This window comes from Belliella baltica DSM 15883, assembly GCF_000265405.1.
Classification (GTDB): Bacteria; Bacteroidota; Bacteroidia; order Cytophagales; family Cyclobacteriaceae; genus Belliella; species Belliella baltica.
In genome coordinates this window covers 113,459-171,129 of record NC_018010.1, presented here as the reverse complement: position 1 = coordinate 171,129, position 57,671 = coordinate 113,459, and the positions used below count along the sequence as shown (strand labels likewise).

The window sequence follows — 57,671 nt, the reverse complement described above, 5'->3', positions numbered from 1 at the left end:
CAATCTTCTAATCCTGAATCAAGACGCACTCGATGCTGAGCGGCTTCCTTTGAATCGGTTTCTTTCGTAAACCGTGATGGGTTCAAATTTCTCATCAATATCAACTCCTGTGAGATAATCGTTAAGGAATTCCCGAACTTCTTGGAAGGATAAATTATGCAGGATTTTACCATTTTTAGCCAGAGAAATTTGTCCTGTTTCTTCAGAAACAATCAAGATCAAAGTATCCGTCGCTTCTGACATTCCTATGGCTGCTCGATGCCTTAATCCAAATTGGGCAGGAACATCTCGTTCCGTTACTGGCAAAATACATCTTGCTGCTTTGACTTTCCCATTGTAAATGATCACCGCTCCATCATGGAGTGGGCTGTACTTGTTAAAGATCGAAATCAGCAATCTTTTAGATATAATGGCATCGATAAGATCACCACTTTCAGCATAAAACTTCAGTTCTGAGTTTCTTGAAATCACCATCAATGCCCCCATATTTGTGCCTGAAAGTGATTTAGAAGCTTCTATTATGGGGTTAATATTGAAAGCATGGGTTTCCCTTTTTCTCCAAAAAAGCAATTCCTGCCACACATTTTCATTGGAAAGAATAGAAGAACGACCGATGATCAGTAAAAACTTTCGGATTTCTGGGGCAAATATGATGATAGCTGCAATAACACCCACACCCATAAACTGTCCTAAGATGATGGACAAAAGCTCCATCCTAAGCGCACTTACCAATAAGTACACCAAATAGATTGACAAGAATCCCAAGAAAATCTTTATTGCGACACTCCCTCTTAGTAATTTGTAGATTTGGTACAATAGCAAGCTCACCAAAGTTATATCAATGATATTGACTATGGAGATTTCCAAAAATCCTATTTTGAAAAGTAAGTTCAAGGGTAGAGTTGTTTATATAATTTGACTGTTTCTATTGCTTCTTTAACATCATGTACGCGTAATATACTTGCTCCGTTGATCAAGGCAGCCATATTTAAAGCTGTTGTTCCATTCAGTCCGTTTTCAGCTGTAGTCTCTAACTTTTTATATATCATCGACTTTCTGGATAAACCCACCAGAATTGGAGCTTGAATTGTCTTAAAATAAGATAAATTTTTGAGAATCCAATAATTCTGTTCGAGTGTTTTTGCAAAACCAAACCCTGGATCAATTATTACATCTTTAATGCCAGCTTTCTTACATTCGTTCAGTTTTTCTGAAAAATATTTCATCATTTCCAGGATAATATCATCATATTCCGTCAAAGTCTGCATCACTTTTGGATTTCCCTTCATATGCATCGCAATATAGGGAACGTCCAATTTGCCAACAGTAGCAATCATATCAGAATCTAACGTCCCCGTTGAGATATCATTTACGAGAGCTGCCCCATTTTGGACTGCTTCTTTGGCTACTTTTGAACGAAAGGTGTCTATCGAAAGTATAGCTTCGGGAAACTCCTTGCTAATCCTATTTATTGCAGGAATAACTCTTTCCAATTCTTCTTCCTCACTGACTTCAGCTGCTCCAGGTCTACTGCTATAGCCTCCAATGTCTAGAATATCAGCTCCTTCGAGAAGCATTTTTTCACTTAGTTTTAGAACCTTTGAATTGTCAGAAAGTACTCTGCTTCCTTGGTAAAATGAATCAGGAGTAACATTCAAAATTCCCATGACCATCGGCTTATCCAATAAAAGTAGCTTTCCTTTACTGCGAAGTGTTATTTTTGAGGGAAATAATTTATCTTCGATTTCCGAAGTAGAATGTGTACTAGTATTCATTAAACCAAAATTGCTTTGAAAACGCAAACTATCAGCGAATATAATCAAGTTATCCACCTTTGTAAAGAACTTTTTAAGAAGAAAACAATTGATTATGGAACTGCTTGGAGAATTTTACGATTACCATCCATTACAGATCAAATATTTATCAAAGCACAACGCATCAGATCGATCCAGGAAAAAGGAAACCAAAAGGTGAATGACCCAATTGCAGATGAGTTTGTTGGGATCATCAATTATTGCATTATAGCCTTGATTCAGATTTCTTTAAAAAATGACGAAAGACTCGAATTGGCAGTGGAGGAGTTAGAGCCGCTGTATGATCATTGGGCAAGTGCTACGAGAAGTTTATTAGAAGACAAAAATCATGATTATGGAGAGGCTTGGAGAGACATGCGTGTGGCTTCAATCACAGATATTATTTTGATGAAACTATATAGAGTAAAGCAAATAGAAGACAATCAAGGAAAAACAATTGTATCAGAAGGAATAGAGGCTAATTATCAAGATATGATCAATTATGCGGTTTTCTGTCTAATCAAATTAAATTATCATGCTTAGAAACACCATTTTATTTATCATTCGCTTTTTAGTTGGAGGTTTGTTTATCTTTTCGGGTTTAATTAAGGTAAATGACCCCGTAGGTACGGCAATCAAGCTAGAAGAATATTTTGATGTTTTCTCTTATGATATTGCACCTTTCTTTGAATATTTTAAAGGCTTTGCTCTTGAAATAGGAGTGGTGATGGTCGTCGCAGAAGTAGTACTGGGTATCATGTTGATCTTGGGAGTACGCTTGAAATTTACTGTATGGGCTTTGAGCTTGATGATTTTGTTTTTTACATTCCTGACTTTCTATTCAGCCTACTTCAATAAAGTAACAGATTGCGGATGCTTTGGCGATGCGATCAAATTGACACCTTGGGAATCTTTTTTTAAGGACATTGTCTTATTAATTCTGATTGCAGTCTTATTTATTTTCAGAAACAAACTGGAAAGTAATGAACAAGCATGGGCAGCATGGACGGTGAGAGTTTCGCTTGTTCTTTCTGTAGTATTAGCAATTACGGCGATCAGGAATTTGCCATTTATAGATTTCAGAGCATACAAAGAAGGTGTTAACATTCCTCAAGCAATGCAGCCATCGGCTCCATTGGAGTACAGTTATGTCATGACAAAGGATGGGCAGGAGTTTGTATTTGATCAATATCCCTCAGATGAAAGCTATGAATTTGTCGATATGAAGCTGAAGAATGAGGATGCGCTTCCAAAAATTTCTGATTTCGCTGTATGGAACGAAGAGGGTGATTTTACAGCAGAAATTCTTTCTGGTAATAAGGCGGTCATATTGGTTACCTATTTATCGAAAATCAATACAGCTCATCTTCAAGATTTTGACGAAATGGTAGCGGGTTTACAAAGCTCAAACATAGAGGTAGTATTCGTAGCGGCTTCGTCTGAAGAAGAGATTCAAACATTTCTAGCTGGGAGAAATTGGGAAATAACTAGTTATCAAGCAGATGCTACCGTGGTGAAAACAATCATGCGTTCTAACCCTGGATTAATGCTCTTGAAAGAAGGATCGGTTTTGAAAAAGTATCATTTTAGAAATACACCATCGGCGGAGACCATCAAAACTTTATATTGATTTATGAGACCTCCACTCAAGATCGTATTAATAGGGATGCCAGGTTCAGGTAAGTCAACTTTTGGAAGAATGGTGGCGCGTGAGTTGAATTTTGTCTTTATTGATCTTGATCACTTGATTGAGAAAGGGGAGGGAAGATTGATCAAGGATATTTTTGAAGAAGAAGGTGAAGGGAAGTTTCGGGAAATGGAGACTTACTATCTCAATCAAGCTTTGGATAATGTGGAGGGTTTTGTTCTCTCCACAGGAGGAGGAACACCCTGCTTCAATGATAACATGGATTTGATAAATGAAAAAGGTATTTCTGTTTTTTTGGATGTGCCTTTGGAAGAATTGCAAAAAAGATTGACAAAAGATTCTGCGAGTCAAAGGCCTTTATTTTTTGGTATGAATACGGGAGAGATTACCCTCAAACTGAAAGATATGATGGCCATAAGAGGCTCGTATTATGATCAGGCAAAAATAAAGCTCAGTGGAGAAGATCCTTCCACTGAGCTTTTGATTTCTGAATTGATGAGTTTTTTTAAAAATTAAATCCAACTGTCAACATCCCCTGAGTCATCGTGTTACGTACTTCTGTAAATGGACCAATATTTTGGTTTGCGCTATTAAAGATAGAATAAGAATTATAAAGTCTATCTGAGATGGAATTGATTAAAGCAAAGTCAACATATATATTCCTCAATTTTACTCCAATGCCACCAGAAATTCGTTGTGTGCTTCTATCAAAGGACTCGTCTGTCGTTGGGTCGCCATAATAGGCATAGCCAGCTCTCAACCTCCAGATATCAAATCTATATTCGCCACCTACACGGTAATTGAGCGTACTTCCTAAAAGTGAATTGATATCATTATTATCAAAAGAAGTGTCAAAATCTCTGGAGTTAATTCTGTTTTGACTATAATCTACATAATCAACGTCAGCAGTTATAAATCCATTTTTACCCACAAAAAAGGTTCCTCCAGCACTTAGAATCAAAGGAGTACTCAGATTTGAAGTACTTGTGAAAAAGTCGCTATTTTCACTTACAGCTCCACCAAATTGTATTACACCTTGTTGATTGAAGAATTCACCCACAATATTTGCATCTACTTCTTTATTCAGCCTATACCAAGTGGGACTTTGGAAATTCAATCCAAAATTTACAGTTTCAATTGGTTTGTAAATAACTCCTATATTTAAGCTTGCTCCAAATCCATTTATTCTAGTATTATCTTCAATGGAATAAATTGAAGAGGTGACCCCATTATCATAAAAGAACTCTTCTCCATAAATTCTATTTTGGAAAAAATTCACAGATTGAATTCCTAACCCAGCGCCTATAAAAAGTTTATTTTCAAAGTTTGCCCCGTAGGAAAAAGAAGTTTGTGTAATTCCTCCTTCTGTTATGATTGTTTCATCAGAAAATGGTTCTCCAATTGTGTATTCAGGATCTCTGATATATCCAGAGGCTTGATTCCCTTGAACAAGCTCAATATCTAGCACCAACCCATCAGTCGCTCTTAAAGGAGGTTCTCCAAAAGCAGTATATTGGTTGATATAGAAATCTAATAAAGAATTTTCATTTTGAACTTCCGAGAAATAACCAAATTGATTGTTGAAGTCTGCTATTCTATTAAAGCTGATTCCAAAAGAGCCTCCTCGAAATGATCCAGGTTGCAATTCACCTTTTGGTCTACTGATGACTAAACTTAAGTTAGGGAGAGAAAAATTGGGCGTTCTATCGTCCTGTCTTTGTCCTAAGTATGTAGATTGAGCTTGGTTTGCTCCAAATGATGGTGTAATTGAAAACTCAGATCTTCTAAAAAAGCCAAGGCCAGCGGCATTGGAATGAATGTTTGATATATCTCCTCCTAAGGACATTTGAGCGCCTCCAATGGCATTGATTCTCGCTGAACCTGTTGATCTGAACTGACTGAAAAGCTGAGCATCCTCAACAAAACTTGTCTGACCAAAAGTATTATTTAAACATAGTCCCGAGGTGATCATCCCACATAACAACAATTTTTTTATCAAAGTCATAGATTCATTTTTGGTTGATCATTAAAGTATCCTGCAAATATGATACTTATACATTGTTTTTATTAACGTAAGAATAGAAAAAAAGATAATAAGGTTTGGCAAAAATTTAAAATTAACCACAAATAAAAATACCTAGACCATTTTTGGCCTAGGTATTTTTATTTGTAATAGAGAGAAATAAATCAACCTCCTCTACCTCCTCTTGAACCTCCTGAACTTGATCCACTGCTTCGGCTACCACCGCCAACACTACCACCACCAATACTTCCGCCAGAGCTTCTACTAGGTGGAGAATAAGTGCTTCTTGTTGGAGTCGAAGTTCTGCTTGGAGCAGAATATGAACCTCTAGAAGGAGCTGTTCTACTATTATATGATGGACTAGCGCTTCTATTATAACTTGGAGATGAAGTTCTACCAGAAGGCGTGGTACTGTAAGTTGGTCTTGAATTCCTTGTATTTGGAGCTACACTTCTGTAAGAAGGTGCTGCGCTTCTACTCCCAACCCTACTAGACCCTCTGTCCATTGCTGGAGAACCTATGTTTCTTGATGAAGGGAGAGCTGATCTTGTACTTGTGGCAGTTCTACTATTTGCACTATTGTAATAGTCGTTTTGCGAAGCACCAAAATCTGTTCTAGCATTTCTACTAGAAGGCGTAGAAGTCAATGTTCTTCCTGAAGATGTAGCATCTCTTCTAGCTGATGCTCTTGAGTTGGATGGAGCAGCAATTGTACTTGATCTAGAACCTGCAGCTCCTAAGGAGGAACCTCTTGTTGGTCTAGCACCTCTTACTATTTGTCTGTTGTTGAACTCAGACCCACCAGGTAAGATATATATTGGTCTTCCAAAACCTCCATAGCCTAAACCTGAATAGAACCCTCCAAAACCGAGTCCATATCTTGGGAAGAAAGGATCAAAGAAGGGATCATAAAATCCACCTCCCCATCCAAATCCTGGACGCATCCAACGGTTTCCAAATCCGAATCCCATTCCGATCGATAAGTTAAATCCAGGTCTAAATCCGAATCCCATTCCTGGCATCATTCCGAAACCTCCGCCCCAGAAAGGGTCATACATACCCATTCCCCATGGCGAAAATCCACCCATGCCCCAAGGAGAAAAGCCTCCCATCATCATTGGATTGAAGAAAGGATTTCCAAATCCTGTATTAAAATTATTTCCAGCATTGCTGTAATAGTTATTGTAAACATTAATATTTGGATTGTCAGTAGCAACCTCGTTATCATCAAAATATACAGTGCCTGTATCTCCTACATTTGATTCTGCTTGATATCTTGCTATATATTCAGGATTCACATTTCGTGCAGAAAAATTTTCTTGCTGAAATTCATCCTGAGTAGTCTGATTAAGCGTTTGAAAGTTGCTAGGATTGTTGTTATTCACAGCATATTCTGTCGCTATTCTTGCGTCAGAAGCCATGAAGTACAAATCATCAGTCTCTCCTCGCATGGCATTATAGCTAGTGCTACATGACGAAAGTATCAGAAGACTACTTGCACCAATTGTTAAGAATGCGTTTAATCGTTTCATTTTTTTGTTGTTTACTATCTCCCGTACTTATATACGTGTGATCTCTAAGAGGGTTATAATATTTTGGTTTATATTTGCCCATCAAGAGATGACAACGAATATAAATAGAATTTTGATATCAACAAATAAATCATGAGCAAAGGATTGCCTAAACGTAGTGAAGATTATTCCTTGTGGTACAACGAACTAGTTAAAAGAGCTGACCTAGCAGAAAATTCAGCTGTTAGAGGATGCATGGTCATCAAACCTTATGGATATTCCATTTGGGAAAAAATGCAAGCTCAGCTTGATTTGATGTTTAAGGAAACAGGACATTCAAACGCATACTTCCCATTATTTATCCCCAAATCATTCCTTTCTAAAGAAGCGAGCCACGTTGAAGGGTTTGCAAAAGAGTGTGCTGTGGTTACACATTATAGACTCAAGAATTCGGAAGATGGAAAAAGCGTAATCGTAGATCCAGAGGCGAAGCTGGAGGAAGAGTTAATCGTCAGACCTACATCAGAAACAGTGATATGGAGTACCTATAAAAACTGGATTCAATCTTATAGAGATCTGCCTCTTTTAGTCAATCAATGGGCAAATGTAGTAAGATGGGAAATGAGAACCAGACTGTTTTTAAGAACAACTGAGTTTCTTTGGCAAGAAGGTCATACGGCTCATGCTACGAGACAAGAAGCCATAGATGAAACAGTCCAAATGCTAAATGTTTATGCAGAATTTGCTGAAACTTTTATGGCCGTTCCAGTAGTAAAGGGAGTGAAAAGTGCCAACGAAAGATTTGCCGGTGCTGAGGATACCTATTGTATTGAAGCAATGATGCAAGATGGGAAAGCGCTCCAAGCTGGAACATCGCATTTCTTAGGACAAAATTTCGCAAAAGCTTTTGATGTGAAGTTTGCTACTAAAGAAGGAGGTTTGGAACATGTATGGGGAACATCATGGGGAGTAAGTACGCGTCTGATGGGTGCTTTAATCATGGCACATTCTGATGATAATGGTTTGGTTTTGCCTCCAAAGCTTGCTCCAATACAGGTTGTAATCATACCTATTTATAAGACTGACGAAGAGTTTGATCAAATAGCAGAAAAAGCTAAAGAAATAATCGCTAAACTTAAATCAAAAGGAATTTCCGTTCATTTCGATAAAAGAGACACGCATAAGCCAGGATGGAAATTTGCTGAATATGAACTGAAGGGAGTGCCTTTAAGGATAGCTATGGGGCCGCGAGATTTAGAAAACAATACGATAGAAGTAGCGCGAAGAGATACCTTGACCAAAGAGACTGTAGATTTAGCTCTAATTCAGATTGAAGATTATGTTTCTGAAATGCTCGAATTAATCCAAAAGACAATTTATCAGAAAGCATTTGACTTCAGAGCAGAAATGACTACAGAGGTAAATACTTGGGATGAATTCCTTGATTTAATTGAAACAAAAGGAGGATTCCTCTCAGCGCATTGGGATGGGACTTCTGAGACTGAAGAAAAAATCAAAGAGTTGACCAAGGCGACAATCAGATGTATTCCTTTAGATCAAAAAGAAGAATCAGGAAAATGTATCCTTACTGGCAACCCTTCCAAAGGAAGAGTGCTATTTGCAAGGGCCTATTAAAATCATAAAAAGAGCCCTTTGAAAGTGTTAATTTTCAGAGGGCTCCTTATTATTTTCTACAGGGGTGTTATTTCCTAGAGCTTATTGGGATATTATACCCAACAAAAATCTGCACCGGAAATGGTTTTGATTCTATAGTGATGTTAGGATTATTTTCAAGTGCTTCAAGATCATTTCTATAATTTGAAGATCTAAATGGGAGAAGTAGACCTAGATCCCAATATCTTTCTTCATATCTTCTGGAATTTAATTTTATACCAGGCCCAATACTCAATCCATAATAAGTGTTTTGATACTCCGGAATATTTTCAATATTTATTACAGCATTGTAGCCTAGCATTGCGGTCAGGAAGAATTCAGTAGTTTTTTCCGTTGGGAAGATATAATTCATTCCGAAATTTGCTCCAAGTCCAAGCGTATTGTATCCCAAACCTCCAAAAAGAGAGAGATGATCTTTGATATTATGATTTATTTTTAATCCAATGCCCCCATAAGGCAATCCTACACCAATTCCCAATGAAGTATTGCCTTGTGTTGAGCTAAGGTTTTGCGCCTTACTATTTAGGCTGAAAAGAATTGGAATTGTAAATAGAAGTATATATTTAGTCTTCATTCTTTATAAAATTATTTGTGGAAATAATTTGAAGGCATCTGCGAAATAGTTTTATTCTTTTCTTTGTCTGAATTATATTTCTTCAGACTATTAGAAATGAAAAAGCCAAGATCTTCTGCCTCATCTGAAAAATCTTTTGAATCCATTTCAAAAGGCTCTTTTTTGGCTATCAGCTTTTCAATTTTCTTTTTGCTTTTCACATTGTCAGGGGCGACAGGAATTAGCTTAACAGCAGCCTTTATGGCACCCGGTGTCGGTCTAACCTCCATTAAGTAAACCTTTCCGCTTTCTAAATTAGCCTCTACAAACGATCTGTTTTCAGAAGATGCCCAAAACATATGTTCTCCTGGCTCACATTCATAGATGAAATATTTCATCCCATTAAATTTCCCCAGATATTTTTCCCCATCAAAAAACTTGAAATTAATCAAAGCTCCAGTTCCATTTGACCTTACAAAATAGACGAGAGATTTGCCTTCGGAGGGAGTTTTAAGTTCCTGACTAAAACCTTGGATTGAGGAAAATAAACTGATTACTAATATTAAAATAGCCAGTTTAAGATAAGATAATTGTTTTTTCATAAATTGATAAATACATAGTTTATATTTTGAACTAAATATATTATAAAAAAACTATTCTAACAGTTTGTTTTTCTGTTGTTTAATAAATATTTTGATTGAGATTGCCTTTTGGCAAAACTGTAGTAAATCACATTTAGTATTTAAAGGAAAATGAATTAAGTTTACTATCGGCATCAAAAAACATTGATTATGACTTGGTTTATCCTTTTATCGCTTCTTTCTATTGGTCTTATATTGATCCTTACAGAGATCATTTTTGTTCCCGGAACTACGATTATTGGTATTTTGGGATTGATTTTTACTGGAGCTGGAATTTATTACTCTTTCTTAAAATTCGATCCTTCAATCGCATGGGTGATTTTAGGATTTGCCCTTTTAGCTAACTTTATGGCTATATTTTATGGCTTTAAATCTGGAGTCTGGAATAAGTTTGCCTTGAAAGAAGCTATGACTAGCAGATCATTTGACGGAAGACTGCTTGGATTGGAATTAGGAATGAAAGGGAAAGCTGTTTCTGATATCAAGCCCATTGGAAAAGCTGAGTTTTTAGAAAAAATTTATGAAGTAAAATCAGAATCAGGATTTATTTCTGTCGGTACAATCGTATTTATTACTAAATTGGAAGATAATAGAATCATCGTAAAATATTAAACTATGGAAATGACTAATTCGGCATTTATTTTATTTGCAGCCTTTGCCGGGCTGATACTTCTTTTTGTCTTTTTATATTTCGTACCAGTCAATCTTTGGATTACGGCCATTTTTTCAAATGTAAAGGTGGGCATTGGAGAGTTGATCGGAATGAGAATAAGAAAAGTGCCACCAAGTATTATTGTGAATTCATTGATTACAGCTACTAAAGCAGGCTTGGATTTGACTACTAATGATCTGGAGACACATTATTTAGCTAGTGGTAACGTACCCAATGTAATTAGGGCATTGATTTCAGCTGATAAAGCAAATATCAACTTAAGTTTCAAGCAAGCCACAGCTATTGACTTGGCTGGTAGAGATGTTTTTGAAGCAGTTCAGATTTCTGTAAATCCAAAAGTAATCAATACTCCAAATGTGGCAGCAGTTGCCGCAGATGGAATTCAACTTATTGCAAAAGCTAGAGTTACGGTTAGAGCAAATATTGCGCAGCTCGTAGGTGGTGCTGGGGAAGAGACGATTTTAGCCAGAGTTGGAGAAGGAATTGTAACCTCTATTGGTTCAGCTCAAAATCATAAAAGCGTTTTAGAAAATCCAGATAAAATATCAAAATTGGTACTTGAAAGAGGTTTGGACGCGGGAACTGCATTTGAGATCTTATCGATAGATATTGCTGATATTGATGTAGGAACAAACATTGGGGCAAAATTGCAGATAGATCAAGCATCTGCTGATTTGAAAGTTGCTGAAGCAAGAGCTGAAGAAAGAAGAGCAATGGCTGTCGCCTTAGAACAAGAAATGAAAGCCAAGTCTGTAGAAATGAGAGCTAAAGTAATTGAAGCGGAAGCAGATATTCCAAAAGCAATTGCAGATGCATTCAGATCAGGTAATTTGGGGATCATGGATTATTATAGAATGGAAAACATCAAATCTGATACAGATATGAGATCTAGCATTGCTGGTGATGAATCAGGTGGTTCAGATAGTTCAAAAGGAAAATTAACAGATAAATAAAATTAGAAGAGTGTAATTATTCTATTTAGAATTTGAAAAAGAGGAGAGAAATGTTTCGCATTTTCTCTCCTCTTTTTTTTCTGTAAACATACTTTTTGATAATTACGATTTACCTACCAAAATAGCTTTGTAAGTTTTTCAGCTTATTGTGAGTCAATCGTTTGATTAGAAATGAAATGTTTTTTGCTTCAATGATGTGTCAGTCTACATTTCAAAAACCTTAAAAGAGCTTTCAATTTTGTGCAGATTATAAAGTGTTATTTTATAGGGAGAAGATCTTACACCTAATCATTTATTGTAAAAAAATATACTTGATTCTAGATAAACCTTTTTGTATCAAAAAAAATCCCCTAATCAATTGATTGACTAGGGGATTTTAAATTTTATTAGATTTATCCTCAATCTTTATTCTCACCTATTTGAGATGGGATTTCAACACTTTCAGTAGTGTCATTTTTCTCTTTTTCAAGATCATTATTGATCTTTTTTTCAGCGGCGGCTTTATCGTTGGCATCTACTTTTTTTGTAAATGCCTCATAAGTAGTCTCCTTTTCAAAAGGTCTCTTTCCTATAAGTCTTTCTAAGTCCATCTGAAATAGAATTTCTTTTTCAAGGAGCTCTTTTGCCAATATTTCCAGTTCTGCTTTTCTTTCTGTAAGCAAATCTTTTGTTCTCAGATAAGCAAACTCTATAAGCTTTCTAACCTCCTCATCTATTGTTTCAGAAGTTTTTTCAGAATAAGGCTTAGTAGCTCTATATTCAGAAGCTTTGCTGTCATAGAAAGATACGTTTCCAATTTTTTCATTCATTCCATAAATAGAAACAATTGAATAGGCCATTTTGGTGATTCTTTCCAAATCACTCAATGCTCCTGTAGAAATTTTTCCGAAGATGATCTCCTCAGCCGCTCTTCCTCCAAGAGTCATGCACATTTCATCTATCAATTGTTCTGTTTGATAGAGGAATTGCTCCTTTGGTAAATACTGAGCATAACCGAGAGCGGCAACACCCCGAGGAACAATACTTACTTTCACTAATGGATCAGCATGTTCCAAGAACCAGCCAGCTACAGCGTGACCTGCTTCATGGTAGGCTACTATTTTCTTTTCTTCAGGAGAAATGATTTTGTTTTTCTTCTCAAGACCTCCAATGACTCTATCTACAGCATCCTGAAAATCCTGCATATCAACAGCTGCTTTGTTTCTTCTTGCTGCAATCAAAGCTGCTTCATTACATACGTTTGCAATCTCAGCACCAGCAAAACCTGGTGTTTGAGCTGCCAGTTTTTTTGCATCAATGTCATCCGCCGTTTTTATTGGGGTTAAATGAACTTTAAAGATTGCTTCTCTACCAATTATGTCTGGTTTGTCAATACTGATTTGTCTATCAAATCTCCCTGCTCTTAGAAGAGCACTGTCAAGTACATCAGGTCTATTGGTTGCTGCCAAAACAATTACACCTGAATCAGTTCCAAAACCATCCATCTCGACAAGAAGTGAATTCAATGTATTTTCTCTTTCATCGTTAGAGCCTGGCATTTGACCTTTTCCTCTAGATCTACCAATCGCATCAATCTCATCAATAAATATGATACATGGAGCTTTCTCTTTTGCTTGCTTGAAGAGATCTCTTACCCTTGCTGCACCAACTCCAACAAACATTTCCACAAAGTCGGATCCTGAAAGTGTAAAGAAAGGGACGCCTGCTTCACCTGCAACAGCTTTAGCGAGTAGGGTTTTACCTGTTCCTGGAGGTCCTACCAATAAGGCTCCTTTTGGGATTTTACCGCCTAATTTGGTGAACTTGGCTGGTGTTTTTAGGAATTCTACAATTTCTTGGACTTCTTCTTTTGCTTCATCAAGACCTGCTACATTATCGAAGGTGATCTTTACTTTATTTTCAGCATCAAATAGTTGTGCTTTTGATTTACCTACATTAAATATCTGTCCACCTGGACCGCTTGGCCCAGCCATTCTTCTCATCATTACCCAAAAAAGGATAAAGAGAATGATCAAAAATCCGAAACTTGAGAACCAATTTCCCCAACTTTCTTCGTTTTTGACATTATACCCAATCCTTTGATCTTCTGAAACTTTCGCCTCAAGCTCTTCAAAATCACTTGCGAATTTCTCTGCACTTGCTACTTCTACAGAATAATGTGGGCCTCCAGGATTGTAAAAAGGTCCATTTACATCTAATTCGGTTTTATATCTTTCGTTTTCAAGAGAGCTTTCTTTCAAAGTGATATCAACTCTATTTTGATTTCGGATTATTAACACCTTAGCCACATCATTGGCTAAATACATATCTTCAAATTTACTTTTGGTAATGTTGATTACAGAGCTTCGTTGGTTAAACCATGTTACCCCAATCAAAACCACTACTGCCGTAACTATCAGCCAAATTTGAAAATTTGGTTTTTGAGGTGGTTTTGGAATGAATTTTTTGCTTTTATTATTTTCGCTCATCGCTTGGTATTTAATGCTATTTTAACTTTTGTAAAACGAAATAAAGGTGTGAAAGTTCAAAACTTGAATTTAATCTACGTATGTGAATTTGGCATCTCCCCAAAGTTCTTCTATGCCATAGAATTCTCGCTGATCTTTAAGGAAAATATGTACAACTACATTGAAGTAATCCATCAAAACCCACTGATTGTTATTTTTACCCTCAGTTCTCCATGGTTTTTCCTTACAGGTTTTGATCACTTCTTCTTCAATTGCATCAGCTATTGCTTCAACTTGAGTATTTGAAGAGCCTGAACAAACCACAAAAAAATCAGTCATAGAGTTTTTAACTGTCCTCAAATCCATAATAACAATATCAGAGGCTTTTTTATCCTCCATTCCTTTTACAATAATTTTACTCAGCTCTTCTGCTGTCATAATTTTAATTTAATTTTACTAAATCTTTTTGGTCGCTAGGCTGTAACGATATATATCTTCATAGAAACACAAAATAACTATTAAAAATGTATAAAATCCTTGCCAATACAATATTTCTCGGTAAAGATATCATTAATCTGTCAGAGTGTCATTCTACAAATGAAATTGCCATGGGTAAAATTAAATCCAAAGAGGCAGCTGAGGGCACAATTATCACAACTGAAAATCAAACAAAAGGCAAAGGACAAAGAGGGAATATTTGGCAAAGTGAAGCTGGCAAAAACTTAACATTTTCTCTGATTCTTTCGCCTAAATTTATTGACCCTAGAGAACAGTTTAATCTAAATATCTTCATTTCGAATGCTATTCATGAAGTTTTGAGTCAATACACTAGAGATTTGAAAATCAAATGGCCAAATGATATAGTGCATGATTTTGATGGTAAATTAGGAGGGATTTTGATAGAAAATATTATTGGTCAAAAGGGAATTGAATTTTCTATCATTGGAATTGGCTTAAATATCAATCAATTTCATTTTGAGATTCCAACTGCCACTTCTTTGACCAAGTTGTCAGGTATTGAATTTGATAAATGGGAAATTTTTAAACTTTTAATAAAAAAGATCGAAACTAATTACCTCGTATTGAAAAATGGAAATCTTGAAAACCTGAGGAATTATTATATGCAGAATCTCTTTCGCTTCGAAAAATGGTCTCAATACTATGATAAGACTGAGTTTAAAGGGAAAATAATAAATGTGTGTGAAGATGGTCGTTTGGTGATACAAAAAGATGACGGGGAGATAAACTATTATAACTTCAAGGAGGTTAGTTTTGTGTAAAAGCCAAATTTTCTTTTGACTCAAAAAAGCTGTAAATTTGCATTCTAAATTTGATCATTAAATTAATAAATATAAATATGTCTGAAACTAAATCTGACAAATTCATCAAGTACAAGGTGAAAGATATTTCCCTAGCAGAATGGGGAAGAAAAGAAATTAAATTAGCAGAAGCGGAAATGCCAGGTTTGATGGCACTGAGAGAAGAGTATGGTGCTGCACAACCGCTAAAAGGCGCAAGAATTGCAGGCTGCCTTCACATGACTATTCAGACTGCGGTTTTGATTGAAACTTTAGTTGCACTTGGAGCTGAAGTAACTTGGTCTTCTTGTAATATTTTCTCGACTCAAGATCACGCAGCAGCAGCTATTGCGGCAGCTGGAATTTCGGTTTATGCTTGGAAAGGTCTGACCGAGGAAGAATTTGATTGGTGTATTGAGCAGACAATCTTTTTTGGAGAAGAAAGACAGCCACTAAATATGATTCTTGATGATGGAGGTGATTTGACGAATATGGTTTTAGATCATTACCCTGAATTAGTATCTGGGATAAAAGGTCTTTCTGAAGAAACCACTACTGGTGTTCACAGACTGTATGAAAGAATGAAAAAAGGCACACTTCCAATGCCTGCTATCAATGTGAATGACTCAGTTACTAAATCTAAATTTGACAACAAATATGGTTGTAAAGAGTCTTTGGTAGATGCTATTAGAAGAGCAACCGATGTGATGATGGCTGGTAAAGTTGCTGTTGTAGCTGGTTATGGTGATGTAGGGAAAGGTTCTGCAGCATCATTAAGAGGAGCTGGAGCTAGAGTTATCGTAACTGAAATTGATCCAATTTGTGCGCTTCAGGCAGCTATGGATGGTTTTGCTGTTAAGAAGATGGTAGATGCTGTCAAAGAAGCGGATATCGTAGTAACTGCAACTGGAAATAAAGATATCATTTCAGAGCCTCACTTCAGAGCTATGAAAGACAAAGCTATCGTTTGTAACATCGGTCACTTCGATAATGAAATCGATATGGCTTGGTTGAACAAGAACTATGGCAATACCAAAGATGTGATCAAACCACAAGTAGATCTTTACACTATTGATGGAAAAGAAATCATCTTGTTGGCAGAAGGTAGATTGGTAAACTTAGGTTGTGCAACTGGACATCCTTCTTTTGTTATGTCTAATTCTTTTACAAATCAGACTTTGGCTCAATTAGAACTTTGGACAAATACAGATCAGTATGAGCCTGGAGTATATGTATTGCCTAAACATTTGGATGAAAAAGTAGCTGCTTTACACCTTTCTAAATTAGGTGTTGAGTTGGATACACTTTCTGAAGATCAAGCCGAGTATATCGGTGTAACTCCAGAAGGGCCATACAAGCCAGAATATTACAGATACTAATATTATCTATTTTACCTATTGAAAAGCCAGGCCGATAAGTCTGGCTTTTTTTATTGTTCAAAAACAATCAACCTCCCATCAGAAAGCTGAAGACTGGCTTTTGAAACACAAGCTGAATCTGAAGAAAAAGTTAATGTATGTGCAAGTGACCTAGTGGGAGTCCTAAAAATCTCCCATGTTTCTACGCCAGAGCTTGCGATTACTTGACCTTCTTCTATACAGACATTTTGATATAGTCTTGGAGTGATTTGTGTCATTTTTAATGGTCTTCCCGTGATGTTTCTGCCTTCAAGATTTCCGGAGCTCGTAAAACTTATTAAAGTATCATTGATTATTTCTAGTCTATGATCGTATGATCCTGAGATTTTTGTGCTATTCTGAAACTCATCTACAATCAATAGATCCATAAAATTTTCCTGCCATAGATTTGAGGAGCTGATTGATGCTGATTTTGTAAATCTACGGTTCCCTATAATTTCAAAAGCCTTAATTTTATAATTATCATAAGACAAGAGGACTTCTTGATCTATCAAGTTTATCGTGTTAAAATCTAAAACGAGATTGCCACTTCTATTTAATTTTTGACTTGGGCAATTGGAGTTAACAGTAAATTGAAGTTCAACCTTTTTATCAATCTCATCAATCAAAATCGTTGGGCATCCAGGTAAAGTATCAGTTTGAGCATCCTGATAATCCTCAAAACTGAGAAAAACATAACTCAGACTTTCTTCTAATGCTAAAGATGTTTGAAATATTTCATTGGCTTCAGCTTGAAGATTTGTTGTAATATTCCTTTCAATATCATTTGTACAGGAATAAATAAAGAAGGCAGCAAGGAGTATAAAAATCTGGTTTTTCATCAGTCGATTTTATTTGGCGAATTTAGTCTCTTTAATAGACTAAAAAAAATAATGCCAAAAGGTATTAGGTTTCTTTCTTTTCCATTTTGGAATCGATATATTATCAGTCTAAAAACATAAAATCAATGAGCTATACAGAAGGAATGCTAAAGGATGGTGCCCTAAAAGGCAAAACTATTATAATTACTGGAGGTGGAACTGGCCTGGGGAAATCCATGGGACTGTATTTTTTGAGATTAGGAGCTAACTTGGTCATTACATCGAGGAAATTGGATGTCTTGCAAGAAACTGCCAAAGAAATGGAAAAGGAGACAGGTGGAAAAGTACTTGCTGTAGCTTGCGATGTGCGAGAGATTGATCAAGTAGAAAAATTATTTGATGAAGCTGATGCTATTTTTGGGAAAGTTGATGGTGTTTTAAATAATGCAGCTGGTAATTTTATCAGCCCTACTGAGCGCCTCTCCACAAACGCTTTCAACACAGTGATAGATATTGTCCTCAAAGGAACTGCCAATGTTACCATGACCGCTGGTAAGCGATGGATTGCAGCGAAACAAGCTGGGACATTCCTCAATATCGTCACTACATACGCATGGACAGGGTCAGGGTATGTTGTACCCAGTGCAGCGGCGAAGGCGGGGGTTCTTGCTATGACACGATCTCTTGCAGTAGAATGGGCTAAATATAAGATTAGGTCAAACGCTATTGCCCCTGGGCCATTTCCAACAGAAGGAGCTTGGAGTCGTTTGCTTCCTGGAGATTTAGTTAAAAAGTTTGATCCAGCTAAGAAGGTACCTGTAGGAAGAGTAGGTGAACATCAAGAGTTAGCCAATTTAGCAGCTTATTTGATGTCAGATTATTCAAGCTATGTAAATGGAGAGGTAGTTACAATAGATGGTGGTGAATGGCTTCAAGGTGCGGGAGAATTCAATAATCTGGAAGCAATTCCTCAAGAAATGTGGGATATGTTAGAGGCCTCTAGGGGAAAAAAGCACTAAGCCCCAAGCTACTTTGGGGCTATTTGAAGTCCAAATGGAAAATTAGAAACTTATAGGATTCTAAAAATCAGTTGAGAGACTGATTTTTTTATTTAAAGATATTTTATCTGGCTATGGGAATCAATGGAATAAAAGTCACGGAGTTAGATGTTTAATAGTAATCGAAACAAAAAGAGCTATTTGAAACTTAATTCTTATAGTATTTATTTTATGTTTATTGTTTATTTAATAAAGTAAATTTATGAATTATACACTGCACCAATTGATGATTTTTCAAAAAATCACGGAGACAAAAAGTATAACAAAAGCTGCTGAAGAATTACATTTAACACAGCCTGCAGTTTCTATTCAATTAAAAAATCTTCAAGATCAATTCGATATTCCTTTGACAGAAATCGTAGGGAGGAAATTAGTAGTCACCGACTTTGGAAGAGAAATTGCAGCCGCAACTGAAAAAATAATTGAAGAGGTACAGGGGATCAATTACAAAACGGCGGCATTTAAGGGGCTGATGTCGGGGAAGCTTAAAATTTCGGTGGTTTCTACGGGTAAGTATGTTATGCCTTATTTTTTGTCAAATTTTCTCAAAGATCATCCCGAAGTTGATTTAAAATTGGATGTTACTAATAAAGCTAGGGTTCTTGAGAGTTTGTCGGCCAATGAAGTCGATTTTGCTTTGGTTTCAATTTTGCCAGAACAACTGCAAGTTGATGGGGTTGAACTGATGCCAAATCAGCTTTATTTGGTTGGAAATCGAGATTTTTTACTTGAAGAAAAGGAGTACAGTGAAAGAATTCTTGAAGAAATAACTTTGATTTATAGAGAGGAGGGTTCAGGGACAAGAATGTCAATGGAAAAATTTTTAAACAGTAAAAAAGTATTGATTAGGAAAAAAATTGAATTAACCTCAAATGAGGCGGTAAAGCAAGCAGTATTGGCAGGTATAGGATGCTCAATCATGCCCTTGATAGGGATTAAAAATGAAATTAAATCTGGAGATCTTAAGATTATTCCTGTGAAAGGTTTTCCAATAAACACTCAATGGAATTTAATTTACTTAAAGAGAAGAAAATTTTCACCTGTCGCAAAACTGTATCTAGATTATTTAATTTCAAATAAGGGAAAATTGATTGAAAGATATTTTACCTGGAATTTATAACTATTCCCTATGATACCAATCTGCATACTTGTCACCTGTGATCATGTGGATAATGCTATTTAGAACAATTCGGTGACAGATGTCATTTCTGATAATCATTTGTCCTCTTTAAAAACAGGCGCTTTTTTATAAGGAAGAACGATCGTATTATCCCAATTTGCGATTACTTTATGGATGTTAAATTCGTTGAGAGAAGAAGTTTCTACAATATGCCATTTTGAATTTTCATCAGATCCTACCGCGATCAAATGCCCTTCTGTAGTCACCGTTCCTCCAGGTACTTTGCTTATGGTGACTATTGGAATCAAAACGTGAGTTTCTAGTTTGGTTTTCGCTTGCTCAATATCTTGTTTGATTTTATATCCCTGAAGGACGATACCTTTTGCTCTTTGATTGTCATGAATTTTTGAAAGTGTAGCCTTCATACTTTCTCTCCCTCCAGCTTGCTCAATCAAGTCTGGTAAAGTCAAATTCAGGAGAGTTTCATAATCATCACACATTTTGGCAGTAAAATATGCTTCTGTAGCATCAAGGGCTCCTTGTTCAGTTTGGCTATAGCCTAGTAGATTTGTTGAAAAGCTTATTATAAGTATTGACAATAGATGTAAAGTTAGTCTCATTGCTTAAAAGAGTTTTTAGATTGGTTCAGATTTTAAATCTAGGAAAAGATCTAGAAAATTATCAATTCTCCATTTCATTTTTATTTTCTATTTTTTGATTTGAAAAACAAATGATTTTTTTGTTGATAATATGATCAATTAATCCTTCAAAAAGTAAGTGGGGATATTAATTGACTTGCATTTTTTTGAATAGTAAGTTTTCACAAAACTTGGATGATTATAAACTCCAACAAAAATTCTATACATTTACAAATCAAAACCTTCCTATATTTGAAGCGTAAATACCCTTTGTGAAATCATTTATCAAAATATCACTCTTAGTTTTCTATGTGTTTTTCAACGCAGGGCTGAGCTATTCAATGCATTTTTGAGGTGACGACTTCCAAAGAGTAAATGTTTTTGCGGAATATAAAACCTGTTGTGAATCTCCTGAACCAATGCAAGGTTGTTGTGGTGATGTTTCAAGTTTAGAACTTCCAAATACTGATCAACAGATTTCTGATATTTTAGATTTTCATGCTTTAGGTATTGATTTTGTATTTCCGAATTTCCAGACTGAAATATCAACCTACGAAATTGCAATAGCTGATCAAACAGCTTTTGCTGACTCTTCACCTCCAAAATTTCACAACGCCTCGATTTATATTTTTTGTCAAGCTTTTTTGATTTGATACTCTTCTTGTTGCATTAACATAATGCATAAGGGATCAAAATTGGAGTATTCATTTCCAAAAGTGTAAACTTTTAAGTTTTGAAAGAAGCAATTTGAAGTTTCCAATTCAGCTCTTATCTTCTTATTTGCGATTTGATCCTTCGTTAAAATATCAATAAATTTCAAGTAGGTTAGGTCAAAGCTTAGATTTCGATGATTTCCCTTTGTCCTATTTAAGGGATTTAATCGCTAAACTCAGTTAAGAGTTTGAATTATCCCGATACATATTTCAATTATATTTTACGAAGTATAATTCAACTTTATTTCACTTCCCTTATTTCTCCGAAGGTATATATTAATCTTATTTCACGAAGTATATTATATAAAAAGTACACAATCAAACTTAAAAATATGAAAACCAACCAATATCTAGTCATCCTTTTCTCATTCATCATCCTTTCTTGTTCTTCAAATAAAGAAGAGGGGAAAGTAGAGGATTCAAATGGACACGCACATCATGACCATGCAGCAACATCAGAACCAGCTACCTCTAAGAGTCCTAGGACTTCGGCTATGGCTAATATCGGTTCTAATCACGTTCATTTGGACTATTCTGCTCCGAGTGTTAGAGGACGGCAAGTATTTGGAGGCTTAGTGGCTTTAAATGAGGTTTGGGTTACGGGAGCACATTCAGCCACCAATATTTCTTTCAATGAAGATTTGATTATTGAGGGAGAATTGGTTTCAGCTGGAAAATATGCGCTATTTACAATACCAATGGAAACTGGCTGGACTGTTATCTTGAATTCAAATTATGACCAACATCTAGCTGATGATTATGATGAATCATTGGATGTGATAAGGTTTGAGACTGAAAATATCCAACCAGAAGAAATGGTTGAACAATTGAGATTTGACGTGATCCAATCAAGTTCAAAAAAAGGAGAATTGAAATTTAGTTGGGAAAACAAGGGCTTTGTTTTAAACCTAGAAACCAAAAATTAATCTGATTTATCTGAATTAAAGGCACTAGAGGAGTGAATGCTTTCTTGAAGGGCTATATCTAACTTGAAAGCTTCCTCCTTAATTAATGCAATTAATTCGGGTACTTCTTCAGGATTTTGTTTTGGTTGTATGACTTCTAATATTCCCATAATATTAGCAAGTTTTGATCGCATCAAATGGGATTGATTGAATGTAAGTGTTTTTAAAAATTGGTTTTGTTTTTCCAAAATACCTTCTGATTTTTTCTTTTCTGAAACATCAAAAAAGCAACCAACCATGCTAGAAGCTTTTCCTTCATTGCTCCATTTGATGACTTTGCCATAACAAATCGTCCAGATTTCTTTGCCTGTAAGTGTTCTAACTCTCATTTCACTATGAAATGGGATTTTTCCAAAACTTGAAAAATGATCATTAAGCTGTAAAAGTACTTTTTGAAAATCTTGTTGATGAATATGTTTCTTCCATTTCACCTCATTTTTTCTCTTGATTTCATAATCGTATCCAAGCATTGTTCTCAAGGAAACACTGAGAATATCAGTGTCATTCTCGATATCCCAAATCCAAAACCCAATTAAGTTATCTTCAAATAGGCCCTCCATGATTTCATTTTTGATTTGATGTTCATAAATGAAATCAGGGAATTCTATTGTTTTTTCATTATTTTTTAAAATATCATGTCCAATACCATTTATTGTGAATTCTTGATCAATTCCTCTATCAATTGAAAATTCCCAACGCGTCCAATGAAAGTCCGATCCATCTTCATTGATTTTTCTAAGATCCATTTTAAAATTTCTTTCTCCTTTTTCTAATGTTTTACTCAATAATCTTTGATAATTTAGAAAATCATTGGGAAACAAAATTTCACCAAAAACCTGTCCAATTAGCGAATTTTCAAATATTGACAATTGGCTATGGAATTTGGAATTAGTTTCCAAAACCCTATTACCCGAATCAAGGCTTATGAAATAAAAATAATTGGAAGTCAATATTGAAGATTTGTTATATCCAATCATATCTTTTGTGGTCTTCATGTTTCGAAAATAATACTTAAATTAATAAGATTTAAACAAAAAGCAAAAATATTTATTTGAAATGCATTTAAATGAATTTGAAAATAATTAATATAATAATTTCAATATGGAATTGACTCATCCTCTTAACAGAATAGAATTTGGTTCTCCTGAAAATTTAGGAAACGTTTTATCTTTATCAGAAGCCAATGAATTGTTGACTGATTGGGTAAAAAATGAAAAGCTGCTTTTTCATATGAAACAAGTTGGACATTTGATGAAGCGCTTTGCTGAGCTCAAGAATTATGATAAAGGACAACAACACATGTGGCATTTGGCTGGATTACTTCATGATGCTGATTGGGATCAATGGCCTGATGAACATTGTAAAAAGATAATAGAAGAATTGGAGTTCAGGAAAATTGATCCAAGAATTATAAAAGCTATAGCAAGTCATGGGCCTCGGTATTTTGGTGTAAACCCTGATTCAGAGATGGATAAAATGCTTTATGCTTTTGATGAATTATCTGGCTTTATCCATGCTTACTCGCTGATGAGGCCACAGGGGTATGAAGGGATGGAAATCAAAGGCGTCAAAAAGCGGTTGAAAGACAAAAGCTTTGCAGCGCAAGTGAGTAGGGATGATATTTCTGATGCATCCGAAAGATCTGGGATTTCAGTAGAAGAATTGATACAATTCGTAATTGAAAATCAGCTAAGAGGATAAAAAAACAGGGACTATTCGTCCCTGTTTTCTTCATATTGTTTAAGTTCTATTTCTTCTTGGTTTTCATCGAAAGTATGCTCTTCCAGAGGTTTATTTACATTTCTCAGTTCTTCACGTCTTTCTTGTTCTGCTTTTACTTCACTGAGTGGTTTTAAGTTTGCTCCTGGTTGAGGGAGTAATTCTTCATCATCTTTTTCATAAGGAAAGATTTCCACAATTGGACTTTCTGTGACTTCTGGTACCCTGAAAGTCACAAGCATATTGTTCAAACTCTCAAATATTCTTTCGTAAGCTTCTTTCACATCGTGCGCCGTCACAAGCATGAATTGGGTTACTTTTTTCTCTTTCCCACTATCAGCATCCGTCACTATGTATGTGATTTTACATTTATGCCAAATGTCAATATCTTCATAAAAGAAAACATCCACAATATTACTTTTACTGATATTGGTCACTTGAAAATCACCTCGAATTACAGAACCTAGCATATCATATATTCTAGCCTCGGCTTCTGTAAATGAAACAGCATCTACTAAATATTGCTCTGATACATTTTTAAGTAAACCTTCTTCATTTTCTTTGGCGTACTTTACCTTACACAAGAACCAAACTCTCATATTTTCAATTTTTATTTTGTTTGCGAAGGTAAGGTTAATTGGCATAAGCCACAATCAATTGCTGGAATTCTGATTTCCTTTTTTTAAATGCTAAAACTTGATGATAGATTGCGTAAAGTTGCCCAAATTACGATAGAGCTTGATTCTCTATAAAAAATAAGTGTATATTACTTTTGAAATTCAGCTTATGTGGAATAATATATATTATAGTTTTCCTATTCAACTTTTCTTTCTTCATTTGAAGAAAAATATCCCGCTTCTTTTGCTATGGGCAATCTTATTATTGATCATTTTGGAAAAATTTGGCACTGTCTTAGGGATTCCCTTCTTGTTTCTAGATCCAGAATACCTAAATGAAGTTTCTTGGAAAGGATTTTTTTTGATGGGTGTAGCCTTTGGTGTATTTACCATGGCTTTTCATATGACAACCTATATTTTGGATGGCGCAAAGTTTAAGTTTCTAGCAGTTATTCCTCGCCCATTTATTCAGTATTGCATCAATAATGCCATCATTCCTCTAGTATTTTATATCGTCTATTTGTATAGATTTATAGGTTTCCAACTTGACAACGAACATGAGGATAGAATTGAGGTTTTTGAATATTTTTTAGGGTTTACTGGGGGTTCAATTTTAATATATGCGATCATTTTTAGCTACTTTGCATTTACGAACAAGGATTTGTTTGTGATTTTTGCTGATTCTGTTGAGAAAAGACTGCGAAAGACAAGGATCCCAAGGGCAAATATGCTCAGGAGAATCAAAGAGAGTAAAGAGACTAAGAACAAGGTTCTTTACTATTTAGATATAAGAAATGGTTTTGAACCCGTCAGGCTTGATTTAGCTAGATTCGAAGGGCATCAGCTTTTAAGGGTTTTTGATCAGAATCACCTGAATTTAATAATAATTCAATCAGTTTTGATCTTACTTATATTGTTTTTAGGTTTTTTTAGAGAATATCCTGTCCTACAGATTCCTGCTGCAATGAGTGCTACTTTGCTATTTGCTATCATCATGATGTTGATTGGAGCTTTGGCTTTTTGGTTACGAGAATGGCTAGCGCCGGTGATTATTATTTTCTTGTTGCTTTTTAATTTTCTATCAAAATCTCCTTTGTTGAATCGTCCGCATACCGCATTTGGTATGAATTATGACACTAAACCAGCTGTTTATAACTTAGAGAATCTACAAAATCTTTTGCATCCAGATAGTGTAGAAAAAGACAGGTCAAATACCATTCAAATCTTAGAAAACTGGAAGGCAAAGTTTCCATCTAAGACAGTACCTAGAATGATCTTTATCACGACAAGTGGAGGTGGTCAGAGGGCAGCACTTTGGACTCTCAATGTATTGCAACATGTAGAGAAAGCGAGTCAAGGCAAAGTTTTTAATCATACTCAAATGATTACTGGAGCTTCTGGGGGAGTTGTTGGCGCCGCATTTTTCCGAGAGCTCTATTTGAGACATCAAGAAGAACCAGGTATAAATTACCTCAACAAAGAATATTTACATCAAATTTCCTCAGATAATCTCAATCCAATCATATTTACACTTTTGGTCAATGATTTATTTATTAGAAATCAATATTACACATACAATGGTCGGGAATATTTACAGGATAGAGGTTTTGCATTCGAGAATCAATTAAATATCAACACCAAAGAAATTATGGATAAGCCTCTCAAGGCCTATTCAAAACCGGAGTACGAAAGCAAAATCCCAATGCTTCCAATTACCCCATTGATTACCAATGATGGGAGAAAACTCTACATCTCTCCGCATTCGATGTCTTATATGGGAATATCAGCTTCACGTTCAGAAGGAATTAATGAAAAAAGCCAAGGGATTGATTTTAGGAGGTTTTTTAAAGATCAAGATGCTGACAATCTTCGTTTTATAAGTGCCTTAAGAATGGGAGCAACATTTCCATTCATTACTCCACATATTCAATTACCATCGTTGCCTCAGATGGAAACAATGGATGCGGGATTGTCTGATAATTTTGGAATTCAAGATGCTTTGAGATTTATTTATGTGTTTCAAGATTGGATAAAAGAGAATACATCAGGAGTGACTCTAATTACCATACGAGATTCAGAAAAATTCACAGAAATAGATCAAAAAATTCTTCCAACTATTTTTCAAAAATTGTCAATTCCTTTAAAGAATATTTTAATCAATTGGGATAATATCCAAACGCTAAATAATGAGGTTTTATACAATCAGTTCAAGGAAAGTATGGAGTTTGATATTGAGAAGATTGAGTTTGAATATTCTACAAGTGAATTTCTTAGGGATAGAGGATTGACAGATTCTGTGGGTACCGTAAATCCCGCCGCTCAAGAAATTCAAAGAGCTTCTCTCAATTGGAGATTGACAGCCCGAGAAAAGGTGTCAATAATTGATAATATCAAAAGTTTTCAAAATCAAGCTGCCCTTCAAAGTGTAAGAAATATAGAATTTCTCAAACCAAAGGAAGATTGATCTAATCTACTTCAATTTCAGCTTCGAATTTTTCAAGTGCCTCTGGTTTGCCGACGGCATAGATAATATCACCCAATTTTAATTTTTCATCCCCTGTGATTTCGGAGATTGTTTTATTTTTTCTTTTGATTGCTACGATGTTTACTCCATAGTTATCTCGAATTCTTGCTTCTTTCATAGGTTTATTTATCAAATCGCCTGAATCCTTCTCTACTTTCAAGCTTACAAAATTGATATCAGGTAAATCAACCCTAAACTTAGAATTGATCTCGGTGGAAAGATTTCTAAACATCTCGTACTTATGAGATCGGACTTCTATGGTAAAGTCATCAATGTCATGCTTCGGTACCAAATATTTATCCAAAACTCTCGTAAAGATCTCTATGGATGTCTCAAACTCTTCAGGAATCACTTCATTTGCTCCAAGTTTGAGGTTTGCTTCCATTTCTCCTAAGTACCTTGTTCGAACTATGATGTATGGATTTTGGGTGATCAATCTAATTGCTGATATGATTCTTTTGGTTGCTTCAGGATTTGAAATTGCAATTACAGCTACCCTCGCTTTATGAATATTGACATGTTCTAAAACGGCACTATTGGCAGCATCGCCAAACATGATTGGTTCACCTTTTACTGACTCTTCTTTGACTGTTTCAGGATTAGTTTCAATGATGGAATATGGAATATTTGCTGATTTTGCTGCTTTTGAGAGATTTCTACCATTAAGCCCATATCCTATTATGACCAAATGATCTTTTAACTCCTTGGTTTCCAAAAGTACATTTGGAATATTTTCATTCCCAAATTTTCTATTTAACCTGCTTGGTAAGGGTAAATTTAATATTCCACAGGCGATCGTCTCCCTTTTTTTCAAAACGAAAGGAGTGATTGTCATTGTCAAGATGGATATAGCTAAAAAATATTGATAAGTAGAAGGATCGAGTAAATTATATTTCAATCCCTCTTTAGCCAAAAGCAAAGAAAACTCCCCAACTTGGAAAATAGAAAATGCTACCATAAAAGCTTCCTTAAATCCTTGGCCAATGGCTCTCACGGATATAGCTACTACTACAAATTTCACTACAAAAGTCAGTGCAGTAAGTCCAAATATTATTAGAAGATGCTCGTACAGAAATGAGATGTCAAACAACATCCCCACTGAGACAAAGAAAAAACTCAGAAATATTTCTCTAAATGGAAGTATTTTACCCGTGGCATGATGACTGTAATCAGATTCACTTATAATTAAGCCCGCTAAGAATGCTCCCAAACCAAGAGATAATCCTAAAAGCGAAGTGACATAGGCAACCGCAAAGCATGTAAGAATTATGCTCAGTAAGAAGAGCTCTTCACTACGTGTTTTGGTTACTCTATATAATAAATGTGGAATAATATATTTCGCTGTGACTATGGTAAGCAAGATCACCAAAGCTCCCTTCAAAGCTAAAAATAAAAGAGAAAGCAATACGTTATCCGATTCGCCAGCAAGCATGGGGGTGAAGAGCATTAATGGTACAATAATGACATCTTGAAAGATCAAAATTGCAAGCGTAGTTCTCCCTGGAATCGTATTAACCTGACCATATTCTTGAAGCAACTTGAGTACGATGGCAGTACTACTTAAAGCAAAGAGAAACCCAAAAAATACTGCCACATTCCAATCAAAGCCAAAACTATATGTGAGTAAAGTTGTGATCCCAATTGTCAAACCGACTTGCAAAGACCCTCCGATGAAGACAGCTTTTTTGATGGATAGGAGACTTTTTAATGAAAACTCCATCCCGATCACAAAAAGCAAAAGAATCACTCCAATTTCAGAAAGGACTTCTACAGCAGTAGATGCATTGACCAAAGAAAGCCCATAGGGACCTGCAATTGCACCTGTAAATAAAAACCCAATAATAGTAGGGATTTTCAATCTCATAAAGAGCAGGATTACCAAAGTAGCCAAACCGAAAATGACTACAATATCTGATAAAAGTGGGATCTCTACATTGGCAAGCGTGAAGTAATTCATAAAAACAGATTAATTTTCAATAATACGGATGATAAAAATACATCTTTCAAGAGTCTTAACCCAGATAAATTAAAATGCATTTCTGTAATTACAGAAAGTCTAGATTATTTGCCTTGAGAAAATAAGAGACATTAATTAATAAGCAAACCCAAATCGCTTGTAAATGAATGACATCAACCAAGCTGGGCCTATTAACAGAAATTGAATATCTTTTAAAAAAGAAGGCTTCTTCCCTTCAATCTTATGCCCATAAAATTGGAATATCCAAGCAGCAATAAAAATAGCAATCGAAATCACCCAAAGTGGAATTGGAGAAATCAAGTAAATAAAATTAGCAAGTGCCAAGCAAATAGCTGAAAAGAAAAACATGCCTAAGGCTAAAGGCGGTGAGATGGATACGTAATAAAAAAGGATTATAATTAATGTGATAGTTGCCCAATTAGCAAAACTTTCTAGGAATGGTAAAAAGTTCTCAAGTATCCCCGCAGGAATGCTAAAAATTAAGCCTACGATGCTAAAAAAGATAGCAGGCACACAAATCCAGTGAATGGTTTTATTAGTTTGATTTTGGTGACTTAGTCCATATTCGTGAAGTAAAGCATCAATTTTTCTCATCGAAGTATCCTTTTTGAGTTGAGGGTTGGAATATCAGGATTAAATTAATAAATAGTCTTCAATTATCTTTAAAAATAATCTAAATAATGCTGAGTTACTGGGAGCGAGAACATTTTCTGAAATACGATTTAATAGTAGCAGGTGCTGGAATTGTGGGGTTATCTGTTGCAGTGCAATACGCAATCAAATATCCTGAAAAGAAGGTATTGGTGTTGGAAAGAGGTCTTTTTCCAAGTGGAGCGAGTACCAAAAATGCAGGCTTTGCCTGTTTTGGGAGTTTGACAGAGATTCTCGATGATCTAAATTATCTGTCTGAAATAGAGGTGTCTGATTTGGTGAAAAAGAGATTCAAAGGTTTAAATTCGATTAGAGAATTTTTTGGAGATGAATCACTCGGATATCAAGCCACTGGAGGTTATGAACTCATTACTGAAAATGAAATCGATGCGCTATCTGAAATCGATCGAATCAACCAATTACTCTCTCCTATTTTTCAAAGGAATGTATTTGAAGTTTTTAATGATATCAAAGCTTATGGGTTTGGTCCTAAAGTTAGATCTATTGTCAAGAATCATTTTGAAGGTGAATTGGATTCAGGAATGTTTTTGGATTCACTTTGGAAAAAATCACAATCATTAGGTATAAAAATTCTTACTGGAGCAAACGTAAAAGCACTTGATCTATTTGAAAGAACAATAAGTGTAGAAAGCCCATTACCAGAGAATACTCCAGTTACTTTTCAAGCTGAACAAATAGCAATTTGTACAAATGCATTTACAAAAATCATAGTTCCTGATTTGGATATCAAACCTGGACGTGGATTGATTTTGGTGAGCAAACCATTAGAAAAAGAATTACCATGGTCTGGCTCTTTTCATTACGATAAGGGGTATGTCTATTTCAGAAAAGTCTATGGAAATAGACTGTTGATTGGTGGAGGTAGAAATATAGATTTTGAAGGGGAGCAAACAGATCAATTTGAAATCAATCCAAAGATCAAATCTTATCTTTTTGATTTAATCGAAAAAGAGATTTTACCCAATCAAAAATTTAGTTTAGAAATGGAATGGACTGGCATCATGGCTTTTGGAAAGACGAAGCAGCCTATCATCAAGATGATTGCAGAAGATGTCTGCGTTGGGGTGAGATTAGGAGGAATGGGAGTTGCGATTGGATGGGAGACGGCCACCGAGATGGTTAGTCATTTTTAAGAAGTGAAAAGTTCCAAAATTTTATTAATTTCAAGCTTCTAAAAATCCCAAAAAGTATTTAATGGCCAAGATACGTAAAGAACCTACGATCCTCGAATCGATATTTCCCATTCTATTTTTAATTGTTCTCCTTGTAATCAATATTTGGATTTTTGGTACAGATGGCCTAGATGGTTCTAACCAGATGGTGCTTGTAATCTCCTCTGCTGTAGCTGCATTGGTCGCTGTTTTTAGACTGAATATCAAGTGGGAAGTCCTCCAAGATGGAGTTGTAAAAAGCATCAGTTCAGCCATGTCTAGTATATTGATTTTATTACTAATTGGCTCGTTGGCAGGGACATGGATGCTAAGTGGGATTGTTCCTGCGATGATTTATTACGGGCTACAAGTATTGAACCCAACGATTTTCTTGATTGCGGCTTGTCTGGTTAGTGCAGTAGTCTCGATAGCAACTGGTTCTAGTTGGACTACAGTGGCTACAGTAGGTGTAGCATTACTTGGAATAGGAAAAGCATTAGGATTTAGTGAAGGAATCATAGCAGGATCAATTATCTCTGGAGCATATTTTGGTGATAAGATGTCTCCTCTTTCAGATACGACTAACTTGGCACCAGCCATGGCAGGAACGGATTTGTTCACACATATTCGCCACATGACGAAGACCACAGTTCCATCAATTTTGATCACTTTGGTTATATTTGGAATCATAGGTTTTACATCTGGTGCAGAAGGTTCAGTAGATCAAGTTAAAGGTATTTCAAATGTAATTTCAGAAAAATTCAACATTACCGGTTGGTTATTTATAGTACCTCTAGTAGTGATTGGACTGATTATCAAAAAAGTACCTGCAGTTCCTGCTTTGTTGGTTGGAGCGTTGTTGGGAGGAGTTTTTGCTATTATTTTTCAACCTCAAATAATTTATACAATCGCTGGGGAAGAAGGAATGGGTTATGCCTACAACGCTTTCAAAGCTGTAATGATGGCGCTTTATGGAAGTATTAGTGTGATCACTTCAAATGACATTGTCAATGAACTTTTGATCACAGGTGGTATGTCAGGTATGCTTAATACGATTTGGTTGATTATTTGTGCCATGATTTTTGGTGGAATTATGGAAGAAAGTAAAATGCTTTCAGTATTGGCAGAAGCAGTAATTAGAAAAGTCCATTCAATAGGATCTCTTATTGCTTCAACTGCAGCTACCTGTATATTTTTCAATGTGACGACATCTGATCAATATTTGGCGATTTTAGTTCCAGGAAGAATGTATGCTGACATTTATAGAAAGAGAGGTTTGAAACCTGAGAATTTGAGTAGGACGCTAGAAGATAGCGCTACTGTAACTTCTGTCTTAGTTCCTTGGAATACTTGTGGTGCCACTCAGGCATCTGTTTTAGGTGTTGCCACTTTAACTTATGCGCCATATTGCTTTTTTAATATCATTAGTCCAATTATGACGATTTTGTTTGGTTACCTAAAACTGGGAATTAATTACTATTCAAAAGAAGAAATGATTGAGATCAAAAAGGAGTTTTCAGTATGATTTTAAAGAGTATCACAAAAGATCAAGTAAATGAATTAGAATTAGGTCAATTTGATGGTGAAATTGTCCTCGTGAATTCTATGGATCAAGTTCAGGAGGTTGTTGATGAACTTTCAATGCATGACTTGATTGGTTTTGATACTGAGACTAAGCCTGCATTTAGAAAAGGGGTTTATAATTACGTTTCTCTTCTTCAGCTTTCCACATCTGATGTGGCTTTCTTGATCAGACTGAATGAAATTGGCTTGCCAAAGGAAATTCAAAAAATCATGGAAGATCCAAGTGTGCTTAAGATAGGGGCTGCAGTATTAGATGATTTGAGAGCACTAAGAAAGCATGCGGAAGACTTTACACCAGCAAGTTTTTTTGATTTAAACGATCAATTGAAAAAAGTTGGGTTCCAAAATATAGGTGTTAGAAACCTTGCTGCAATGGTTTTGGAAATAAGGATTTCCAAATCAGAACAAGTTTCAAACTGGGAAGCACCCACACTCACAGAAAAACAAATGCTTTATGCAGCAACAGATGCCTGGGTATGTTTAGAGATTTATAAGAAATTGCAGTATCAAGGTTATTTAGACGAGTTGTTTAATCGCTAATCTCTTTTGCCTGCTCAATTTCGCTTATTTTGATCTTAAAAAGATCATAAACTCCTTCTCTCACAAGTAAATGTATATTGCAAGTGTTGTCAAATGATTGATCAATGATTTCTAAATCAAGATCTTTTACAAGCCGCATCACATCATTCATAGCCAAATAATCAAATTCTATAATCACTTTTTTCTTGACTCTCGCTTTGACGATTTCATTGTTTTCAATGGCCACAGCAGCAGCGGTCTTGTAGGCAGTAATCAATCCACCAACACCAAGTTTTGTTCCACCAAAATATCTAATTACTACAATCAAGGTGTTTGTTAATTCTTTTGATCTAATTTGACCTAGGATTGGGTCTCCTGCTGAGTGATTGGGCTCGCCATCATCATTCGCACGATATTGATCTTTATTTTTTCCCAAAATATATGCGTAGCAATGATGTCTTGCGTCATAGTATTGTTTTCTGAGACCTTCTAAAATTTCTTTCACCTCTTCTTCATCAATTACGGGATAGGCAAATGCCAAAAATTTACTCCCTTTTTCTTTATAAAGTCCTTCAGATTTTCTCGATAAGGTAAGATAGGTGTCTTCCATAATTTTTGACCACTTGAGGATGATGTGGTTTTCTCTATTTCCTAGAATTTATCCAAAAATAACAAAATAGAAATTTTCTTCTGTCGCAATTCTTAAATATTGTTTTAATTTTGAACTGCATGAATCAATTTTTAAAACCTGAAATCATTTCATTGAAGGGAGTCGAAGACAACTCAGGAGATCTTTATTTTCTAGAAGAAAGTATGGAGTTGCCTTTTGCAATAGCGCGTTCGTTTTGGATTATAGATGTGCCTGAGGGAGGAAAAAGAGGTGTTCATGCGCATAAAGAAGAGACACAAGTATTAATTGCAGTTCAAGGCACTTTAGAAGTAAGTTTAGAAAAAGGTGAAGAGGTCATGTCTTTTTCACTCAGTTCTCCAAAGCAAGCATTAATATTGCCAGCGATGTATTGGTCAGAAGTTACTTTTAGTAAAAAAGCCATTCTCCTGGGTTTCTCGAACAGGAAATTTTCAGAAAGTGATTATATCAGAGATAAAAATGAGTTTAATGCACTTTAAAAAAGAAATAGATGATCAAGTAAGCCTCACTCTTGACACTTTTGAGCAGAGTTCTCATGATTATTTTTTGCAAAATTTCGTCCCTGTAGATGCAGTTCATTATTTGCATGGGAAAGTTATAAAAAAGGGTGTTATTAAGGGCGAGATTTTTATTTCTATCAATGTTGATTCCCAAGCAGAGTCTTTACCAAAAAGTCCTTTTGGAGGTTTTTGGATTGATGAAACTATTAATTCTGATATTATTTCTGATTTTATCAGGTTTTTAATAGAAAATTTAAAAGACCTTGGTGTCAAAAGTTTCAAGGTAACACAAGCGCCATGTGTGTACGGAAAGAAATCCGATTTAATCGGGTACCTATTATTTAGTCAAGGATTTGTTTTATCCAAAGTTCTGAATCATCAAGTATTAGCTGGGAAAAAGTCTATTAAAAGTACTTTTAATCAGCTTTATTCCAAATATCATAAGAAGGCTAAAGAACAAAAGTACAATATCACTACTGGAAATATTCAAAGCTTTAATTTTCTCCAAGATATTGCTTCGTGGAAAAATACCCGAGGGCATGAAATCTTAATGGAGGAGGATAAGTTGATTCAGCAAGTATCTAATTTTCCTGAGCGTTATTTTGTGATTACGATTCTGCATGAAGGTGAGGCAGTTGCACATGCCATTGCAGTCAAATTGACTTCAGATAGTCTGTATTATTTTTATTCCGCCATCAATCCAAAAAATCAACTCCGCCTAACAGGAGAATTGCTTATGGTCTATCTTCTTAAATTGGCCATGGAAAAGAAAGTTTCTTTCCTAGATTTGGGTTCTTCTGATTTGGATGGGAAACCAAATCATAAGTTGATGTATTTCAAGAATAAATTTGCAGATAACTGGTCAAATAAATCAACATGGTTTAAGGAAATTGAATCATGATTACTTCAAGTTTGGTTTCCATCATTTGTACAGTTTACAATCAGGAAAATTATGTGCTTGAAGCCTTAAATAGTGTTAAAAGCCAGGATTATAAGAATTTTGAACTGATAATTCTTGAAAATGGAAGCAAAGATAATTCAGCAAAACTGATTGAAAAATGGGTGTTTGAAAACGATATTTTGCCAATTAAAGTGATTTATGAAGACATCACACTGCCCTATTGCCAGATTTTCAACAAGGGGCTTGCAATCAGTCAAGGAAAATACATTATGGACCTTTCAGGTGATGATTTGATTTTGCCTGGGCATTTGATCAAGAGTGTTGCTAGATTAATTGACAGTCCTAATTCGGCATTTTGTTTTTCGGATGTTGAACTTTTTGAAAAAGGTGAAAAAGCAAAGACTTTCTATAAAAGAGACCATTATGGAGAATTGATTAATCAGGTTAAGGAAGGTTACATTTACAAAGAAATAATCAAAGGGAATCCGGTTTTATCTCCTTCATTGATTTTTGATGCAGAAAAATTGAAAGCTATAGGAGGCTATGATGAATCATTAGAATATGAGGATTTTGATGTTTTGGTGAGACTTTCAAGAGGATTTCCTGCAGTTTTTTCAGATCATATTGGCGTCAAAAAGCGGATTCATATTGAATCTTTTTCTTCCAATCAATATCAACCTAAAGTCTCAAAAATGCTGCCTTCTACGCTCAAAGTTTGTCAGAAAATTTTTGAGCTCAATCAAGATAAAGAAGAAAATCAAGCTATAATTTATCGTGTAATGTATGAAACCAAACATTCACTTTGGTCTGCAAACTTTGAGGTTGCAAATGATTTTATCAAATTGGCTCAAAAGCTTGGGAGTAAAAGTTTAAAATTTGAGTTTTTCAAAATCTGGGCAAAGTACAGATTTAATATATCTGGAATTTACACTGTCTTGAAAAAGAAATTTTAGCCTACAATTACTTCAACCATGTCAGACTTATTGAAGTATTTTTGAGCCACTTCTAATATGTCCTGAGCAGTAAATGTTCTTATGAAATCTAGTTTTTCTTCATAGAAAGATTGATCTAGACCAGCTTGATGAATACTCTTAAATCTTCCTATCAAATCAAAAGCAGAACTAAAGTTGGAAAGAAAGTTTCCTATCATATAATTCCTGACCGTTTCTAATTCGTTTTTTTCAACCAATTCAGTTTTGAGTAGATTGATCTCTTTGTAGATTTCTGTAATCACCTCATTGAGATATTGCTTCTGAACATCTGCCATGACGACCCAATAATCTGCATTTTTGAGGCTTCCAATGCTGCTATAAATTCCGTATGTATGGCCTTTCTCTTCACGAATATTTTTGATCAATCTAGACCCAAAGTAACCTCCTAAAATGGTATTGAAAACAGAAAGAGCTTGATAGTCAGGATGATTTTTTGGAATCAAATGACAGCCAATTCGGATGGTAGATTGGAGAGATTTTTCCTTTTCTTCATACAATCTATTTTTTTGAATATTATTGAATGCTGGAAATTCTCTTTCAGTAAAATTTACTTTCAAACTACCCAATGCATCAGCAATCATATTCAATTCAACTTCATCTACATTTCCAGTAAGGAATATTTCAGGGTTATACCAAAGTGAGTTTTCGTAATATTCTACTAAATCCTCCCTTTCGATTATTTGAACATCATATTCATCCGATATTAATCCGTAAGGATGATTTTCACCGAAAAGTTGGCTTCTAAACAGTTGGCTTGCTCTTGCTGCATTTTGCTCTTTTTGTAAACTGATGCTCAATGCTTTTTGAGATTTTCTTTTGGCTAATTCTTTTTCAGGAAATGTAGCTTCTGTAAGTAAAGTTCTAAAAACAGGGATGACTTCAGAAAAGTGTTTTTTTGTCGTTAAAAGCGCAATGCTGTTGTTTTCAAATCCTGAACTTACCTCTACTTCACTTGCATAATGATCAAAAAAATCATCTAATTCGGATGCAGAAAGATTTTTTGTGCCTTCCATGATCATATTGAGTGTAAAAAACGAGGTGAGTTTTTTATCCACTAAATCCAAAGATCTTTGTGTGTCAGTGTTGATCTCTAATCTGATCGCGTCAATATCAGGTGTAGGTATAAAATACAAATGGACTCCATTGTTAAGAGTCCGTTTGATTGGGTTTTGTAAGGATATATCTTCTGGTATTTGAAATTCAGGAGATTTACTTCTATCTAAAGTCATCGTTTTGAGATGTTGTATGCTAGAGAAAGTCTGAGTGTTTCTGCCAGTGGATTGTTTTGTACTTGTGGGACTAAGTAAGAGAAATCAAATCCTAGTGTTTTATAGTTGAACCCAACTCCCATAGTGAAGTATCGCCTTCCTCCTTTGTTTACATTTTCATAGAAATACCCTGTTCTCAAGGCTAATTTTTCGTTATAAAGATATTCAACACCAAAAGAAATCATCATCTCCTGCATTTCTTCACTGAAACCTCCTGGTGCGTCAGTGAAGGAGCCAAACATCCCCGCAATAAGTGGTCTATTTGGGTCTTTCCCATTTCCAGGTTCTATTATTAGATTTCCATTGGAATCTGTAATTAAATTTCCATTTTCATCTGTACTATAAATGGGAGGAGTAGGAACCATCAACTTATTGAAATCAAGTGCAAATGTGATTGAATTATATTCATCCATTTTGATTTGATAGGCCGTACCAATTCTAAAATTGGTTGGAATATAATCTAAGTCCTCAGCACTATTATAGGTTAGCTTAGGTCCAATATTTGTAATGGAGACTCCCCAAGACCAAACTCCTTCTTTGCTTCCTGCAAGTACATCTTTGGTGTAAAATAATCCCACATCGGTACCAACAGTTACACCAGGTCTACTTTCTGAACCACGTACGGAGGATATATTTCCTGATAAATTTGAATGTATAAATCTTGCTGAGATACCTAAGCCTAAATTTTCGGACAACCTTCTAGAGTAGGTACCACCAATCGCAATGTCTCTTGGCGTAAACTCTCCCAGTTCATTTCCCCTTTGGTCAGTTAATTGGATATCACCCATATTGAAATATCGTAAATCGAATCCAAAGGCTGAGTTTTCATCTATTTTTTTGTAGCCTGTCAGGTAACTGACTGACATATCATTTACTAATCTTCTTAGCCAAGGGGAATAAGAGAGGGAGAAGCCCATGTCATCTTTGATAAAAGCAAGTTTCCCTGCATTCCAATGTGCAGAATTTGCATCAGGTGAAGTAGCTACACCAACATCTCCCATGGCAGAATGTCTACTGTCTGGAGCAAAGTTCAAAAAAGGAACGGCAGTAGTAATTACACGTCTATTTGGGTCTTGACCTGAGATGATGGTCGAGTTTTGAGCTGTCGCTTCGTAAGTCAAAAGACATACCAAGGGAAGAAAAAGTGCTTTGAATGAATGGCTTACTGATATTTTCATTTAATGATTATTTTGCCGCTCTTTTTATCTGAAGTATTGTCAAATTCTGATACGAGCTGTAATTCGTAAATATAAGTTCCTTTTACGGGATATTTGGTCTTCGAATGGAAAAAAATCCACGCGAAATCATCCAAAATATAATTAGCTCTCACATAACGTTTGCTAGCTTGGTATATTTCATGACCTGATGTGGAGAAAACACGCAAATATAAAATTAAGTTTTCACCGGCTCTGTTATGCTCTATTTTAAAGTTACTTACCTCCTCGCTAGGATTTGGGTAAGTTGTGTTTTTTAGAATTTTCACCGAACGACTTCCATCTACGTGGATCTCTCTTTCTAAGATTGAGCGATTACCGACATTGTCCCATGCTTCGAGCGAAATGATATTTATTCCTTCAACTAGGCCTTCTATCGGAACTCTGATTTCACCTTTTGTAAACGTATTTCCTATAGAAAAGTATAAATTATTAATTGAAACTGGATCATTGTTATTAATTCTCAAAAGTATATCCTGACCAATATTGTTAGACGAAATATTAACCCCACTTGCATCGCTCAATTTTGCGAGTAATTTGATGTTATTTCCTTGAAATACTTCAAAATTCTCTCCATATTCATTTCCAAAAAGCATAGTTATTTCTGGTCCCTCCGTATCGAGTTGAGGTGCTGAATTTGTACCTCCAATAGTGATTTTTTCTGCTCCTATGGCCTCTTGTCCATTTTCAAGTTCTGCAAAAACCCGGATAATCCCCTCACCAAATTCATAATTGATATTTTGAGGAACAATAAGCTCCAACTCAAATTCACCATTGGTGATATCTCCAGATCCTTGAAAAAGTACATTTCCTTCTTCCATGAAACTTGTCGGCGTACTTTCATCTCCCAATGTTCTGAGCTGTTCTTTTTTATCGAATAAAGTCACTTTATAGGTTCCTGTTGCGTTGAGTACTCTCGCATTGGTTAGTGGGTCACTGATACTGCCATGAATTGCAACTTTTTGTAAGGCGCTCAAAGTGTCTTTTCCAACTTCTAATTGAATATCAATAATCTCTTTAATTTTTGATTCTAATTCTGGAGTCGCAAGCTTCAGGGATGGGTCACCAAGCAAGGAAAAGTTCCTGTTGAGCGCTCCATTGAGGCTATTGTTTTTGGTTCTTTTAAAAATCTCTCCAAGATCTAAAGTTTCCCCATTTTCTTTTTGAAATACGTTTTCAATAAAGGCTTTGTTCAAAGCAAAATTGATACTACTAAATACAGGCCTCCCTGTGGTTAAAAGTCCGATTACTCCTTTTTTTTCTGCGAAAAGCATTTCTTCAGCACCTGACCTGAGAAATGGGCTGTCATGTCTTCCAAACTCACAAGTGGCTGTTACAAATAATGGTAAAAGCGGATTTTCTATCCAATCTCTCAAGTCTGAAGTTTGAAAAACGCGCTCTGCGGTCAAAGTGGTTTCATTGCCATGCCCAATAAAATTGAAAATCAAGACACCCTCCTCAATGGTTTTTGTTAAGGCTTCTTTTGCTTGTGGGGATGATTGTCTTCCTGCAGTTCTAATTTGTTCGTATCTGTCTAAGTATATTTTTTCTAATAAATATTCTGGGTGATTTTGAGTTAAAAAATCCGCATGACTTTCGGCATCGTTCAAATGGATATTGTTATCAGCATCATCTGCAAATAGAGCTATTTTTCTTTTCCAATCACCTAGATTAGAGGATTTTAATTCATAAGCGATGATTTTATCTACCATTTCTCTTGCCTCCAAAGTCGAGATTGCTGGGATTCTGCCAACTCCTACTTTGAGGATTTCATCTCCATTACTGCTTTCTTCCCACTCGCCCTGACCAAAATCCAAAAATCCAAAATAGTCATCAGATGAATAGGTTGCCAATGGATTGAGACTATTTCGAGAACTGTATGAAGGTATTAAATTTGGTCTTCCTCCAGAGATTTTACCTTTGTAATCAAATGTTCCTTTTCCAAAAAATAATACGTTTTCTATCTGACCATCTAAGTTGTAATGATAAGACAGGAAATTTCTTATTGCAGTGATGTCATATGTACCATATCCAAACGCATCAAAAATGTCCTGTAAAAGAACCACTCTTGTGCTGATCCCGATGTTATTTTTATGGTTGGCAAGTCTGTCAGCTTCAGGTTTTAGTTGATTATTCGTAATAATCACTAGGGATTGACTTATTGGACTTGATCTTAATTCTAAATTGGCTGGTTTGAATTGAGATATGATTTTCGCCTCGCTAGTGTTGAAAACAACCACTTTTTCCCCTAATTGAATTGAAGTAGATGCTGAGACAAATCGAGTTCGATAGATGTCGTCTAAGATGAAAATATTTCTATCAGAAATTGGAGAGATTTGTATAAGATTATCAGATAAATGAAAGTAAATACCACTTGGTAAATCGGTATTTGGATAGGGGACAGCGATTGAAACAAAATCGATATAAGCTCCGCCATTCACATCAGAAGTTTGATAAGAAAGTTGAAAATTTACAGGCGAGTTATTTTCCAGATTTAAAGGTAATTTGATGGATTCCTCTCGTCCTTTGATCCCATAAATAGCATTTGGAATAGATGGAATGGTGAAATTTGATCTATTTTGACCATTTATCAAAAGATTGAATTGACTTGTTTGAAGAGATTGAGCCATTACTTTACTCTTTATCATTGCTTGACCCGAATTTCCTGCTGGAATTGAAAAAGTGTGATTATACGCTTGTCCGCTAAAAATTGGATTTCCATACCAATTCCTGCCCGAGGAAAGTAGGTTTGTGTCCTCTTCTTTTTTTACTATTATTTGGAATAAATTTCCTGAAGAATTTAGATGGGATTCTTGTGCGTCTGTAATTCTTTTGACTGGGGTTTTAGCTGAAATAAGATAGAAAACAGTATCTGTATAATAATGATGTTGATATTCCCAATCATTTTCTAAAGCATTGACTTGATGTGGTCCTTCGAGATAGAAAAATAATTCATCACCAATTATTTTACTTGGGATTTCTCTTAATGAAAGATCGATGCTATCTAATTTTTGAGGAAGTAAGCCTGCATTACCATAAATGCTGATATCAGTCAAAGCGCTTGCACCAAAATTACTAATTTGATTTGAAGTGATTTTATAAACACCAGATTCCTTAACTGGGAACTTAAAATACTGCTCTTGTGCAGCCAAATAATGGTTAAAAAAGAATGGAAGGAAAAGACTTATCAGAAACCTTCTTAAAAATATTTTAAACTTTGCCTTCATTACTATAGATCACTCCCTCCAATACAGAAAGTGCAATATAAGAAATAATTATAATGGGTATTCCAGCCAAACCTAAAGTTATTAAACAAACAAACCCAATACCCAAAGTAATGTATCTAAAGAGGTTTTTTTGGAATTCATAATTCTTGAATTTAAGAGCAATAAGCGGAATCTCAGCAACCAAAAGGAAAGACATAACTAAAGCTATTCCGATTAAAGTATATGGGTTTGCGATCAAATTTTCAACTATTGGAAATTTATGGACTAAAAACGGAAGTGTGCTTATCAGTAGGGCATTGGCAGGTGTTGGAACTCCAATGAAGCGATCAGTCTGCCTTGTGTCTACATTGAATTTAGCAAGTCGAAGGGCTGAAAATATCCCTATTAAAAATGCAAAAAAGGGAAGATACTCGGCATCTGAAAGGTCTTTGATCCATTGGAAAATTATAAATGAAGGTAATACTCCAAAAGTTACCAAATCAGCTAATGAATCTAGTTGCTTGCCGATCTCACTATGAACTCTCAAGATTCTCGCTACAAATCCATCTAAAAAATCAAAAACTGCTGCCAAAAAAATAAAATATGCGCCATATTCAATTTTTCCGGAAAGAACATAATAAATCCCCATCATCCCTGAGAGGAGATTCAAACTTGTGATTGCGTTAGGGATATGTTTTTTGATCATCAAAACTTTGCTCTTTCTCCTACAAAAGGATTATTGATTTTCTCAAAGCCAATGTTTGTTTCTGGCCCATGTCCTGGATAAATTGTCATTGTTTCTGGCAAGGTAAACATTTCAGTTTTGATGGCATTTAGTAAAGTTAGATGATCTCCACCTGGAAGATCTGTTCGCCCAATGCTTCCTTGAAATAGGGTGTCACCTGCTATGCAAATATTTGAATCTAAATTATAAAATATTAAATGACCAGGTGCATGCCCTGGGACAAATTTGATCTTTAGCGTCATATTACCAAATTCAATTTGGTCATTTTCATCAATAAATTTATCCGGCTCTGTCTCTTCGTAGGCAGGGAATCCATAATTGGAAGCATAGGAAGAAACTGATTTCAGCACAACTACTTCATTTTTATGCATGAGGAGCGGGACATTGTATTGTCTTTTTATGTAAGCATTTCCTAAAACATGGTCAATATGACAATGGGTATTGATTAAGTATTTGATGTTTAGCCCTTCTTTAGAGATGAAATTTTTTAAGGTTTCTTTTTCGGCTTTTTCGTAACAACCTGGATCAAGTATGACAGCCTCTTTAGTTTCATCAAAAAGTAGGAATGTGTTTTCCATGAAAGGATTGAAGGTAAATGATTTAATTTGTAACATAGGTTGAAACATTTTCTTGAAAGGATCAAAATAACAAAGAAAGAATTTAATTTTGGGTATGGAAGTAGATTTTTTACTTATTGGACAAGGTTTAGCAGGTACGATTTTGTCTTATCGACTGATCAAAGAAGGCTATTCTGTAAGGATAATCGATGAGCCTCAGGCAAATAATAGCAGCAGAGTTGCTGCAGGTTTGTATAACCCTGTAACAGGACGGAAAATGGTCAAAACATGGAATGCAGATTTGCTTTTTCCTGAAATCGAGCCGCTTTATGAAGAATTAGAGGGTTTCTTAGAGAGTAAGTTTTTATATAAAAAGCCTATTTACAGACCATTTTTAAATATTGAAGAGCAGAACGAATGGATGGGTAATAGTGAGGATGAAAAGTTTAGGGTTTATCTCAAGAAAATTCAAACAAATCCACTTTATGAAGAAGTAAAAAACGATTTTGGGGGAGTGATTTTAACAAATTCTGGTTATTTGGATATCAATACTTTGCTAGACAGTTATTCAAAATTCCTCAAACAGAAAAATGCTTTAGAGGAAGCATATTTCGATGAAAGTAAATTAATTATTGCTAATGAAAAAATTCAATACAATGACATTTCTGCTAAGGGTGTTATTTATTGTAATGGGTTGGGAACTATGAAGAGTAAATATTTTTCATTTTTACCTTTTTCACCTGTGAAAGGAGAAATATTGGATTTGAAGCAAGATTTTCAACCTGAAGAGATTATTAACCGGGGAGTTTTTAGAATTTCTTTACCAAATGGGCTAGTCCGCGTAGGATCAACATATTCTTGGCATGATTTGGATCAAGGACCAACAGAGAGGGCAAAAATTGAGCTTTACGAGCGATTAGAAAACCTTGTAAGAGTGAAGGAAAAAAAGCTAATCGATCACAAAACAGGGATTCGGCCAGCTACAAAAGATAGAAGGCCACTATTGGGAAAACATCCTGACCACGAAAGCGTTTATGTTTTTAATGGTTTTGGAGCTAAGGGCGTTTCTTTGGTTCCGTATTATAGTAAAATGATGGTGGATTTATTGAAAAATCAGAATCAACCCCAAAATGATGTTAACATAAGTCGTTTTTTTAAGTATATTTAAATTCTAAGTTGCCTTTGACTAATGAAAAATAAGATTTTCTACTACACATTGCTTTTTGGGCTGATAATGCCCGTATTTGTTGCTACTGCTCAGTTTGATCAAGAGAGATTTGGAAAGAATAGGGTTCAGCATAAAGATATTGAGTGGTATTATTTCAGTTCAAATAACTTTGAAGTCTATTATTATGATGGTGGCGTCAATAATGCTAGAATGGCTATTGATTATTTAGAAAATGAATTTGATCGTCTAACGCAGCTCATTGGGTATGTTGCGTACACAAAGCCAAAAATTTTCATCTATAATTCACCTGAAGAACTTTTGCAGAGTAATTTGAACCTTAACAAGGATGAATACACAGTAGATGGGCAGACTTTTTTTAGCAAACTTCTTGGAGAGGTAGCTTACACAGGGACTTGGGAAGCCTTCAAAAAGGATTTAATTTATAGCACATCTAAGGTTATTATAGAAGAGATGCTCTATGGAGCTACTATAGCTGATGCATTTCAATCAAATTTGATTAATAGTTTTCCAGATTGGTATATTGAAGGTGTAGCAATGTATCTAGCACATGGTTGGAATAGAGAAATGGATGATTTTATCAGACATTATTTTGTAGAAGATAAGAAGCAAAAAGTTCATAGACTTCAAGAAAAAGAAGCAGCTCTAGTCGGTCAATCAATCTGGAATTTTATCGCTGAAAAATATGGGAGGAGGTACATTTCAAGTATTTTGAATCTAAGTAGGATAAATAGAAATGAAGAAAATAGCATAGCTAATACAATAGGTCTCAATTACAAGATTTTTACAGAGCAATGGCAGCAGTTTTATGTTCAAACAAATGAATCTGTATTGACTACTTTTAAAGATTTTAATCAAAATAATGTTGTCAATAGAACTAAGTCAGGAGAGTTAGGAAAAATTAATGATATCAAGTTTAGTCCTGACGGAAAGCATTTGGCTTATGTAATCAATAAAGGTGGTAAATATAAAGTCCAAGTTCAAGAAGTAGCGACGAAGAGAGAGCGAACGATTTTATCTGGAGGAACACGTTCCGCTGATCAACCTGCTAACTTAACCAGTCCAGTAATTGCATGGAGAGATACTTTAAATCTAGCAATTGCAACATACAAAAGAGGAACTACATCCTTGATTTTAAGAGCTATTGATGGGTCAAATCAGGATAAAATCTTTCTGAGAAATATCACACAGATTTTAAGTTTAGATTACAATTCTACTGGTAGAAATATGGTTGTTTCAGCCATTTCAAACGGAAAAACAGATGTCTTTTCTCTAAATGTTCGAGGTGTAGGAAAGCGTCTCACCAATGATGCTTTTGACAATATAGATCCAATATTTTTAAATGATTCAACTATTGTTTTTTCATCAAACTTTACTGAGCTTCCAGACTCTGTTTTGACAAGATATCCAGATGTAAGGAAGCTACCAGATTATTTTAATCTGTATAAAATAGATATCACAGATTCTACCGAAGTAATATCAAAATTGACCAATAGCAATTTTATTAATGTTAAACCAACAGTCTTAAATTCAAATTTCATACTTCACCTGAGTGATCAAAGTGGAATTATGAACTTGATGAGAATGAGTGCCAATGGAGCGATTTCCAGTCAAGTGTCTTCTTTTGATAAAAGTATAGAAGCGTTCGACTATTCTTCAAGATTAAATAGGGTAGCGTATTCTTACCGAGACGGAAATCAAAGTTACCTAGTAGTTGAGCCTTTCAACAATACAGACCAATTTACTCCTAGTATTCCTCGAATTCAAATTCAACAAGCTAAAACTCTTAACGAAAGGATTACAAACCGAAGATTAGAACAACAAGAAACTCGAGTTGAGCCTAGAGATTCTAGAACAGGGATTACTCAAAAGTCTGAGGAAGTTAAAAGAGATTCAACTTTAAACATCAAGCTAGAAGATCTTATTGTAGGTGGGAATCAGCAAAGAGCTGTGAGTAATTCTCAGGCCAAAGTGACAGCAGTAAGTAATGATACCATTCCAGTAACGGGCAACATGACTGGTAGTATCAATACAGAGCGATTAAGATTTGAAAGAAGAGGTGGAATAGATACCGAGAATTACACGTTTGATACAGTTCCTGCTTTGGTTCAGCCTACTAATAGTCTTTCTCAACTTCAATCAAGAAATAATTTACTAGATAAATTTAGAAGTCAAAGTATGAGAAGAATGGTTACTGGTCCTCAAAAAATGACACCACAATTTATTACCAGTAGTTTAAAGACCACGTTTGTAGTTGATCCGTTGAGAGGTTTTGGTGCTAGCTTGAATGGTAAGATGTCCGATTTACTAGAAAACCATCTTTTTGAAGGAGGGATAATGACTACCTTAGATTTTAGGTCAGGGAGTGACATTTTCTTTGATTATCAATACTTGAAACAAAGGATAGATTTGAGAGGCAGGTTTGATCGTAGGACGATTCAGGTGACTGAGGGCGATTTGACTTTCCAAAAATATACGCTTACAAAAACTGAATTGGGCTTTTCTTATCCTTTCAATGTTCATAGTAGGGTGATGGTAGCACCATTTTTCGCCAAGAGTCAATATTTTAATTTAAATTCAGATTCAATTTTAAGAGGAGTAGTTCCTGAACAAAATAGGTTTGATGTCAATTATACTGGCGCTAAAGTGGAGTTTGTAGTGGATAAAACTCAGCAGCTTGGCTTGTATATGCAAGAGGGTTTGAAAGGGAAAATAGGAGCTGTGCATTATCAAGGGTTAAATAACAGTGAGCGATCCTTTACTAATGCTTATTTGGATTTAAGAAATTATCAGAAAATTCACAAGAACATAACATTTGCTACAAGATTATTTGGAGGAACTTTCTTTGGTCAAAATCCCCAAACTTATCTTGTTGGTGGAATGGATAATTGGCTTTTTAATCAATTTTACAGGCCTCCTACAAACAGGCCAGAAGCATCTCCAGTGAGAAATTCAGGAGGATTTGAAAATTCAAATATTCTTTTTGCTGAATTTGTTGATTTGAGAGGTTATAATTATGATGAGATCCGAGGACGAAATGTAATTACTTTTTCTTCTGAATTGAGAATTCCGTTATTTTCATACTTATCGAGAGGAAATATTACATCAAACTTCATTAAAAATTTCCAATTGGTCGCGTTCTATGATGTAGGCACTTCGTGGAATGAATCCCCACCTTGGGAGCGTGTGAATGATCAGAATACTGAGGTGATTGATACAGAAGGATCCCCTTTCTTGATTACGCTAAACAATTTTAACAACCCTTGGCTTCAAAGTTATGGAGCAGGTATTAGGACAGTTTTGTTGAATTATTATGTAAAGTTTGATTTAGCGCGCCCAATTAGAAACTACGAAACAGACGATTTGAAATTTTATGTTACCTTAGGGTATAATTTCTAATCAATTTTAATTTTATATGATTAAGTCAATGACAGGCTATGGTTTAGCCAGTTTTGAGGATGATACGTTTATATTAAGTGTAGAGGTAAAAACGTTGAACTCAAAGTTTTTGGATCTTTCGATCAGAAGTCCAAAGCAATTTTCTGATAAGGAACAAGAAATACGAAATATGGTAAGTGCTGTTCTTGAAAGAGGAAAAGTGAATGTTTCTATAGATTTTTCAAGAAAGGTAGGAGAGGATCTTCCGGTAGGGTTTAATGTAAGTTTATTTTCGAGTTATTATCATAAGTATCTGGAAATGTCCAATCTCGTTGGTGCAGATTCTAAGGATTTATTTAAAATTGCCTTACAATCTCCAAATGTGATGACTCAAGTAACTGAAAAGACATCAGCTGCTGAGGAATGGGAGGTAGTAAAAAAATATTTGAATATTGCGTTGATCAATTGTGATGGGTTTAGAAGAGATGAAGGAAACGTGTTAGAGAAGAAGTTCAAAGAGAATTTGAGTGTTTTAAGATCAGGGCTAGCGAGTATATCCAAAGAAGATCCAATTAGAAAAGAAAGAATTAGACTAAGAATCAGGAATAACTTCAAAGAATGGCTAGAAGAAAACGATTTTGATAAAAACCGTTTTGAGCAGGAATTGATTTATTACTTCGAAAAAGTAGATATCACTGAGGAAATTGTAAGATTAAGCACCCATTTAGATTACTTTGAGAAAAATCTAAAGGAAGGCACAAATCAAGGTAAAAAACTTGGGTTTATCAGTCAAGAAATCGGAAGAGAAATCAATACAATTGGATCAAAAGCGAACGATGCGAATATCCAAAAGCATGTGATTGTGATGAAAGATGAGCTTGAAAAGATAAAGGAACAAGGATTGAATATCATTTGATTTTAAATAAATACATAAAAAAACCTGCTAGAATTAGCAGGTTTTTTTATGTAGAGATCTTTTTGGTTTAACCCAATTTGAACCTGATTGGTAATCTCATTCTTACTCTTACAGGTCTACCTCTTTGTTTTCCAGGTTCCCACTTAGGAGCAGCTTTAACTACACGAAGTGCTTCTTCATCACAACCTCCGCCAATTCCTCGTAGAACGTCAACATCTTGAATACTGCCATCCGTATTTACAACGAACACAACATACACAGTACCTTCAATTCCCATTCTTCTTGCTTGGGTTGGGTATTTTAGATTTTTTCTAAGATATTCATTCCAACCTTCCATACCCCCTGGAGGGTTTGGAGCATTTTCCACCACATCAAAGATTGTTTCAGCTTTTTCTTCTACTGGAGCATCAGAAATTACAATCTCTTTGATGACAGTCTCCTCTTTCACATCCACATCAAAGTTTACTTCGATTTTTTCTTCAATTTCAATTTCATCAGGTATCTCCTGAATAATTGGTTGCTCCACTGGTGGTGGTGGTGGTGGTGGTTGTTCAGTGATAGGAATATCCAATAATTCTTCGAAATCATCAGTCACTTGTCCTAAATCTTTCAAATTCCTGTCATCAAATGACTTGTATTCGAAAGCAAATAGGACTAGACCAACACTTACAAGCAGACCCAAATTCAGGAACATTCCTGATTTTTTTGTCAAGTCAGCTTCTGGCGTTTTTTTAGCTTCCATGGTTGTTTACTTTATAACGGTTATTAATTTATCCTAGTTTGGAGGTAACAATTCTAGCTATTTATTTTTACTTATACAAGTTTAGAATTCTTCTTGTATAAAATATAAAAACAAATTATTCCAACGGCTCCTCCAAGTATATTTGCGGCAATATCAAAATAGTCAAAAGATCTATTTGGAACTTCTTGCTGCAAATATTCAACTAATATAGCAATAATAATCCCAAAAACTAAATAAATAGTAAATATTTTTAATTTTATTTTTTTTCGAGATGTATTTGCTACTCTTAGCCAGAGAAATATTAGGACAAAAAATAGACCAAAGTGTATTATTTTGTCTTTAAATGGAAATAATGGTGTGTTGGGAAATTTGTCTCCTGGACTCAACATGGCTATAATTACAAGTGACAGCCATGTTAAGGCAGGAATAAATCTAAATTTTAAAATATTATCAAGCACCTACAAGTTCAGCATATGCCTCAGCCGAAAGTAATTCTGAAGGGATTTCCCCTGAGAATTTTATTTTGATCATCCAACCTGCGCCATAAGGATCTTCATTGACTACTTCTGGTGCTGATTCCAACTCTTCATTGAATTCAATGATTTCACCTTCTAGTGGCATGAACAGATCTGACACTGTTTTCACAGCTTCGACAGTACCGAAAACATCTCCTGATGTGATCGTTTCACCCACTGTCTCTACCTCTACATAGACAATATCTCCAAGCTCTCTTTGGGCAAATTCTGTAATACCAATTGTTGCGATGTCACCATCTATTTTAACCCATTCATGGTCATTCGTGTACTTAAGTTCTTTAGGGAAATTCATATGATTTTTTTTTGACAGTCAAAAATACGAGGATTACTTTAATGATAAAATCTATTGGGCTAAATTAAATCTTAATTGACCACCAAATGCTGTAGAACTTCTTCTAAATGCAGTGGTAACTCTAGGGTCATTGATCGTTCTATCAAAATAGATTGTAATATTCAGATTTTGATTAATCACATAACCTATGGTAGGTCTGATTTGTATATTTAGATTTCCATTGGTAACTGTACTGCCTTCATCTAACTTTCTCTGAACTTGTCTTGTATCCACTACTCGTGTATTTATTCTAAGTTGTAAATCATTGTTTAGGACTTCTTGTCTTCCTTGAATTTTGAAAGGTATTTTTACTCCAGCTTTTGTATATCCCAAATCAAATCCGAAGTCTCGACTTCTTTGTTCTGTAACTTGAGCATTTGAAAAATTGAGACCGAGATTTCTTTCATTATTGTATTCCATTGAAATATTGAGCCTGTCTTTTGTTAAGAAATTAACACCAATCAAAGGAGAAAAACGTTCTGTAAGTACTACTTGATTCAGGATAAATATAGGAATGTATTGTCCAAATTCATTGGTTAGATTTGCACCTGGAATATCCTGAATTGAATTATAGAGTTCCAATCCATCTTGATAAAGAAGTGAGTTTGAAAAATTACTTACTTCATATGTCGATGAATATCCGTGGGTAATATTGATGCTAGAGAAGTATTCTTTTAAGGCAGGTATTTGAGTAAGTCCTTTGAAGTCTAGTCGCCAGTTTGGCAAAGGAATTTTTGGGAAAGGGTTTAGATCCATTGTTGCGGGGTCTTTTCCACCATAAGCGGCTAAGAAAGCTAGCCCAAGTACATCTTGTCCATTTTGAGAATATTCACCTCCTGGATTACTGGAATTTAATCTTGATTGAATTATCTCTCTGTAACTTTCAAAATTAGTAAATAGGGGAGAGTTGTTATTTTCATCATCTCTCGAAAAAGTAGTTCTAATCATCGAATAAGTTATGCTATAGCCCCCCATTCTATTCGGACTTATTGGATTATATTGTCCAGGATTATCTACTGAGTTTCTGAAAATCTCACTGTATTGCCCAGTTTCTCTTTTTCTAGCTTCAAACGTAAGCCTAAAATCCCTAAAAGGCTCTGCAATACCTGATATTTGAAGATTTTTTGTTTGATTTTGACTAAACTGCTGCGTAAGCTCCGCGCTTGGTGCCATCAGTCCATTATTTGCTAGCCCAAACCTTACATCAGGATTTTGACTTCCTAAAATAAAACCAAACCCAGGGTTTAAGAAACTTCTGTCTAAACCCAAAAGTCCAGTGTTTTCCATATATCCAGGCAAATATGTTCCTTCAATAATTGAATATCTAAAATTGATATCCTTTATCATTGTTGCGAATTTCAAGAGTTTATTAGTAAAAGGTGTACCAATAGTATCTTCTGCATTTAGAGAAGGTCTACCTGGAATAGATGGCCTTTTTGGTGCTGTGAGCGCTTTATATTTAGCACTTTTGTTATAAAGCTTTACAAAATCAAATTTACCAGTGAAAGTCCTGTCTCTGGTATTTTGAATAACATTGCCCAATGTATCACGTTGACCAATTGCTCCAGTCATCCAAGTATAATCAGCAGCATATCTTACATCTGTGCTAACCCAATCTAAGACTGGAATTTTATTGAACGGAATCTTATAGTTTACATCTACTCGATGATTATAATTGGTTGTTCTGCCGAGGTTTCTAATGTTATTTCTTATGGAATCTAACTTTGCGTCTGTATCTATTTCACCTTCTGGTTCATCGACAACTGCCAAGACCCTACTAGTAAAATCTATCCTTAAATTTTGTGTCAAATCCCAATTTACGTTGTAAAACCTATTTAAGAAAAAGCTTTTTTGGAAGAAAGGATCTACTCCATCAGTAGTAAGTTGATCATTTCTATACTGTGTCCGCATGAAGCGTCTGTCCATATCAATCCTCGCGGATACTGAGGTAGGGACGAAATTAATGTTAAAATCCTTTAGCAATTTGCCATAGGACCCACTTAAGAATTCTGATGATTTGAAGGGTTCAAAAATCAATGGTTTTGGCGAATAATTGTATGCAATATTCCCTACATAGGTCTCAAAATTATACGATTCAGTATTGATATTACTTTGCTGAACTGATCCAAATGCATAAGAGAAAGAAAAATTACTTAGGTCGTATATTCTAGAAGTCTCCTTATTTGGATTCTTATTTTTACGCACATTTGTGAATCCAATATTTCTTCTTTTGACTTGATCCAAAACTTGTGATCTGTAAAGTTCACGTTCTGTGTCGGAATTAAATTTGCCAAGGGCAATTTCAAATGGTACATCTGGGTTGAGCGGGTCAAATTCAGGCCTTGTACTTGAGTTTTCTAAACTGACATACATTGGAATACTTACATTCAATGCTTCTGGAAGTAGTTTCTCTACCGCTACATTTGCTGAGATATCATATTGTGTAGTTGACTGTCTAGCTCTTTGAGAAAGTCTTGTTTCTAATCCTCCAAAACCAATTGTATTGTGTCTTATTGAAGTGGAGATCGTTGCTAGATCGGCTATTTTCATATTAAGTATGGCATTTGCTGCCCAACCTGCAGATTCATTGAATCCAGTGGCACGAAGCTCATTAGCCCATATACAGACAGATTTTGACGCGGAACCTGTTTCTCCTGGATTCCTTACCCCAAGCATCATTCCTTGAACCATATTAAGTTCAGGCCTGCCGACTACAGTTACTTTATATTGTCTTACATCTTGCGTAAAAGCCAAATTCAGAGGCACTTGTTGATTGTCTCTAGCTACTTTTACACCTACGATTTCAGAGATCGCAATGTCAATCTCATTTTCTAATGGCCAAATCTGTCTTGGATCTCTAGTACCTTTTGGAGTAATCAAAAGAGGAACTTCAATTTCATAATAATTGTCTGTGTAATCTGTACCCAGTCTGAGGAAAGCTGTCAATTCTCCATCTTGTGCATCTTCACTATCGGCATGGAAAAACATTTTTAACCTTCCAAATTGAACCAAATCCTGTCTGGTATTTTTGAAAACAGCTCTAGCATCTCTCGCTTGGAGATCTTCCACGCAAAGACGAAGGGACTGTTCATTGAGTTGTCTTTCTACTGTAGATAAGTTATCTCTATCTCTGGTGATTCCTGGAGGAAGTACATAAGGGCTTTGAGTAGGGCTGCCTTGACTATTTTCTTCTATGTTGACTACGCCAACTGTAAGGTTGGAATTGTCTGGTTCTGGAATTTCAAAAAAACCTCTTTCAAATAAAGATTCTTGAAATACCCTCCATTGAGAACCAACTAACCTGAAGTTTGCCATTCTCATTACAACAGGCTGTTCAAAATCAGTCAAGTAAGTCCTCATGAAACGAATAGATTTGAAGCCTGAAATATCACCTTCAACTCTGTCTGGTGTTCTTACTGGAATTCTGAATAAATACCAATCAACCTCATCTCCGCTTTGTGTGCTCGTGACTTTGTCAACGATGTAATTTCTCCCCACTTCAAGCTGCCCAGGTCTTAAGTCTAATTCATATTCATAATAACTCTCTAGCTCATTAATGGTATTGTCATTATTTAAATCTTCATTATTTGGAAGATTTGATCCAGAGGGGGTATAAGGTAGGTTTTGGTTGGCCGTAATTGGTGTATTACCTTCCATTCCATTGAACTTTTTATAACGTTCAAGGATCTTTACGTTATTTTGATCAAAATTTTCATCAAGATAATATTGAAACTTATCTTCAGAAGGATCTTGTAAAATTCTATTTAATGCAGTTGGGTTTACATTTAGTCTATTAATAAATCTATCTCTAAAGTATTCAACTTCGTCTTCGCTTTTCAGTCCGTCAAGGCCAACATCTTGATTTTCTCTGGCTTCAGGAGAATTATCGAATGCAGGAATTAAAAACTGCTCTCTAGTAATTCTTCCCCATTCGGTTGATGCTGTTGCTAAAGGGTCTCCATCAGCAGGAAGACCATTTTCAAACCCATGCCTTCCATCTTTAGTCAAATCTTCAGAGACATCACCTAAATTGATTCTTAGCTTACCTCCCGTGGTATTGTTTTCGTTGAAAATCCCATCTAAAACCCTTCCATTTTCTCCTTGTATAAATGGGTCTAAAAGCCAAAATTCTATGTATTCGATATTGGTACGGTCAAAATCCACTTCTGTGGTAATTGCACGGGTGACACCTCCATAATTATTTCTTGGATTAGGCAGCAGACCTTCATTTGTAAGATTTGGATTGTAATTATACATGCCTCTTTCGCTAGGGAAATATGCCATTTCGAAAAGCGGTTCTGGAACTATTATTACATCCCGATCTCTACGTGGGAAAATTTCTTGTGGTATTACCCTTCTTACATAATGGTTTTGGCGGTCTTCTCTTGTGATATTAGAAGGTACACCAGGGCCTGATTCTCTATAAAAAACATTATCAATATTGTACCAAGCTACTTTTGCTCTTCTATATGCATTTCCCAAGCGATCTTCAGTCATGTTGCTTTGATCAAATGCATCATCTTCTGTTTTTGGTGTTGAAGCAAGATGCCAAGTTTGTGCAGCAGATCCACCTAAGTTGAAAGGGGTTATAGCTGATTCAAAATCATCTATATAAGCGGCTTGCTCACCATTGACTCTATTTGAAGTACCAGGGATTAGTTGGGCAAATTCCCCACTAAACTGTACAAGTGAATTTTCTTTTGTATCGGTAAAAGGTAGTGCATCAGCAAGTTTGGTTAGAAATCTTGATTCATCACTGAAATTTGCATCTAATCCCCACATGCTATTTCTTAAGGTTTCACTTCCTGCTGCAATCCTAGTAATATTTGGTCTTTCATTAAGATAGAGATACGTTGCACCCAAATTGAATTTATCACTAAAAATATAATCAAGTCTAGTTCCTAAAAGACTTCTGGTCTGGAAAGAAACCAAATCAGCTTTTTCAAAACTAATATTGATCCTTTTTCCCGATTGCAAAATCCCTTCATTGATGATGTTCAATCGGCCAATGTTATAATCTATAGTGAAATCTACTCCTTCTGTCAAAGGAATGTTTCCTGCCATTACGATGACAGAACCTGGAGAAATATTTAAGCCTGGAAGCATGATCTCAGAGGCAGATCCAGCAGTCAGTCTTCCTTCAATAAAATATTTGTTCAGTCTAGTAACTAGTTCAGCATCAGCTTGCGTCGTTCTATAGAGCGTGTCATAAACAAACTTGTCTATTAAGGCAGCTTCATTAGGTAAAAATAGATTTTCAAGTGTTTTTCCAAAAGGTTCAAGAACAGGAAAAACTACCATTCCTCGATCTGGAAATATTGTTATGCCTGGGATAAAATCAAAATTACCATCTGGTGAAGGATCATTTTGTGGATTTAAATTATCTAAACCTGTGAGTCGTATTAAAGGTCTGTTTTTAAGATTTTCACCTTCAAGCAAACTTGGGTTATCAAGGCCTGTTCGGTCATCTCTATAAATTACTTGAAGCTGAAAACCATCCTTTTGGATTTGGTTTGCATTGAGGTTGTAGACGTTTTTCATCATCAAATCCCATGTTGGGATTCTGGTGTTGATTCTGGCTGGTCTCAACATTTTCATAAAGATAATTTCATCTTCAGGCCTGTTTTGATAATCTTCAGAAAGCTCACCTACTTTATATACATTGCCATTGTAAGTATACTCATAAGAAACAGCCAATACTTCATCGTTTTGTAGTTTTCTGGACAGTGAAATATACCCTAATTCTCTATTGAAAATAAATTCTGTTTGAGCTAATTTTCTAGCCCCATTAATTTGTTCGAAATCTGAACCTCTTACTAAATTAAGGTTTGATTCGATTGCACTTGAACCCGTATCAAATGGTCTAAATGCAGGGTTACTTGAAAGATTGCTAAATAATAAATTCGACCCATTTGCAGCTGGCGCACCAGGTGTGCCTGTCCCAATATTAGGATTTCCAGGTTTGAAAAGTCTTTGCCCTTCACCTAAATCCATAAATGCAGCGAAATTTCTTAATGTTTCCGTATTATTTGCCCGGTTCATGATATAAACTTCAACTCTGGTGATATTCACTCCCGATAGGATTTGAGGAAGTCCACGTAGCCATCTTTCGTAATTATCTCTAAAGAAATGTGCTAAGAAAAAATGCCTATTTTCATCATAATCAGAACCTTGAATTTCAAATGCACGTCCTTGCCCCCCTCCTTCGATTACAAGTTCGTCACGTCTCCCTCTTTGTGTAGAAGCTACGCCTGTTACGAAAAGTTTCCCAAATTGAAGTTGGGTTTTGACTCCAAACAGGTTTTGGGATCCTTGTATCAAGCTATTTTGAACTGGCATACTTACGTTTCCAATTTCAATAGACTTGATAATGTCTTCCTCAAATCCTGTATATTCGACTTTGAGTTGGTTTTGAAAATCAAATGAATTGTTAGAATCGAAATTGGCACCTAATTTCATTTTTTGCCCAAGAGAGCCATTGACACTCATCTGGATCTGTTGATTGAAATTAAAGCCTCCATTCTGTTGTTGACGAATTGGAATTGAAGGGTTGTCAACTCTTCTAAAAATAGCACCAAGATCTAGATTCACATATCCTGTTGGTGTGATATTGATTTCATTACCACCAAAAATCCTATCAAAACTAGGACTTGTAGTCATTGGAGGTATTAGTCCTCTTCCGCTTACGGCACTTTCGCCATCGGCTCCTCGGGATCGATCTCTCCAATATTGTTGCCTCATTCGAAATTCCTCTAACTTTGAGTATTCATCAAAGTCATATACAAATCCTGAATTCACACTCGTGGAGTCTATTTGCTCCTGAATCCTATATTTTAAAGTTGAATCTAATTCTACTTGAATTCGCTCTTGTCTAGGAGAAGTAGGATAAAATGGAGATTGAATCCCGTTGTTTAAGAGCTGATTAGGATAGAGAGGACTTGTCCTAAGACTTGGCCAAAGTAAATAAGATGGTAAAATTCGTCTCTGATTGAGCGAATCAATTTTTGTTTTGGTAGTGTCTTGCTGAGCCTGCTGTGCGCTTGCATTAGGCAGTACGATTATTCCCAACAAAAACAGTGTAATTGTTTGGACAAAGAGGCGAACACGAACGAGGTGTAAAAAATAGCTAAAGCAAAAGTTCAATTGATTATCAATTAAGGAATTATGTTGACTTTAAAGATGCTTTAATTAAATCTTCTAATGAAATTTCTGAACCTGTTTTTTTCAAGATTGCTAAGATATTTTTTTCAGCAGTTGCTTTTGGAAATCCAAGTGTAATCAATGCCTGTAACGCCTCGTCTTTTACTTTATTGTTTTTGTTGAGAAATCCTGCGGAACTGGTAGATAAATCTAAAATTGAGTCTTTTTTGACTTTATCTTTTAATTCTAATACTATTCTTTGGGCTGTTTTGGCTCCAACTCCTTTTACATTTTGGATGGTTTTGAAGTCTTCTTGAATGATAGCTGTTTCTAATTCCTCTGAACTAAGGGATGACAAGATCATCAGTCCTGTATTAGGACCAACTCCGCTAATGGATATTAAATTGAGGAAAAGTTTCTTTTCCGCTTCTTCTTTGAAGCCATAAAGTGTATGGGCATCTTCTTTGATATGCAAAAAAGTGAGGAGCATTACTTGCTCCTCATCTTTTATTTTGGAGTAGGTTTGTAAAGAAATCTTCACTTGATAGCCTATTCCTGAAATATCAATTATTACAAATGTAGGGTCTTTGAAGACCAATTTGCCTTTGAGATATGAGATCATATTTTAACTTGCTGTTTGTGCATCAACTACTGCAATTGCCACCATATTGACAATTTCTCTGATTGAGCTACCAAGCTGTAATATATGAACAGGTTTAT

Annotated in this window: 48 protein-coding genes and 1 pseudogene (1 of these 49 cut by a window edge); 23 read left to right on the top strand and 26 right to left on the bottom strand. The window is 35.4% G+C overall.

All coding sequences use genetic code 11. The annotated features are described in order from the left end of the window. Window positions 1-18: 18 nt before the first annotated feature. Both cdaA and folP read right to left on the bottom strand, forming a co-directional pair. A complete protein-coding gene (gene cdaA, locus BELBA_RS00795) occupies window positions 19-894 on the bottom strand; it encodes a diadenylate cyclase CdaA (RefSeq protein WP_014770849.1) in 876 nt (291 codons plus the stop codon). Beyond that, a complete protein-coding gene (gene folP, locus BELBA_RS00790; RefSeq protein ID WP_014770848.1) occupies window positions 891-1,775 on the bottom strand; it encodes a dihydropteroate synthase in 885 nt (294 codons plus the stop codon). Before folP ends, cdaA begins: the two co-directional genes overlap by 4 nt. Window positions 1,776-1,790: 15 nt before the next feature. On the opposite strand from folP, the gene BELBA_RS00785 reads away from it, so the two are divergent. The 3 genes from BELBA_RS00785 to BELBA_RS00775 are packed head-to-tail and all read left to right on the top strand — an operon-like array spanning window position 1,791 to window position 3,957. After that, window positions 1,791-2,336 carry a DUF1599 domain-containing protein gene (locus BELBA_RS00785; protein ID WP_014770847.1) on the top strand — a complete coding sequence of 182 codons (546 nt, stop codon included), beginning with the start codon at window positions 1,791-1,793 and terminating at the stop codon, window positions 2,334-2,336. Next, the gene (locus BELBA_RS00780; protein ID WP_014770846.1) at window positions 2,329-3,423 is read left to right on the top strand and encodes a BT_3928 family protein; all 1,095 of its coding nucleotides are present in this window, start codon (window positions 2,329-2,331) and stop codon (window positions 3,421-3,423) included. The genes BELBA_RS00785 and BELBA_RS00780 overlap by 8 nt, the downstream gene beginning before the upstream one ends. Before the next feature lie 3 nt (window positions 3,424-3,426). Then, window positions 3,427-3,957, top strand: coding sequence for a shikimate kinase (locus BELBA_RS00775; protein WP_014770845.1), 531 nt, complete (start codon window positions 3,427-3,429; stop codon window positions 3,955-3,957). On the opposite strand, the gene BELBA_RS00770 is transcribed toward BELBA_RS00775, so the two are convergent. Beyond that, on the bottom strand, window positions 3,947-5,446 hold the full coding sequence (locus BELBA_RS00770; protein WP_014770844.1) for an OmpP1/FadL family transporter: 1,500 nt from the start codon (window positions 5,444-5,446) through the stop codon (window positions 3,947-3,949). The genes BELBA_RS00775 and BELBA_RS00770 overlap by 11 nt on opposite strands. A gap of 182 nt (window positions 5,447-5,628) precedes the next feature. After that, the gene (locus tag BELBA_RS00765; RefSeq protein WP_014770843.1) at window positions 5,629-6,996 is read right to left on the bottom strand and encodes a hypothetical protein; all 1,368 of its coding nucleotides are present in this window, start codon (window positions 6,994-6,996) and stop codon (window positions 5,629-5,631) included. 132 nt (window positions 6,997-7,128) lie between these two features. Between BELBA_RS00765 and proS the strand changes: the two genes are divergently transcribed. Then, window positions 7,129-8,610: a proline--tRNA ligase gene (gene proS, locus BELBA_RS00760; protein ID WP_014770842.1), complete on the top strand. Its 1,482-nt coding sequence runs from the start codon at window positions 7,129-7,131 to the stop codon at window positions 8,608-8,610. Between the two features lie 67 nt (window positions 8,611-8,677). Here proS and BELBA_RS00755 read toward each other — a convergent pair whose 3' ends face one another. Next, a complete protein-coding gene (locus BELBA_RS00755; protein WP_014770841.1) occupies window positions 8,678-9,223 on the bottom strand; it encodes a hypothetical protein in 546 nt (181 codons plus the stop codon). An 11-nt stretch (window positions 9,224-9,234) separates the two neighbouring features. Next, the gene (locus BELBA_RS00750; protein WP_014770840.1) at window positions 9,235-9,804 is read right to left on the bottom strand and encodes a hypothetical protein; all 570 of its coding nucleotides are present in this window, start codon (window positions 9,802-9,804) and stop codon (window positions 9,235-9,237) included. A 189-nt stretch (window positions 9,805-9,993) separates the two neighbouring features. Here BELBA_RS00750 and BELBA_RS00745 point away from each other — a divergent pair, with 189 nt between their 5' ends. Together BELBA_RS00745 and floA are read left to right on the top strand one after the other, a co-directional pair. Then, on the top strand, window positions 9,994-10,455 hold the full coding sequence (locus tag BELBA_RS00745) for an NfeD family protein (protein ID WP_014770839.1): 462 nt from the start codon (window positions 9,994-9,996) through the stop codon (window positions 10,453-10,455). A 3-nt stretch (window positions 10,456-10,458) separates the two neighbouring features. After that, window positions 10,459-11,469 carry a flotillin-like protein FloA gene (gene floA, locus BELBA_RS00740; RefSeq protein WP_014770838.1) on the top strand — a complete coding sequence of 337 codons (1,011 nt, stop codon included), beginning with the start codon at window positions 10,459-10,461 and terminating at the stop codon, window positions 11,467-11,469. 398 nt (window positions 11,470-11,867) lie between these two features. On the opposite strand, the gene ftsH is transcribed toward floA, so the two are convergent. Both ftsH and rsfS read right to left on the bottom strand, forming a co-directional pair. After that, window positions 11,868-13,937 (bottom strand): ATP-dependent zinc metalloprotease FtsH, encoded by a 2,070-nt coding sequence (gene ftsH / locus BELBA_RS00735; RefSeq protein ID WP_014770837.1) that lies wholly within the window; start codon window positions 13,935-13,937, stop codon window positions 11,868-11,870. Window positions 13,938-14,006: 69 nt separating this feature from the next. Then, a complete protein-coding gene (rsfS, locus tag BELBA_RS00730; RefSeq protein ID WP_014770836.1) occupies window positions 14,007-14,354 on the bottom strand; it encodes a ribosome silencing factor in 348 nt (115 codons plus the stop codon). Window positions 14,355-14,440: 86 nt separating this feature from the next. On the opposite strand from rsfS, the gene BELBA_RS00725 reads away from it, so the two are divergent. Both BELBA_RS00725 and ahcY read left to right on the top strand, forming a co-directional pair. Continuing rightward, window positions 14,441-15,196 (top strand): biotin--[acetyl-CoA-carboxylase] ligase, encoded by a 756-nt coding sequence (locus BELBA_RS00725; protein ID WP_014770835.1) that lies wholly within the window; start codon window positions 14,441-14,443, stop codon window positions 15,194-15,196. Window positions 15,197-15,273: 77 nt separating this feature from the next. Next, window positions 15,274-16,593 (top strand): adenosylhomocysteinase, encoded by a 1,320-nt coding sequence (ahcY, locus tag BELBA_RS00720; protein WP_014770834.1) that lies wholly within the window; start codon window positions 15,274-15,276, stop codon window positions 16,591-16,593. Window positions 16,594-16,643: 50 nt separating this feature from the next. Here ahcY and BELBA_RS00715 read toward each other — a convergent pair whose 3' ends face one another. Then, a complete protein-coding gene (locus BELBA_RS00715) occupies window positions 16,644-17,453 on the bottom strand; it encodes a protein kinase family protein (protein WP_014770833.1) in 810 nt (269 codons plus the stop codon). A 125-nt stretch (window positions 17,454-17,578) separates the two neighbouring features. Here BELBA_RS00715 and BELBA_RS00710 point away from each other — a divergent pair, with 125 nt between their 5' ends. Together BELBA_RS00710 and BELBA_RS00705 are read left to right on the top strand one after the other, a co-directional pair. Beyond that, the gene (locus tag BELBA_RS00710; protein WP_014770832.1) at window positions 17,579-18,451 is read left to right on the top strand and encodes an SDR family oxidoreductase; all 873 of its coding nucleotides are present in this window, start codon (window positions 17,579-17,581) and stop codon (window positions 18,449-18,451) included. Window positions 18,452-18,692: 241 nt separating this feature from the next. Continuing rightward, window positions 18,693-19,610: a LysR family transcriptional regulator gene (locus BELBA_RS00705; RefSeq protein ID WP_014770831.1), complete on the top strand. Its 918-nt coding sequence runs from the start codon at window positions 18,693-18,695 to the stop codon at window positions 19,608-19,610. A gap of 95 nt (window positions 19,611-19,705) precedes the next feature. Here BELBA_RS00705 and BELBA_RS00700 read toward each other — a convergent pair whose 3' ends face one another. Further along, on the bottom strand, window positions 19,706-20,209 hold the full coding sequence (locus BELBA_RS00700) for a hypothetical protein (RefSeq protein ID WP_169315096.1): 504 nt from the start codon (window positions 20,207-20,209) through the stop codon (window positions 19,706-19,708). A gap of 311 nt (window positions 20,210-20,520) precedes the next feature. On the opposite strand from BELBA_RS00700, the pseudogene BELBA_RS20440 reads away from it, so the two are divergent. Beyond that, window positions 20,521-20,901: pseudogene (locus BELBA_RS20440) on the top strand (HYC_CC_PP family protein). 392 nt (window positions 20,902-21,293) lie between these two features. After that, window positions 21,294-21,887, top strand: coding sequence for a DUF2911 domain-containing protein (locus tag BELBA_RS00685; RefSeq protein WP_014770828.1), 594 nt, complete (start codon window positions 21,294-21,296; stop codon window positions 21,885-21,887). On the opposite strand, the gene BELBA_RS00680 is transcribed toward BELBA_RS00685, so the two are convergent. Further along, on the bottom strand, window positions 21,884-22,921 hold the full coding sequence (locus BELBA_RS00680; protein ID WP_245531110.1) for a PAS domain-containing protein: 1,038 nt from the start codon (window positions 22,919-22,921) through the stop codon (window positions 21,884-21,886). The two genes, BELBA_RS00685 and BELBA_RS00680, sit on opposite strands and share 4 nt — an antisense overlap. Window positions 22,922-23,027: 106 nt before the next feature. Here BELBA_RS00680 and BELBA_RS00675 point away from each other — a divergent pair, with 106 nt between their 5' ends. After that, complete coding sequence (locus tag BELBA_RS00675) at window positions 23,028-23,627, top strand: hydrolase (RefSeq protein WP_014770826.1); 600 nt, start codon at window positions 23,028-23,030, stop codon at window positions 23,625-23,627. 11 nt (window positions 23,628-23,638) lie between these two features. Here BELBA_RS00675 and BELBA_RS00670 read toward each other — a convergent pair whose 3' ends face one another. Further along, on the bottom strand, window positions 23,639-24,244 hold the full coding sequence (locus tag BELBA_RS00670; protein WP_014770825.1) for a DUF4494 domain-containing protein: 606 nt from the start codon (window positions 24,242-24,244) through the stop codon (window positions 23,639-23,641). 187 nt (window positions 24,245-24,431) lie between these two features. Between BELBA_RS00670 and BELBA_RS00665 the strand changes: the two genes are divergently transcribed. Next, window positions 24,432-26,726 (top strand): patatin-like phospholipase family protein, encoded by a 2,295-nt coding sequence (locus BELBA_RS00665; RefSeq protein ID WP_014770824.1) that lies wholly within the window; start codon window positions 24,432-24,434, stop codon window positions 26,724-26,726. 1 nt (window position 26,727) lies between these two features. Here the strand turns inward: BELBA_RS00665 and BELBA_RS00660 are convergent, their stop codons facing one another. Both BELBA_RS00660 and BELBA_RS00655 read right to left on the bottom strand, forming a co-directional pair. Next, a complete protein-coding gene (locus BELBA_RS00660) occupies window positions 26,728-28,743 on the bottom strand; it encodes a monovalent cation:proton antiporter family protein (protein WP_014770823.1) in 2,016 nt (671 codons plus the stop codon). 135 nt (window positions 28,744-28,878) lie between these two features. Continuing rightward, the gene (locus BELBA_RS00655) at window positions 28,879-29,358 is read right to left on the bottom strand and encodes an Mpo1 family 2-hydroxy fatty acid dioxygenase (RefSeq protein ID WP_014770822.1); all 480 of its coding nucleotides are present in this window, start codon (window positions 29,356-29,358) and stop codon (window positions 28,879-28,881) included. An 86-nt stretch (window positions 29,359-29,444) separates the two neighbouring features. On the opposite strand from BELBA_RS00655, the gene BELBA_RS00650 reads away from it, so the two are divergent. From BELBA_RS00650 to BELBA_RS00640, 3 genes are all read left to right on the top strand, one after another. Beyond that, the gene (locus tag BELBA_RS00650) at window positions 29,445-30,569 is read left to right on the top strand and encodes an NAD(P)/FAD-dependent oxidoreductase (RefSeq protein WP_014770821.1); all 1,125 of its coding nucleotides are present in this window, start codon (window positions 29,445-29,447) and stop codon (window positions 30,567-30,569) included. A gap of 61 nt (window positions 30,570-30,630) precedes the next feature. Further along, window positions 30,631-32,112, top strand: a complete 1,482-nt coding sequence (gene nhaC / locus BELBA_RS00645; RefSeq protein ID WP_014770820.1) for a Na+/H+ antiporter NhaC — start codon at window positions 30,631-30,633, stop codon at window positions 32,110-32,112. Beyond that, window positions 32,109-32,711, top strand: a complete 603-nt coding sequence (locus BELBA_RS00640; RefSeq protein WP_014770819.1) for a 3'-5' exonuclease — start codon at window positions 32,109-32,111, stop codon at window positions 32,709-32,711. The genes nhaC and BELBA_RS00640 overlap by 4 nt, the downstream gene beginning before the upstream one ends. On the opposite strand, the gene BELBA_RS00635 is transcribed toward BELBA_RS00640, so the two are convergent. Continuing rightward, window positions 32,701-33,300: an IMPACT family protein gene (locus tag BELBA_RS00635; RefSeq protein WP_014770818.1), complete on the bottom strand. Its 600-nt coding sequence runs from the start codon at window positions 33,298-33,300 to the stop codon at window positions 32,701-32,703. The genes BELBA_RS00640 and BELBA_RS00635 overlap by 11 nt on opposite strands. Before the next feature lie 119 nt (window positions 33,301-33,419). Here BELBA_RS00635 and BELBA_RS00630 point away from each other — a divergent pair, with 119 nt between their 5' ends. Genes BELBA_RS00630 through BELBA_RS00620 form a run of 3 tightly spaced genes read left to right on the top strand, consistent with a single transcriptional unit; the run spans window position 33,420 to window position 35,693 of the window. After that, a complete protein-coding gene (locus tag BELBA_RS00630) occupies window positions 33,420-33,818 on the top strand; it encodes a sugar 3,4-ketoisomerase (protein ID WP_014770817.1) in 399 nt (132 codons plus the stop codon). Beyond that, window positions 33,808-34,740, top strand: coding sequence for a hypothetical protein (locus BELBA_RS00625; RefSeq protein WP_014770816.1), 933 nt, complete (start codon window positions 33,808-33,810; stop codon window positions 34,738-34,740). Before BELBA_RS00630 ends, BELBA_RS00625 begins: the two co-directional genes overlap by 11 nt. Beyond that, window positions 34,737-35,693 carry a glycosyltransferase gene (locus BELBA_RS00620; RefSeq protein WP_014770815.1) on the top strand — a complete coding sequence of 319 codons (957 nt, stop codon included), beginning with the start codon at window positions 34,737-34,739 and terminating at the stop codon, window positions 35,691-35,693. Before BELBA_RS00625 ends, BELBA_RS00620 begins: the two co-directional genes overlap by 4 nt. Here the strand turns inward: BELBA_RS00620 and BELBA_RS00615 are convergent. From BELBA_RS00615 to BELBA_RS00595, 5 genes are read right to left on the bottom strand one after another with little or no spacing between them, the layout of a single operon-like run. After that, window positions 35,690-36,961, bottom strand: coding sequence for a M16 family metallopeptidase (locus tag BELBA_RS00615; RefSeq protein ID WP_014770814.1), 1,272 nt, complete (start codon window positions 36,959-36,961; stop codon window positions 35,690-35,692). The genes BELBA_RS00620 and BELBA_RS00615 overlap by 4 nt on opposite strands. Then, window positions 36,958-38,178 carry a type IX secretion system outer membrane channel protein PorV gene (porV, locus tag BELBA_RS00610; RefSeq protein ID WP_014770813.1) on the bottom strand — a complete coding sequence of 407 codons (1,221 nt, stop codon included), beginning with the start codon at window positions 38,176-38,178 and terminating at the stop codon, window positions 36,958-36,960. Before porV ends, BELBA_RS00615 begins: the two co-directional genes overlap by 4 nt. After that, window positions 38,175-41,366, bottom strand: a complete 3,192-nt coding sequence (gene porU, locus BELBA_RS00605; protein WP_245531109.1) for a type IX secretion system sortase PorU — start codon at window positions 41,364-41,366, stop codon at window positions 38,175-38,177. The genes porV and porU overlap by 4 nt, the downstream gene beginning before the upstream one ends. 58 nt (window positions 41,367-41,424) lie before the next feature. Next, window positions 41,425-42,126, bottom strand: coding sequence for a CDP-diacylglycerol--serine O-phosphatidyltransferase (gene pssA / locus BELBA_RS00600; RefSeq protein ID WP_014770811.1), 702 nt, complete (start codon window positions 42,124-42,126; stop codon window positions 41,425-41,427). Beyond that, on the bottom strand, window positions 42,126-42,779 hold the full coding sequence (locus tag BELBA_RS00595) for an MBL fold metallo-hydrolase (protein ID WP_014770810.1): 654 nt from the start codon (window positions 42,777-42,779) through the stop codon (window positions 42,126-42,128). Before BELBA_RS00595 ends, pssA begins: the two co-directional genes overlap by 1 nt. Window positions 42,780-42,837: 58 nt before the next feature. Between BELBA_RS00595 and BELBA_RS00590 the strand changes: the two genes are divergently transcribed. Genes BELBA_RS00590 through BELBA_RS00580 form a run of 3 tightly spaced genes read left to right on the top strand, consistent with a single transcriptional unit; the run spans window position 42,838 to window position 48,202 of the window. Next, a complete protein-coding gene (locus BELBA_RS00590; RefSeq protein WP_014770809.1) occupies window positions 42,838-43,890 on the top strand; it encodes an NAD(P)/FAD-dependent oxidoreductase in 1,053 nt (350 codons plus the stop codon). Window positions 43,891-43,911: 21 nt separating this feature from the next. Further along, complete coding sequence (locus BELBA_RS00585; RefSeq protein ID WP_014770808.1) at window positions 43,912-47,307, top strand: PD40 domain-containing protein; 3,396 nt, start codon at window positions 43,912-43,914, stop codon at window positions 47,305-47,307. A gap of 16 nt (window positions 47,308-47,323) precedes the next feature. Continuing rightward, window positions 47,324-48,202: a YicC/YloC family endoribonuclease gene (locus BELBA_RS00580; protein ID WP_041779164.1), complete on the top strand. Its 879-nt coding sequence runs from the start codon at window positions 47,324-47,326 to the stop codon at window positions 48,200-48,202. 67 nt (window positions 48,203-48,269) lie between these two features. Here the strand turns inward: BELBA_RS00580 and BELBA_RS00575 are convergent, their stop codons facing one another. From BELBA_RS00575 to BELBA_RS00550, 6 genes are all read right to left on the bottom strand, one after another. Then, a complete protein-coding gene (locus BELBA_RS00575) occupies window positions 48,270-48,944 on the bottom strand; it encodes an energy transducer TonB (RefSeq protein WP_014770806.1) in 675 nt (224 codons plus the stop codon). A gap of 71 nt (window positions 48,945-49,015) precedes the next feature. Then, on the bottom strand, window positions 49,016-49,402 hold the full coding sequence (locus BELBA_RS00570; RefSeq protein ID WP_245531108.1) for a VanZ family protein: 387 nt from the start codon (window positions 49,400-49,402) through the stop codon (window positions 49,016-49,018). Then, complete coding sequence (gene gcvH, locus BELBA_RS00565; RefSeq protein WP_014770804.1) at window positions 49,395-49,772, bottom strand: glycine cleavage system protein GcvH; 378 nt, start codon at window positions 49,770-49,772, stop codon at window positions 49,395-49,397. The genes BELBA_RS00570 and gcvH overlap by 8 nt, the downstream gene beginning before the upstream one ends. A 51-nt stretch (window positions 49,773-49,823) precedes the next feature. Continuing rightward, window positions 49,824-56,882, bottom strand: a complete 7,059-nt coding sequence (sov, locus tag BELBA_RS00560; RefSeq protein WP_014770803.1) for a T9SS outer membrane translocon Sov/SprA — start codon at window positions 56,880-56,882, stop codon at window positions 49,824-49,826. A 91-nt stretch (window positions 56,883-56,973) separates the two neighbouring features. Next, window positions 56,974-57,573, bottom strand: coding sequence for a Holliday junction branch migration protein RuvA (gene ruvA, locus BELBA_RS00555; RefSeq protein ID WP_014770802.1), 600 nt, complete (start codon window positions 57,571-57,573; stop codon window positions 56,974-56,976). 3 nt (window positions 57,574-57,576) lie between these two features. Further along, window positions 57,577-57,671 carry the end of an NADP-dependent malic enzyme gene (locus BELBA_RS00550; protein WP_014770801.1) on the bottom strand. Its footprint extends 2,170 nt past the window's final position, so the window shows 95 of its 2,265 coding nt (coding positions 2,171-2,265); its start codon lies off the right edge, out of view; its stop codon occupies window positions 57,577-57,579.

What these genes read in the sequence shown, in the direction of transcription:
- BELBA_RS00660 (WP_014770823.1), bottom strand. Translation starts at nt 28,743, where the DNA reads ATGAATTACTTCACGCTTGCCAATGTAGAGATCCCACTTTTATCAGAT.
- BELBA_RS00635 (WP_014770818.1), bottom strand. Translation starts at nt 33,300, where the DNA reads ATGGAAGACACCTATCTTACCTTATCGAGAAAATCTGAAGGACTTTAT.
- BELBA_RS00725 (WP_014770835.1), top strand. Translation starts at nt 14,441, where the DNA reads ATGTATAAAATCCTTGCCAATACAATATTTCTCGGTAAAGATATCATT.
- BELBA_RS00670 (WP_014770825.1), bottom strand. Translation starts at nt 24,244, where the DNA reads ATGAGAGTTTGGTTCTTGTGTAAGGTAAAGTACGCCAAAGAAAATGAA.
- BELBA_RS00615 (WP_014770814.1), bottom strand. Translation starts at nt 36,961, where the DNA reads ATGACTTTAGATAGAAGTAAATCTCCTGAATTTCAAATACCAGAAGAT.
- ftsH (WP_014770837.1), bottom strand. Translation starts at nt 13,937, where the DNA reads ATGAGCGAAAATAATAAAAGCAAAAAATTCATTCCAAAACCACCTCAA.
- BELBA_RS00585 (WP_014770808.1), top strand. Translation starts at nt 43,912, where the DNA reads ATGAAAAATAAGATTTTCTACTACACATTGCTTTTTGGGCTGATAATG.
- BELBA_RS00680 (WP_245531110.1), bottom strand. Translation starts at nt 22,921, where the DNA reads ATGAAGACCACAAAAGATATGATTGGATATAACAAATCTTCAATATTG.
- BELBA_RS00665 (WP_014770824.1), top strand. Translation starts at nt 24,432, where the DNA reads ATGTGGAATAATATATATTATAGTTTTCCTATTCAACTTTTCTTTCTT.
- folP (WP_014770848.1), bottom strand. Translation starts at nt 1,775, where the DNA reads ATGAATACTAGTACACATTCTACTTCGGAAATCGAAGATAAATTATTT.
- BELBA_RS00775 (WP_014770845.1), top strand. Translation starts at nt 3,427, where the DNA reads ATGAGACCTCCACTCAAGATCGTATTAATAGGGATGCCAGGTTCAGGT.
- BELBA_RS00705 (WP_014770831.1), top strand. Translation starts at nt 18,693, where the DNA reads ATGAATTATACACTGCACCAATTGATGATTTTTCAAAAAATCACGGAG.
- BELBA_RS00575 (WP_014770806.1), bottom strand. Translation starts at nt 48,944, where the DNA reads ATGGAAGCTAAAAAAACGCCAGAAGCTGACTTGACAAAAAAATCAGGA.
- BELBA_RS00675 (WP_014770826.1), top strand. Translation starts at nt 23,028, where the DNA reads ATGGAATTGACTCATCCTCTTAACAGAATAGAATTTGGTTCTCCTGAA.
- BELBA_RS00625 (WP_014770816.1), top strand. Translation starts at nt 33,808, where the DNA reads ATGCACTTTAAAAAAGAAATAGATGATCAAGTAAGCCTCACTCTTGAC.
- BELBA_RS00685 (WP_014770828.1), top strand. Translation starts at nt 21,294, where the DNA reads ATGAAAACCAACCAATATCTAGTCATCCTTTTCTCATTCATCATCCTT.
- BELBA_RS00595 (WP_014770810.1), bottom strand. Translation starts at nt 42,779, where the DNA reads ATGTTACAAATTAAATCATTTACCTTCAATCCTTTCATGGAAAACACA.
- BELBA_RS00745 (WP_014770839.1), top strand. Translation starts at nt 9,994, where the DNA reads ATGACTTGGTTTATCCTTTTATCGCTTCTTTCTATTGGTCTTATATTG.
- BELBA_RS00715 (WP_014770833.1), bottom strand. Translation starts at nt 17,453, where the DNA reads ATGAAAAACCAGATTTTTATACTCCTTGCTGCCTTCTTTATTTATTCC.
- BELBA_RS00770 (WP_014770844.1), bottom strand. Translation starts at nt 5,446, where the DNA reads ATGACTTTGATAAAAAAATTGTTGTTATGTGGGATGATCACCTCGGGA.
- pssA (WP_014770811.1), bottom strand. Translation starts at nt 42,126, where the DNA reads ATGATCAAAAAACATATCCCTAACGCAATCACAAGTTTGAATCTCCTC.
- BELBA_RS00780 (WP_014770846.1), top strand. Translation starts at nt 2,329, where the DNA reads ATGCTTAGAAACACCATTTTATTTATCATTCGCTTTTTAGTTGGAGGT.
- ruvA (WP_014770802.1), bottom strand. Translation starts at nt 57,573, where the DNA reads ATGATCTCATATCTCAAAGGCAAATTGGTCTTCAAAGACCCTACATTT.
- BELBA_RS00655 (WP_014770822.1), bottom strand. Translation starts at nt 29,358, where the DNA reads ATGAGAAAAATTGATGCTTTACTTCACGAATATGGACTAAGTCACCAA.
- BELBA_RS00750 (WP_014770840.1), bottom strand. Translation starts at nt 9,804, where the DNA reads ATGAAAAAACAATTATCTTATCTTAAACTGGCTATTTTAATATTAGTA.
- BELBA_RS00620 (WP_014770815.1), top strand. Translation starts at nt 34,737, where the DNA reads ATGATTACTTCAAGTTTGGTTTCCATCATTTGTACAGTTTACAATCAG.
- BELBA_RS00640 (WP_014770819.1), top strand. Translation starts at nt 32,109, where the DNA reads ATGATTTTAAAGAGTATCACAAAAGATCAAGTAAATGAATTAGAATTA.
- BELBA_RS00755 (WP_014770841.1), bottom strand. Translation starts at nt 9,223, where the DNA reads ATGAAGACTAAATATATACTTCTATTTACAATTCCAATTCTTTTCAGC.
- nhaC (WP_014770820.1), top strand. Translation starts at nt 30,631, where the DNA reads ATGGCCAAGATACGTAAAGAACCTACGATCCTCGAATCGATATTTCCC.
- BELBA_RS00765 (WP_014770843.1), bottom strand. Translation starts at nt 6,996, where the DNA reads ATGAAACGATTAAACGCATTCTTAACAATTGGTGCAAGTAGTCTTCTG.
- rsfS (WP_014770836.1), bottom strand. Translation starts at nt 14,354, where the DNA reads ATGACAGCAGAAGAGCTGAGTAAAATTATTGTAAAAGGAATGGAGGAT.
- proS (WP_014770842.1), top strand. Translation starts at nt 7,129, where the DNA reads ATGAGCAAAGGATTGCCTAAACGTAGTGAAGATTATTCCTTGTGGTAC.
- porV (WP_014770813.1), bottom strand. Translation starts at nt 38,178, where the DNA reads ATGAAAATATCAGTAAGCCATTCATTCAAAGCACTTTTTCTTCCCTTG.
- BELBA_RS00590 (WP_014770809.1), top strand. Translation starts at nt 42,838, where the DNA reads ATGGAAGTAGATTTTTTACTTATTGGACAAGGTTTAGCAGGTACGATT.
- BELBA_RS00630 (WP_014770817.1), top strand. Translation starts at nt 33,420, where the DNA reads ATGAATCAATTTTTAAAACCTGAAATCATTTCATTGAAGGGAGTCGAA.
- ahcY (WP_014770834.1), top strand. Translation starts at nt 15,274, where the DNA reads ATGTCTGAAACTAAATCTGACAAATTCATCAAGTACAAGGTGAAAGAT.
- floA (WP_014770838.1), top strand. Translation starts at nt 10,459, where the DNA reads ATGGAAATGACTAATTCGGCATTTATTTTATTTGCAGCCTTTGCCGGG.
- gcvH (WP_014770804.1), bottom strand. Translation starts at nt 49,772, where the DNA reads ATGAATTTCCCTAAAGAACTTAAGTACACGAATGACCATGAATGGGTT.
- BELBA_RS00650 (WP_014770821.1), top strand. Translation starts at nt 29,445, where the DNA reads ATGCTGAGTTACTGGGAGCGAGAACATTTTCTGAAATACGATTTAATA.
- BELBA_RS00580 (WP_041779164.1), top strand. Translation starts at nt 47,324, where the DNA reads ATGATTAAGTCAATGACAGGCTATGGTTTAGCCAGTTTTGAGGATGAT.
- BELBA_RS00710 (WP_014770832.1), top strand. Translation starts at nt 17,579, where the DNA reads ATGAGCTATACAGAAGGAATGCTAAAGGATGGTGCCCTAAAAGGCAAA.